Here is a 57671-nt window from a genome sequence, read left to right as displayed (position 1 = left end):
CTCTAAATGCATTGATATCATTAAACTGCATGATCGATCTTCCTTGTACTTTTGGATCGAGTTTGCTTAGGTTTCTTCCTACCATTGGAGTTTCAAACGGAAGTCCTAAGTAACTTAACAATGTTGGCGGAATATCAATCTGACTTGCCAATCTATCATAAACAGCTCCTTTTGGAACTCCTGGCCCCATAATAAATGCTGGAATGTGGAATTTGTTTATTGGCACTAAATTTTTTCCATAAGTTCTTGTGTTATGGTCAGCAATTACAATGAAAATCGTGTTTTTAAAATACGGTTCTTTCTTCGCCATTTCAAAGAATTTCCCAATAGAGAAATCAGCATATTTCATGGCATTATTTACCGTATTAGGCTTTTTATCGTAAGGTTTAATTCTTCCTGCAGGATATTCAAATGGTTCGTGATTTGAAGTCGAGAACATTAAAGAGAAAAATGGTTTATCTCCTTTTGATTTGAAATACTGATTGGCTTTCGTAACCAAATCTTCATCAGAATAACCCCAAGTTCCTTTGAAAGCATATTTATTTCCATCAGAATCAAAATCGGTTTGGTCTACAATGTCTGTAAAACCATTTCCGTTAAAAAACGAAGCCATATTGTCAAAGTTTGCCATTCCGCCATAAATGAAACTTGTATCGTAGCCTTTTTGTTTTAAAGCATCGGCAAGTGTAAAAAATCCTTGTTGTGAGTTTCCAAGCTTCACTACACTTTCTGATGGCGAAGGTAAAAATCCAGTTACAACTGCTTCAATTCCGCGAACACTTCTGGTTCCTGTGCAATACAAATTGGTGAACAATAATCCTTCTTTAGACAATTTATCAAATTCTGGAGTTAATGGTTTTCCTCCCAAAATTCCAACATATTCTGCACCTAAACTTTCCTGTAAAAATATCACCAAGTTATATGGCTTTTTCATAACAGAATCGGGTTGTTGTACGTGTAGAAACGGAATATCCTTATCGGTAAAATCGTTTGGACCAGCGATCATGTATTTTTTTACACGAGCGATCGCTTCGGCTTCATCCATTTTACCATACATTTTGGTGTTTCCTTCATTTTTGATTGAATATGCGGCAAAAGCAACAGTATAAAATGAATTTAATCCCAAAGTATTTGTAAGCTGATCTGTTGAAAAAACAGCATTACTAGCGTTAATAGGTCGTTTTGAAGTAAGACTCGAACGTGCTCCGAAAAACAATAAAAAAGCAACTAATGGAAACACCATTAATTTGAATTTATATTCTGTAATTGTAGTATGGAATAATCGTTTCCCTTTTTTGAATGCAAAATACAGTACAACGCCAAGAATTAAAAAAGTCACAATGATTGAAGTCAGGTAACTTTTTAAAAGCATTCCAACCACTTCTTTTGGATAAATAAGATAGTCTAAGAAAATCTTATTTGGGCGCGTATCATATTGCTTTACAAAATCTGGAGAAGCTAATTCTACAAAAAGAATTAAAAACAGAAATAGAAAACTATAAATTACCAGAAATTTGTTGGTGAATTTTATCCATTTATTTGGCAGAAAAGTAATTAGAACTGCTGGCAAAAATGACAAATAACACAGTAATATTAAATCCATTCGTAATCCGATCGGAAAAATATACCAGAAATCTGGCGTCTGCACTACTCTTTCTTTAAAAAGAAAAAATAAAAAGATTCGGCTTAAAGTGGTAATCAATAATCCGATTAATATAAAACTGAAAATAGGTTTTAAAAAACGTAAATTTTTCATTAAAAATAGTATAAGAACGTAAGATTAGAAAATAGATTACTCTTCGTAACGGTTAATTTCTCTGTCATAAAACTCATTTGCCTTTTCGATTAAACTCTCCATTTCCGCGTTTAATTCAGCTTCGTCAAGATCTTCCGGTTCTTCCAAAAACTCAACCTCATCATCTTTCAAATTGATAATGAATCTTGGGTAATCTAGGTGAATGATAAAAATATCGTCTGGAAAATCGGTATTATCTCCAAGTAAAAATTTAGGTAATTCCATATCTATTATTTTTTTTAATGGTTATTTTTTAGCCACAGATTAAAAGGATTTCTCCTGACTTTATACTCTATAATCTCTGACTTATTTTTATTCAAATTTAGTTATTTAGATCTGAATTGATAATTAATCTCTTTGTTAGGTAATGAAAACGAATATACAAACAAATTGCCGCTGCGGTTAAACCTGCCAAAAGTCCGATCCAAACTCCCTGCGCTTTCAATTCGGTATGTTCTCCTAAATAGTACGAAATAGGGAAACCAATAACCCAATAGGCTACAAAAGTAATGTACATTGGCACTTTTACATCCTGTAACCCACGCAATGCGCCTAAAACCACAACCTGAATTCCGTCAGAAATCTGGAAAATTGCTGCAATTAAAAGCAATTTTGAGGCAATTCCGATCACTTCTTCGTTATCTAAAACCTGTCCTGTATTTTCCATATTCAAGAAAATATAAGGCAGATAATCGTGGAAAATAATAAAGAAAATTGCAAAAATTGTTTCTAAGATTATAGCAAGCAGGAAAATTGAACGTGCTACAACAATTAGCTTTTTATAATCCATTAAACCTCTTTGATTGCTGACACGAACCATCGAAGTTACACTTAATCCCATGGCAAACATAAAAGTCATTGAAGCCAAACTTAAAGCAATCTGATTTGCTGCCTGACTTGTTTTTCCGATATTTCCGCAAAGCCAGATAGACGCTGTAAACAAAACTACTTCAAAAAGCATTTGCATTGCAGAAGGAAATCCGATGCTGATAATCTTTTCTATTGTTGCCTTTTTAATTTCATTAAAACTGAAACCTTTAAAAAAGCGTTTTAGATCGTCTCTTCTTGAAAGCATAATATGCATGAACATGACCAAAAATATTCTCGAAATCACGGTACCAAGTGCTGCACCGATAATTCCCATTTTTGGAAAAATCCAGATTCCATAAATCAAAACATAATTAATTCCAACATGAAGCACATTTGCCATAACCATAGCATACATCGAATATTTGGTTAATGACATTCCGTCTGCAAATTGCTTATATCCTTGATACATTACCAACGGAATTAAAGAAAAAGCAACCCAACCCAAATATGGTTTTGCAAGAACAATAACATCTGCTGGCTGTTTCAACAACTCCATAATTGGTTTAGCAAACATAATTACGGTAAAAAGCACTAAACCGAGAATTGTACATAGAAATAAACCATGATGAAAAGCAGATCTAATTTTTGTATCGTTTTTTTCTGCATCGCCTTCTGCAACAATTGGAGTTATTGCTGTAGAAAATCCAATTCCTAGAGACATTGCAATAAAGATCATACTATTACCAAGAGAAACTGCGGCCAATTCTGTGCTTCCTATTTTCCCAACCATTATATTATCGACAATACCAATTAAAGTATGTCCGACCATACCCAAAATTACGGGATATGCTAGTCTTAAATTATACGAAAACTCTTTGGTGTACTGCTTTAAATTCACTTGTAATCAATTTTAGTCGGCAAAGATAGTCAGAAGCTTCGAATTCTATCCTATCAATAAAAATATATCCCAATTTTAAGACAAAAATAAGACGGACTCAATATTATGTAACGATTTTTAAAAATTGTATAACAAACTCCAAATGCCTTGCATATAATTTTACATTATAGAAATTTCAAAAATATAAGCCATGAAAAAATTACAGATGTTATGCCTAGCTGCGTTCACGTTTTTATTTGCCAACACAACTTTTGCTCAAGATAGCGGAGTAGAAAATTACGATCAGGGTTTTAGATTAGGAGTCGGATTAAATGGAGGACTTCCTACTGATAACGATTATGACTGGTCTCTTGGTGGAGATGTACGTCTACAGTACGATCTTTCTAAAAAAACATCATTAACCTTAACAACGGGATTTACAAATTTATTTATGGGAAAAGATGAACTTGGAAATAACGTAAAAGATCTTGGTTTTATTCCAGCAAAAGCAGGTTTTAAAGCGTTTGTTTTAAAAGATCAATTTTATGTTCTAGGTGAGCTTGGTGCTGGTTTTGCAGTAACAAATGGTTACGATAAAACAACTTTTTTATGGGCTCCCGGTATTGGTTATGCCAACAAGTACATTGACTTAAGTGTTCGTTACGAAGATTATCATGATTTTAGAACCAATCAGGTAGCATTGCGTGTTGCTTATGGTTTTAAACTATAAAAAATAGGTTTAATTTATTATTTTGTTTTTGGTAAAAACCCGACAGTCTGAAGAGTCTGTCGGGTTTTTTATTTTTTACCGTTGGTCAAAACACAAGTGCCATTAGTCAAATGATTTTTTAGGATTGATTTAGATCGCGGTAATTCGCAGAAAAATTAATCAAATCATGAACAAAACAGTTTTTTATCTCTCGCAGCTTTTTCTTTTTTTATTGGCTACTCTTGCTGCACGATCTCAATCGGGAATTTCAGGTGAATTTAAAGTCGATTACGTTCCTTTTTCTAAATATGTACGACCAATAGACAGTACAAAAACAGATGCCGAAAGTAATTTTAAAAGAGCCCAGATTGCTTTTGAAATACCGCTTTCTTTAAAAATGGACAAATACAATCATCCTAGACTTTGGTCTGTTATTGTAAATGGAAGTTATGCCAAAATGGAAAACAGAAACTACAATATTCAAGATCTTCCAGCAGAGTTTCAAGGCGGATTTCCGAATGAATTACTAAACACTCAAATTGGCATTAAGCACATACGATCTATTTCTTCTTCCTGGTCGTTATTTATCATGGCTTCGGTAGGTATTTACACAGACATGGTAGAGATTAACAAAGATGATGTCCTAATGCAAGGTGGAGTACTTTTTATTAAACAATTTAACCCGAATCTGGCTTTGGGTGTAGGGCCAGTTTTAACCAATAGTTTTGGTGTACCAATGGTACTTCCTGGAATTTATTTTAACTGGGAATCCAGAGGAGCTCTGCATTTTAAAGTTGCTTTTCCTGAAGGCGTAGAATTAGGTTACCGCATGAATGACAATTTTGATTTAAAACTCGTCGGAGAATTAAGCGGTATGACGGCCGAAACCAAGATTGGAAATAAATCTTCGTTATTGGGTTATCAGCAAATTATTGCCGGTTTACGACCACAGCTTAAGTTTGGCGAACATTGGACTCTGGAACCTACCGCAGGAACGACACTAGTTCGTAATTTCTCTACTACGAATAGAAAGATTAAGGATATTTTTAAAGAGAAAGATATAGCCGATCCAAGATTCACAACAACTTTTTACGGAGCATTAGCTCTAAAATGGAAATTCTAGACCTACCTACTCAATAAATTTTTATAAACTACCTCTTTCAGCAATGCTTCTCGGCGCGTTCTTGAAATGGGTAGTTCTTGTCCTTTTATAAATAATCGTCCGCCGGAAACAGAATCTATGTGGGTAATATTGACAAGAAAAGATTTATGGATTCTAAAGAAAATTTCTGCGGGAAGTGTTTCTTCTAATGAAATCATGGTCTGATGAATAACAAGAACCTTATCTTTAAAATGAAGTTTAGCATAATTCTGCATTCCTTCTATATATAAAATGTCTACCCAAGAAATTTTCTGAAATCCTTCTTCCTGACGTACATATAAAAACGGATCTAATTGATTCTGCTTTGGAGAGTTAATCATTTGATGCCATTGCTTAGCTTTTAAAGAAGCTTGATAAAAACGTTGAAACGTAATAGGTTTTAATAAATAATCTACAACCTGCAAACGATACCCATCTAAAGCATGTTCTGAGTAGGCTGTTGTGAAAATTACCAAAGGCGGTTTTTCTAACGATTCCAAAAACTCCAATCCCGTAAGATATGGCATATTGATATCCAGAAACATCAAATCGATTTGCTTTTCTTGAAGATATGAAGTCGCTTCTAATGCAGACGCGCAAGTACCGGCAACTTCTAGAAAATCAATTTTAGAAATAAAGTCTACGATTCCGTTTCTTGCGATAGGTTCATCATCTATAACGAGACATTTCATGCTCATAATATTGTTTTTGTTTCAGGTTTAATGTTTAATGTTTTTTGTTTCCCGCAGATTTAGCAGATTTTTTTGAAATCCTTTTAATCTGATAATCTGTGGCAAAAAATTTAACCGCAAAGTGCACAAAGATTTACGCAAAGTTCGCAAAGTTTTAATTTTTATAAAGGATGCGAAGATCACAAAGCGTTATGTCAAAATATAACAGATTAAAAATTCGTGCTAATTCGCCGCAAAAAAAATCCCTTTAATCCTTTTAATCTGTGGCAAAAAATTTAACCGCAAAGTTCACAAAGTAGCAGATAAAAAATTCACGTTAATTCGTGCAATTCGTGGCAAAAAAAAATCATTTCAAATCTAAGGTCACAGTAACTGTAAAGTCAGAATCTGTTTTATTGATATTGAATTGATGTTTTTCCGGATATTGAATCGTCAGCCTTTTCTTTACATTTTCAAGCCCTAATCCCTGGCTTTTAGATGGCACTTTATATTGTTCTGTATACGAGTTTTCAATTCTAAAATTCAATTGTTTATTAATCTGTTCACAAGACAAATGCACAAATCCTTTTTGATTTGGAAGTCGTGAAACATGTTTAAAAGCATTTTCGATCAGAGGAACCAGAAGCAATGGCACGATTTGAAGTTGTCCGTCTTCGATATTCCATTTGCTTTTCACTTCCAATTCATTCCCCCAACGCGTTTCTTCAACAGCAATTAAATCCTTCAAATATTTAATTTCAAGATGCAAAGGCACATATTCTTTGTTGCATTCATACAATTGATAACGCAAAATATCCGAAAACTGAACTAATAAATCTGAAGCTAGCTTTACATTACTCTGCATCAGAATATGAATATGATTCAATACATTAAACATCAAATGCGGATTTATCTGATCCTGCAAAATCTTGATTTGAGCTTCAAGATGAACCTGCTGCAATTGCGCATGATTTCTTTCGATAACATTATGTTCTTGATAAAACCGAAGTCCGCAGGCAGTACCGCAAATTAAAATCGCTGACGGAATGTTACCATAAAATCGCGACCATAAAAAATGGAGAGAATCTACATCTGCTTCTTCAGGATATGCTTTTCTTCTTATAACCGAATCTGAAAAAACAATATAAATCAATGACAGACAAAATGCCAAAAGCAGTACAACAACAACGCTTTGTACTGCAAACCAGTTCATTTTATTTTGTTTTAGCGCTTTGGGCAATATAACATCACTTAAAATATGAGCCAAAACAGCAGAACAAATCAAAACTAAAATAGCTTGAATTGTAGCGATCAAAAAATCATAGTCTTCGATCATTTGCGCCCAAATCGTGATACCTAATAAGCTCCAAAAAAAGACTAAAAACATCCAATGCCTGTTTTTATTGATTGCGATCATCTATAAATAATTTATTGAGAAAATTTAACTTCAAAAGTAGTCCTATATTTTTCAAACAAACCACAAAGAAGCACAAACCACAATTACTATCAAAATTAATTTGACGAACTGCGTTTTTGTTTTGACCAATGGAATATAAAATAACCCCGACAGATTCTTAACAACCTATCGGGGTTCAAAAAATTATCAGATTGAGTAATTATCTCCATTATTTCACCTTCTCTCCCAATTCCTTTTTATACAATTCAATATTTGCCGCTGTTTTTTCGTCTAGTTCAGGTTCTGTAATATCAGTGTGTTTTTTCATTTCTTCCCAAATAATTTTAGCTACAATATAGCGAGACATTTCCTTGTCGTCTGCGGGAACAATATACCAAGGCGCATGCGAAGTCGAGGTTTTATTTATAGCTTCTTCATAATACTTCATATAGTCATCCCAATACCCACGTTCTTTCAAATCTCCAGGCGAAAATTTCCAATTGTGTTTTTCTTCCTCCAAACGTCGCAATAAACGCTGACGCTGTTCTTCCTTACTTAAATGAAGATAGAACTTCATCACGATTGTACCATTTTGAGCAATATGCTTTTCAAAATTATTGATTTGTTCAATTCTATTTTTCCAAAAATCGGGTGTGATATCATCTACAGAATTTATTCCTGGTAAGTTTTCTCCCAAAATATATTCAGGATGCACGCGCGTAACCAAAACATTCTCGTAATGCGTTCTATTAAAAATGGCAAACTTTCCTTTTTCTGGAAGTGCAATATAATGCCTCCATAAATAATCATGCTCTAACTCTGCCGAAGTTGGCGTTTTAAAACTATGCACCACTACTCCACGTGCATTAAATTCTTTAAAAACTTCTCGAATCAAGCTATCCTTTCCCGAAGTATCCATTCCCTGAAGACAAATAAGAACCGCATATTTATTGTGCGCATACATTACATCTTGTAAATCGCTTAATTTGGCTTGAACCTTATCTAATTTCTCTTCTTTTTCGTCGTCATCGGCTTTTATAGATAATAAAGTCGGAATTTCCTTGAGCTTAATTTTCTCAACAACTTTAAAATCTTTCGGATCTATTGATTTCATATCTTTTTGATTTTTTGTCTTATAAATATAGTAATTTTACGAATTCCGATAACTATTGGAACTACTATTCATTGCAATAAAAACAACATTTCATGGAAAAATTCACATTAGAAATATTATTTCACATTATCGGAATCGGTTCTGCATCAGGATTATTTTTAAATAATAACTCTCTTTACGTAATTGGCGACAACAGCGGATTTCTTTATGAATATAACATCGAAAACAAACAATTAAATCAGCATCCTTTAATTGACAATCCAACACAAAATATCCCTAAGAATCTAAAACCTGATTTTGAATCTTTAACACATCACAACGACACCTTGTATGTGTTTGGTTCTGGGTCAACCGAAAATCGAAATAAAATGATCGCGTTTGATATCAAATCAAAAACGATTTTACAAAAGAATAATTTAGTCGATTTGTATGCTGTAATGCAAAATTTCGGAGAAATAAAACCCGAAGATTTCAATTTGGAAGGCGCAATTTTTGACGGAGAAAATTGGTATTTATTCAATCGCGGAAACGGCGTTTCTAACAAAAACACGATTTTTACCATTCACGCCAAAAATCTAGGAGAAGAATTTGCCTTGATTTCTGTCAATTATAAACTCCCAAAAATAAAAGGTGTTCGTTCTAGCTTTACCGATGCTATTTTGGTCGATGATAAAATCTACTTCCTTTCAACTGCAGAAGATACCAAATCTACTTATGACGATGGCACAATTTTAGGAAGTTTCATTGGAAGAATCGATGTTAAAACGATGAAAATAGATTTCACTCAAAAAATTACAGCAACCAATAAATTTGAAGGCCTGACTTTCTACAAAAAAGAAAACAATAAAATAGAGTTTTTACTTTGTGAAGATAATGACACCGAGCTTTTAGAAACAAAGATTTATAAGTTGACTTTGCAGATTAAGTAATTTAGTTTTTATGAAAAAAGTAATTCTTTTATTGATAATTGTTCTTAGTCTTTTCGTTGGAGGCTATTTATTTTATGCCTTTAAAATAAATAACCTAGAAAAAGAATATCATAAGAATTTATCTCCAAAAGATTTAAATCCAGAATCGTTTATTACTCTCTTTAAAGAAAAATACAATAAAAAGTCTCAACTAAATTTTGTTACATTGCTTGGAGAATTTCCTGAAAACTGGGTAAAACAAAAAGATATCCCATATCTAATTTCTATTATGAATTCTAAAGAAAAATGCTGTGGATATATGAATTTCTTTTCTTCAACTATTTCAAATGAAGATGCTGAAGTTGGAGGTTTTGCAATAATTTTTCTGAACTCTTACATTTCTAAAACAAAAATTAATTTGGGCTTAAACAGCAATCCTAAAACAGATAAGGAATCAATTAACAAAATTGAAGATTGGTATCAGAAACACCAAAATTAAAAATAAATTAATTTTATCATTTCAAAAAAACTAAACGTAAGACGCACTGCTGCGCATCTCTACAATAAAACCTTTGCAACTTTGAATCTTTGCAACTCTGAACCTTAAAAAATTTTTTTTTCACCTCCGTCCCAACCTTTTTATCTTTTTATCTCTCTTTATAAGAAAGACAACAATTGTGATAAACGAGACTCAAATAGCAAACTGTAAAAAAATGCACCGCGATGCCCAACGCGAAGTGTACGAATACATGGCGCCTAAGTTGTACCGCCTTTGCAAAAGATATTTAAAGAAGGAAGAAGAAATAGAAGAAGCTTTGGCCGATTCTTTCTTTACTATTTTCACCAAACTAGATCAGTTAAAAGAAGCATATGCTTTTGAAGCTTGGGCTAAAAGAATAACTGTAAATCATTGTTTGGCAACTATTAGAAAAGCAACCAACTTCAACATGTATTTAGACGACGTAAAGCTAATTTCTCAGCCTTCTGTCGATGAACTAAATACGTTGGAAGAAGAAGATTTGCTTAATTTATTAAACCACATTCCAGACGGCTGTAAAACGGTTTTTAACCTTTTTGTTATTGAAGGTTATGGACACAAAGAAATAGCCGAAATGCTAAAGATTTCTGAAGGCACCTCAAAATCACAATTGAATGCCGCTAAGACCAAACTGAAAGAACTGGTTAATAAATTGTATTATCAAAAAGCAAAATAGTCATGGACAATCAAGATAAATTATTCGATAAAATAAAAGAAGCTTCGCAAAAAGCCGAGTTTCAAGACTTTCCAGGAATGGAAAAAGTCTGGTCGCGCGTAGAAGAAAAACTGGACAAAAAAGAAGATAAAAAAACAATCGTTTTGTGGAAAAAAATTGCGATTGCAGCTTCTCTTCTATTACTTATTTCTTTAGGATATCAATTTTTGCATGCAAATAAAGAAACTGCAGCAGAAACTTCAAAAGTTGTTCTAGAAGAAAAAGAAATAAAACAACCAGAGCAACCCATTTTAGATAAAAAAGTTGCAACTCCATCTTCAGATTCACAAATAATTTCTAATGAAGAAGCGATTAAAATTTTAGAAAATAAAACTAAAAATAAAGAAAGAGTTGCGATTCAGGAAACAACCATTCATAAAACCGAACCAATTCAATCTATTCCAGCGCCACAAATTGTGGCAGAAAAAGCAATTCCTGAAAAAGTCTTGTTAGAAGAAACATTTGGAGAAGAAGACAATACCTCATCCAAAAAAGAAGTAACTCCAGATATGGGTTATTCAAGTTATCCTGAAAGAGAGTCTTCAAAAGTTGCTTATTCTACCGTACCGCCATCACAAAAAGCTAGAAAAAGCACTCCTTTAGTCGTTCTAAACGGAAATGCAATTGCGCACAGCGACGATGTCAAAAAAGACAAAATGATTCAGAACGAACTTCCGAATTTACAGCCAGAAAATTTAGATTCGCTTGTAGTTCTTGACGAACCTTTGTATATCATTGACGGAATCTATTATTCAGAAAATGATTTATTCGGAAAAAATCCAACGAGTCCGTATGCTCCCTTAGATAAACAAGACATTAAAACCATAACGATTTTACAAGACCTTGAAGCCACTTCTAAATATGGCGAAAAAGGAAAAAAAGGAGTTGTTATAATTACTACTAAAAACGGAAAACCTGCTCCTAAAAAATAATCAGGTCACAACAGAACTTTGTCAAAGTTTGAAACTTTGACAAAGTTAAATCTCAACATTAATTCTTAAAACTTATAATCATGAAAAGTCTAAAACTTATTTCATCAGCCATTGCTATGCTTATATGTTTCGTAAGTATGGCGCAAGAAAGAACGATTTCTGGAACTGTCACAGATAAATCTAATTTACCGCTTCCTGGAGTTCAGATAACGATTAAAGGAACTAAAAAATATAGTCAAACTGATTATGATGGAAACTACTCTATTCAAGCCAAAAAAGGAGATGCCCTTGTTTTTAGTTACGTAGGAATGGATTCTCAAACTATTTATGTTAAAGATTCTAACATAATTAATGTAGTCCTAAAAGAAAATAATGCTCAACTTCAAGAAGTGGTAGTGGTTGGATATGGTGTCCAAAAAAAATCAATGGTAACTGGTTCAGTCTCGGAACGTAAAGGAAAAAGAACAAAAATTCAAGCTGAAAGTAATTCCCTTTACACTCCAAGCCCAACTATTACCATTCGCGGAAATGAATCTGTTTCTCCAAAAAATGAACCGCTGTATATTATTGACGGAGTTCCTGCAAAAGCCAACCAAATGGCAAAAATAAATCCGAATGATATTGATAATGTTTCGGTTTTAAAAGATCAAGCTGCAACTTCGATTTATGGAAGTAAAGCTTCAAATGGTGTTGTGATTATTTCAACCAAAAACGAAATCTACAAAAACCTAACAGAAAAAGAATTGGATAAAAAGTTGAAAATCCTGCCAATTCCGACCGAACCAACTCAAGAAGATTACGATTCTTTTGTAGAAAATGCTTTCGAAAGTCCGAAAACAGCGCCACTTTCAACTTTCTCTATAGATGTTGATAATGCTTCATATACCAATATCAGACGATTTTTAAATAACGGACAGCAAGTTCCGAAAGACGCTGTACGTGTTGAAGAAATGGTTAATTTCTTTAAATACACTTATCCGCAGCCAAAAAATGAACATCCGTTTTCTATCAATACAGAAGTGAGCGATTCCCCTTGGAATTCAAACAACAAAATATTGAAAATTGGTTTGCAAGGAAAAAATATTCCAACTCAGGATTTACCAGCTTCAAATCTTGTTTTCTTAATTGATGTTTCTGGGTCTATGGAAGACATGAACAAATTGCCATTACTAAAACAATCATTGAAAATTTTGGTTGACGAATTAAGACCAAAAGACAAAGTGGCAATTGTGGTTTACGCTGGCGCAGCAGGAATGGTTTTGCCTCCAACTTCTGGAGACGATAAAAAAACAATTATTAATGCATTAGACAATTTACAAGCTGGAGGAAGTACAGCTGGAGGAGCAGGAATTGAATTGGCTTATAAAATTGCTGCTGAAAATTTCATAAAAAGCGGAAACAACAGAGTAATCTTGGCTACTGATGGAGATTTTAATGTTGGAAGTTCTTCTAATTCTGATATGGAAAAATTAATTGAAGAGAAGAGAAAAACAGGCGTTTTCTTGACTTGTCTAGGTTACGGAATGGGAAATTACAAGGACAGCAAAATGGAAATCTTGGCTGATAAAGGAAACGGAAATTATGCTTATATCGATAACATTCAAGAAGCAAATCGTTTTTTAGGAAAAGAATTTAAAGGCTCTATGTTTGCTATCGCGAAAGATGTAAAAATTCAAATTGAATTTAATCCGAAACAAGTTCAGGCTTATCGTTTGATTGGATATGAAAACAGAAAATTGCGTCCAGAAGATTTTAAGAATGATGCCATTGATGCTGGAGAATTAGGAAGTAATCATACCGTTACGGCTTTGTATGAAATTATTCCGGCTGGAGTAAAAAGCGATTATTTAGCCGAACAGCCAGATAACTTAAAATACACTAAAACAGAAACAAATTCGAATAATTACAATGGAGAATTAGCCACTATTAAATTTCGTTACAAAAAACCTGACGGAGAAAAAAGTATCGAAATGGTTCAGGTAATCGAAAACAAATCGGTTGTTTTAGAAAAAGCGAGTGACGATATGAAATTTAGCTCTGCAGTAGCTTGGTTCGGATTAAAATTGAGAGATTCAAAATTAATCGCTAACAAATCTTCAGAAGAAATTCTGAAACTAGCAAGACAAGGAAATTCGAATGATGGCGAAGGTTATAAAGCAGAATTTATTCGTTTGGTTGAGGGAGCAAAACAATATAACTAGTCAGTAAATGAAAATTACAAAACTCATTTCATTCTCTATTTTAATATTACTTAGTTATGGAGCGATGGCACAGAACAAAACGGTTTCATCAAAGAAAAAAGATACAATTCCTATTTCTTCTGTGCCACAAGCCCAATCTTCTAAAGTGATAATTTGTGGCCCACCAAAATCTGCTTTTATTAAACTTTTATATGTTTTGGACGGAAGAATAGCTGATAGCCTAAAAGTTTCTAAAATCAATCCAAATGACATCGAGTCTTTGAAAGTACTACAAGGTAAAGAAGCTAAATTGATTTATGGAGATCGAGGAGAAAACGGTGCAATTGTTATAACTAGCAAAAAATAAGCTTTAATCCAGCTTTATAAAATCTACAATTAGTCAATATTGTATTACATTTGCGACTTTATTTTTAAAAATTATTTTACACACGTATGAATCCTATTTTAAGCCAAAATCTATTTTTAGTAAAAGAACATATCGGAATGTTCAAAGCCGCAAATAACTACGACATATATCATCCAGAAAACAATCAAATTATTATGAACTGCCGAGAAAACAATCTTGGTTTTTTCACAAAAATATTCCGCTTTACAGATTATAAAAGAGCAACTCCATTTAATATTGAAATTACAACTGCTTCTGGCGAAAAGCTAATTACCGTAAGAAGAGATATTGCCATCTTTAGATCGACTGTCGAAGTGTTGGATGAAAAAGATCATTTGATTGGAACTTTCAAACAAAAATTCTTCTCAATTGGAGGAAAGTTTGATATTCTGGATAAAAACGAAAAACCTGTAGCAACACTTCAAGGAAAATGGACAGGTTGGGATTTTAAATTCTCACATGAAGGCAAACAATTGGCTCAAGTAAATAAAAAATGGGCCGGATTAGGAAAAGAGTTTTTTACAACTGCTGATAATTATGCACTTCAAATTGAAGATTCAGTTCCAGCTGATAGTTCCTTGAGACAATTGATATTAGGAGCTGTAATGTGTATTGACATGGTTCTAAAAGAATAACAAAACTTGTTAAACTTAGATTAAGAATATCTTTTAAAGCATTATTTTAGTTTTCAAAATCTTATTTTTGTAAGACTTAAAATGATGCTTTCTGCATTTCTAAAAATACAATCATGACCGACTTAAAAAATAAAAATGCCTTTATTACTGGCGCAGGAAAAGGAATAGGGAAAGCTGTAGCAATTGCTTTGGCAAAAGAAGGTGTAAACCTGATTTTAGTTTCTAGAACTAAAAGCGATATCGATCAATTGGCAGAAGAAACTTCTAAACTTGGTGTAAAAACTTTGGCTTTAGCTGCAGATGTTTCTGATATTAATTCTATAAATGCTGCCGCTGAAAAAGCAATCGCAGAATTTAAAAGTATTGACATCTTAATTAATAGCGCCGGAATTGCTTCTTTTGGGAAGTTCTTAGAATTAGAACCAGAGGCTTGGGAAAGAATTATTCAGGTAAATTTAATGGGAACGTATTATACAACTCGCGCGATTATCCCAAATATGATCGAAAGGCAAAGTGGAGACATTATCAATATTTCTTCAACTGCTGGACTAAACGGAAACGCTTTGACAAGTGCATACAGTGCTTCTAAATTTGCTGTTTTAGGTTTAACCGATTCTTTGATGCAGGAAATGAGAAAACACAATATTCGTGTTACAGCATTAACGCCAAGTACAGTTGCAACTGACATGGCAAAAGATCTTAATCTTACTGACGGAAACCCAGAAAAAGTAATGCAGTCTGAAGATATGGCAGATTTAATTATTGCTCAGCTAAAATTAAATAGAAGAGTATTTATTAAAAACAGCAGTATTTGGTCTACTAATCCTTAAAAATTAAATTCCAATTTTTTGAAATTCCAAATTCCAATCTCAAAGCAATTGGAATTTGGAATTTTAGTATTGGAATTTCAAAAACTAAAAATATGGAACAATATTTAAGACAATTAGTCGAAATAGAATTTCAAGATAAAAAACAAGTTTTCTCTGGTTTTCTAATCGATTATTCTGACGACTGGATTTTGCTCAGAAATAATCCTGTAGATTTTGTTTTGGATGGATTTGTTATTCTTAGAAATAAAAACATTGAAGCTGTAAACCGAGATCACGATTTGGCTTTTACTGAGAAAATAATTCGTTTAAAAGGTTTAAAAATAAATTCTGATGATATTATTCCGATTAGGGATTTAGCTTCTATTATCAAATATATTTCTGAGAAATACGGCATTTTTCAAATCGCAAAAAAATCATCTAAATCTGCTTATTTAGGAAAATTAATTAGTCTAAACGACGAAGAATTGACAATAGATTTTTTAGATACACGAGGTCAATTTGGTGGAGAATTAGGTTTTAATCCCGAAAAAATTCGAGTGATCGAATTTGATACAGATTATATTAATTCTTTGAAATTGTTAATTCCTGAGGATCAGAAGAAATAGTTATAAAAAAAGCCCTTTTTAATAAAGGGCTTTTCTGTTTTTTGTCATTTCGACGAAGTAGAAATCTTCACTAGAAGCTCGACAAAAAATTGGATTTTCGTTGCGGAGTTACTTGTGGGGATTTCTCCTTCGTCGAAATGACAAACTATATGATAACTTTTGGGATTATCTCAAAAAAAATTAAGCTTCCGCCAATTTATTCAAAAACTCCAAACGTACACTTCCGTCTTCGTCAATTTTAGTTAAATTGATTTCTTGCAAAGTATTTACCAATTCTGGATTCCAAGGTGTTTTTACTTTCACGTAGTTTTCTGTAAATCCGTGAATGTATCCTTCTTTATTCTCACTTTCAAAAAGAACCGTTCTGTTTGTTCCTAACTGGCTTTCGTAGAATGCACGGCGTTTTTTAACCGATAAGCCTCGAAGCATTTTACTGCGTTTTGCTCTAACATTTGAAGGAACAACGCCTTCCATATCTACCGCTTCTGTATTATCTCTTTCTGAGTATGTAAATACGTGTAAATACGAAATATCCAATTCGTTTAAGAAATGATAGGTTTCTAAGAAATGCTCATCTGTTTCTCCAGGAAAACCAACAATTACGTCGACACCAATACAAGCGTGAGGCATTACTTCGCGAATTTTGTTTACACGATCAATATAAACTTCGCGCAAATAGCGACGCTTCATTAACTTTAAAATATCATTGCTTCCAGATTGTAATGGGATATGGAAATGCGGTACAAAAGTTCGGCTTTTAGAAACAAATTCGATTGTTTCATTTTTCAATAAATTCGGTTCGATAGATGAAATTCTCAAACGCTCAATTCCTTCTACTTTGTCTAAAGCTTGAACTAAATCTAGAAAAGTATGTTCGTGTTTTTTGTTTCCGAACTCTCCTTTTCCGTAATCACCAATATTTACACCCGTTAAAACAATTTCACGAATATTTTGCGCCGAAATTTCTTTGGCATTTTTTAGAACATTTTCTAAAGCATCACTTCTAGAAATTCCTCTTGCCAACGGAATTGTGCAATAGGTACATTTATAATCGCAACCGTCTTGAACTTTTAAAAATGCTCTTGTACGATCTCCAATAGAATAACTTCCTACATAAAAATCGGCTTCAGCAATTTCACATGAGTGAACTTCACCCATATCATTTTTGCTCAAATCATGAATATAGTCTGTGATTTTGAATTTCTCTGTTGCTCCTAAAACCAAATCAACACCATCAACTGCTGCTAATTCTTCGGGTTTTAATTGTGCATAACAGCCAACAGCTGCAACAAAAGCTTTTTCGTTAAGCTTCATTGCCTTCTTCACTACTTGCTTAAACTGCTTATCTGCATTTTCTGTTACAGAGCAAGTATTAATGACATAAATATCTGCTATTTCTTCAAAATCTACGCGGTCAAAACCTTCGTCATTAAAATTTCTGGCAATTGTAGAAGTCTCTGAAAAATTCAGTTTACAACCCAGCGTATAAAAGGCAACTTTTTTTCTATTTTCCATAATCTGCTTAAATTAATGAAATCGTTGTCAAAAAATTTAAGGCTGCAAATTTACAAACAATATTCATCAAAAGAAAGCGATTAATTCACTTCGAATCAATATTTTGGCGCTAATGTTAATTTAGAGACATTCAAAAGTTAAACTTTTTTATTTTTATTTAAAAAAAATACGAAACTATCATTTTTCAAATTTTAACATTACAATAAGAATAAAACGACAAAACAATCGATTAAAAGCAAATTTTATCGATTAAATACATTTTTTTATTTTTTAAATTCAAAATTTCTTACATTTACATTGTTATGAATACAGTTGGCAATAAATTCATAGTAAAGAATTTTACGGTGCTTTAATTAATTTAATAATAATTCAGGCATAACAATTTTGAATTTTACTCGTTATGTTGTTGTTTTGTGTTACAAAATGAAATGGGAAAGCCGAAAACCAAAGAGAGTAGGCAAAATTAAAATACAAATACCACGCTTTATGAAAGCATTTTTACCCACGATCTGCTTGATGTTCTTAACCTTATTTAGTTCGCAAGCGCAAACTAATGCTCCAGCCGCAAATGCAAATCCATTTCCTACTATTAGTACATTGACGACTTGGGCAAGCTTAAACTCACAACAGCAATTTGATGTTGCTATTCGTGCAGTTGGGTTTAAGTTTGAAGTTAAAGAACCAGGTGAAGGATCTACAGCTTATACCTACATTCGTAAAGTAACTGTTAACGAAGTAAACTATACAGATAGAATTGTATATAGAATTACAAACAATAATTCTGCAAGTATCATTTCTTTAGTAACCGCTTCTACTGATTTAGTTAGTTTATACACACCACAATTAGCAAGCTTTAAAAACAACAACTGTAAAACAGAAATGTCTAAAGACAAAAACACAACTTGCAGCTGTTACGAAAGTGCAAATTTTGCAATTGATCTTTGCGACGAGCGTGTAAAATTAACTATGGGTGACGGAAATAAATACTTTGTTTCTGTAGCTAAAAAATAATATTTTTAAATATTACTTCTTTAATTAATTCCAAATCTTTATTGACTTTTAAGTATGTAAAGATTTGGAATTCGTTTTTTATAGTAAGTTCGGATTTTTAAGTTCGTACCAAACTTCTAGTTCTTCTTCGTAATCGAAAGAATTCACAAAATGAAAGCCCAATTTCTCTAGAATTTTTCTTGAGTTTTCGTTTCCTGCATCTGCGTAAGCATAAAGCACTTCAACTTTCATTTCATTAAAAGCATGATCAATAAAAGCTCTTCCCGCTTCGGTTGCGTAACCCTTACCCCAATGTTTTTCGATAAAACGATATCCTAACTCGTAAAAGTTTTTATGATTATTTATCTCGTCTGTAATAAACTTTATTCCAGACCAGCCAATAAATTCATTTGTTTCTTTTAAAACAACAGCCCAACGTCCTGTTCCTAGATCTTTGTATTGTTTCTGAACAAATTTGATATATTCAATACTTTCATCAATATGTTTTACAGGTCTATTTCCAACAAATAAATGCACATTCGGATTAGAATCCAATTCGAACATTCCTTCAGCATCAGAAAGTTCAAGTTCCCGTAAAATTAGACGTTCCGTTTTAATTGGATTTTTCATTTTAGTTTAGTTTAAAATATAACGTGTTACTACTTCAGCAACACCATCATCATTATTTGAAGCTACAATTACATCGGCTTTATCTCGTAACTCAGGATTAACGTTATCAACCCAAACACCCAAACCAGCATATTCTATCATTGTCAAGTCATTTCCTGCGTTTCCTACAGCTATAATTTCGCTTTGATGAATTCCGAGCTGTTCAGCCAAAAGTTTCAAGCTCGCAGCTTTATCAATTCCTTGTTGTGCTGCTTCTAGAAAAAATGGTTTAGACATCGAAACGCTTAAATGTGGCATGGCCTTCATCAAATCTTTTTCTAACGTCTTTAAATATGCTGGATCTTGCAATAAAATACACTTAACCGCCGGTCTGTCTACATAATCTTTAAAGCTTGAAACTTTGTGATGTGCCATTCCTGTGATTTCTTTTTCGACCTCAATAAATTCAGAATCTGTTTCGCTAATGATTTGATCATCTAAATAAGTAATGATATGTGCCTTCTTTTCTACACTATAATCGTATAAAGCATGAATTTGCTCTACAGTTAACTTTTGCTCAAACAAAATAAAATCATCTTTTACACGGCTAATTATTGCTCCGTTAAACGAAATCATATACGAATCGTTTTTATCCAATTCCAACTCTTTTGCATAAGCGGTCATTGCTGTAGTTGGTCTTCCTGAAGCCAAAACCACATAAACGCCCTTTGCCTGAGCTTCTAAAATTACTTTTTTGTTTAAATCTGAAATTCTATGATCGTCTGTCAACAAGGTATCATCCATGTCGAGCACTAACATTTTGTATTGCATTTTTTTTATAGTTTGCATTCTCCGTCTCCGTTTTTAATCAATATTGACTGAAAACGGAGACGGATAATTTTTCTTAAAGACTCATTCTAAATTCTTCAATAACGGGATTTGCTTTGGCAAAATCAGTTTCCTGAATAAAAACTTCAACAGCCAAATCTGTCTGTCCAAAACCTCCTAAACGAGCCGATTGAATATTATCTTTTTTTACTGTCTCTACTCCAGCTTCTTCTAATCTTTCTTGCAAAGCAATTGCTAATACTTCGCTTCCCGAAAATACTTTCATTAATCCCATAGCATTCTTTATTTTATTCTAATATTACTTTTAATTGTTTTTGAAAATCTTCATTTTCGTTAACACCTATATGTTCTTGATGTTTTAATGGATAAAAATAAGCATTTGATTTTAAAAGCTTTTTTAACCTTATTGAATTTTCAAGAGGAATTAACTGATCGCTAGTTCCATGAAAAATATAAATTGGACTTTTTACTTGTGGCAGATATTCATTAGTTTCCAAACTAAACTTCTTCATAAAATCAGGAAAAAAAGGAACTCTTGAGCTTGATAATTCTAAAAAGTTATAATACGGAGCCTGAAGAATCAATGCTTTTGCTTTACTTTCTAAAGCTAATTTTGCCGCAAAACCAGAACCTATAGAATAGCCTGCAATTATAATTTTATCTTCAGAATATCTTTTTGAAATCCTTTTATATACAATTGATATATCTTCCGTTAATTGTTCTTCATTTTCAATTTCGCCTTCACTTTTTCCGAAACTTCTATAATCTAAAATAAAAATATCATAACCTAATGATGTGTATATTTTTGCAATTTTACCCCAAGTTTCAAGTGTTCCAGCATTCCCATGAAGGTAAAAAACAAGACCTTTTGACTGTTTTGCCTTAAATAATAATCCGTTCAAAATTGTTCCATCAAACGATTTTATATTTATTTCTTCGAATTTCTGCTGATAATCAAACTTATAATCTTTAGGCAATCGAGAAGCGTGAAAAACTAACCCTACCTGATTAAAATACACATAAGAAATCGCTAAAACATAAAGAACAAGAAAAAAGCACAAAAGTACAATTGACAAGAATTTAATTGTTTTAAAAATTTCCATTGATTGATTTCTGATTAAATTTAAGTAAAAGTGGCAGTTTACAATATTATTACTGTAAACTGCCACTGCAAACTGTCACTATATATTACTCTTCTTCAATATCGTCGTCCTCTTCATCAAGTTCCTCTCCGTCTTCATCCATGTCAAATAAATAAGGTTCTACCATGATTTTATCTGCCAAAATTTCGATACGTTCGGTCAAAGCTTCAGAAAAGATAATTCGCTGCACTTTAGCAATACTGTTTGAAATACGTGTGATTTTTGGATCGTGACGCAGTTTCAAAATCGGATCTGCATCATCCACAATAAACATTTTTAGGCGATTTACATTGTACCCCGCCGTACTAAACATATCGTTTAATTTAGTTGGTGTTCCAATTAAAACATCGACTCCTGTAGAAACGTAGTTTTTATCGTAATCCATGTCGCCTTTTTCATTTACACCATAAATTTCCAAATCGGTGTATTTTCCATATTTATTAAAAAGCTCAACCATTTCCAGAACCTTTGCTTTGTCTTCAACAAAAATCAGAGCTCGAGGAGATTCTTCTGTTTGGCCAGCCAATTGCTGAATTACATTTAAAACAATTGTAGTAGTTTTTCCACTTCCCTTTGGAGAAATAATAACACAGTCAGCACCACTTTTTATGGTAGAAAAAGTTTCCAACTGTAAAGCGTTGGCTTCTGTCAGGCCATTTTCAATTAAAGCGTCTTGTAATTTCTCGTTTATTTTTTTTAGTTTCATTTTTTTTTGAGCTTTAGGCTTTAGGCCAAATTTATTGTGTCTTTTTTTTGCTTAAAGCCTAAAGCTTATAGCTTATTCCGCGAAGCGCCTATTTGCTTGCGAACATTTTCACATCTGATTCTGAGATTTCGCTTCCTCCCAAAATGATCAATCTTTCTACTACATTTCGAAGCTCACGAATATTTCCTGTCCAGTCGTATTCTTGTAATAATTTAATGGCTTGTGCCGAAAACGACTTAACAGCATTTCCTTGTTCAGAAGCTATTTTTTCTGTGAAATGCGAAATCAAAGCAGGAATATCATCGCGTCTTTCATTCAATGGCGGAACTTTAATTAAAATGACTGCCAAACGATGGTATAAATCTTCGCGGAAACGGCCTTCTGCAATTTCTGTTTTCAAATCTTTATTCGTTGCCGCTACAACACGCACATCAACTTTTATGTCTTTATCAGCTCCAACTCTCGTAATCATATTTTCTTGAAGCGCACGTAAAACTTTCGCTTGCGCAGAAAGGCTCATGTCTCCAATTTCATCCAAGAAAATAGTTCCCTTGTCTGCTGCTTCAAACTTTCCAGCACGATCTTTCACTGCCGATGTAAAAGCACCTTTTACGTGTCCGAACAATTCACTTTCAATCAATTCACTTGGAATTGCGGCACAGTTTACTTCGATTAAAGGAAAAGTAGAACGTTCGCTTTTTTCATGCAATTGATGTGCTACTAATTCTTTTCCTGTTCCGTTTGGTCCCGTAATCAAAACTCTGGCTTCTGTTGGGGCAACTTTATCAATCATCACTTTTATATGATTAATTGATTCGCTGTCACCAATCATTTCGTAGTTTTTGCTGACTTTTTTCTTTAGAATTTTATTTTCAACTACTAATTGTTTTTTATCTAAAGCATTACGAACAGTATTTAACAAACGATTCAAATCTGGCGGTTTCGAAATATAATCAAAAGCTCCCAAACGCATCGTTTGAATAGCAGTTTCCATATCGCCATGACCAGAGATCATTACCATCGGAATTTCTGGCTTTATTTTTTTAGCTTCTTCCAAAACCTCAACACCATCCATTTTTGGCATTTTGATATCACACAAAACCAAATCATAGTCGTTGTTTTTTATTTTTTCAAGTCCCACAACTCCATCTTCAGCTTCATCAACTTGATATGAATCATTTTCTTCTGATAAAATTTTTACCAAAACTCTTCTGATCGCTGCTTCGTCTTCGACAATTAGTATTTTACTCATTTCTTTTTGAGGTTCTAAGGTTCTAAGATGCTAAGGTACTGAGGTTTTTCTGCAAGAAGCTAAAAAAAAAACTTAGCATCTTAGAACCTTAATATCTTAGCAACTTTAAAAGTTAATATTTTAGCCACTTATACAATTCTTTCCAAGTCGGTTTTTTGCCATACATTAAAATACCTACTCGGTAAATTTTAGCAGCAAACCAAACCACAAGGAAAAATGTAGCAAACAATAATGATACCGAAATTGCAATTTGCCACCACGGCACGCCAAACGGAATGCGCATTAACATTACAATTGGTGAAGTTAGCGGAATCATTGAAAAGATAACCGCAACACTTCCGTGAGGATCATTGACTACTGTAAAAAATCCTATGTAAACGCTCAAAATCAGAGGCATTAAAATTGGAAGCAGAAATTGCTGAGAATCGGTCTGATTGTCAACTGCGGCTCCAATTGCTGCATAAAACGAACTGTACAGAAAATATCCTCCAATAAAATAAATTACAAATCCGATTAAAATACTTGCAATTGGCAAATTCCATAATTCGGCAATGTACATTTGTGCAGATCCCGAAAACTCATGTTGTGCGGTTTGCATCATTTCTGGAGAAATTCTCGCAGCTGGCCCTACATTTACTCCAAAAAATGCCGAGGCTGCAAACATTAATCCTAAACCAATTATGGCCCAAATTATAAATTGCAGAATACCTGCTAATGAAGTTCCGACAATTTTTCCAATCATCAATTGAAATGGTTTTACTGACGAAATAATGATTTCAATAATTCGGTTTGTTTTTTCTTCGATTACGCTTCGCATTACCATATTTCCGTAAATGATAATAAACATCATGATCAGGTAACCAAATGCACCGCCAATTCCGATTTTAATTTCGTTTAAACCTTTTAAACTTTCTTCTCCCGAAGCTTTAACCAAATGAATATTTACATCTGACTGTGCTTTCTGAATAGCCAAAGTGTCTAATTTTGCTTCTTCCAGATTTAGTTTTGTAATTTTATTTCCGATAATATCCTGCGTATTTTCGATAAAAGAAATACTTGGACTATTGTTAGAAATAAACTCGACTTTACTTTCTAAATCTTTATTATTTTTTGTTTTCGGAATGACAATTAATCCATTGAAATTTTCTTTGGTAATACTGTCTTTTAAAGCTTTGACATCAACTTCAGATAAATTCAAATATTTAAATTCGGCTCCTTTTTTATTTTCCTTTAAAAAATCTGAAATAAAAATTCCAGTTTCGTCATGAATTGCGATACGTTTTGTTTCTGCTTTCATTGAACTCAAATAGCCAATAAAAACAGCAATAGCCACAAACAAAAGCGGACTCAAAAAAGTCATGACAACAAAAGATTTATTGCGGACTTTGGCAATAAATTCTCTTTTTATAATCAACGAGATAATACTCATAAATAATTAATTTTCAAATTTTAAATCCCAAATTCCAACTTTTAAAAGCCTAGAATTTAGAATTTCTATATTGGAATTTTTAAATTTTGTTTTCAGTTACTGTCTGAATAAAAATATCATTTACACTTGGAATTTTCTCAACAAAATGTGTTACTTGTCCTCGTTGTGTCAGTACATGCAATAATTCATTTGGTGAAGCATTTCCGATCTGAATGTTTAATTTTAAATCATCGTTTAAAGATTTAAAACTCGCAGGCGAAACTGTAAATTTCTGTGTAATATCATACATCAAACCTTCAACATTATTAGTCAAGATCCCAACTTCAAAACTATTGGTTCTAAATTGGCGTTTTACGTCTGCCACTTTACCTTCAATCAATTTGTTTGATTTATGAATTAAAGCTATGTGTTCGCACATTTCTTCAACACTTTCCATTCTGTGAGTAGAGAAAATAATTGTAGAACCTTGTTCTTTCAAAGCTAGAATTTCATCCTTAATAATATTTGCGTTAACGGGATCAAATCCTGAGAAAGGTTCATCTAAAATCAGCAATTTTGGTTTATGTAAAACACAAACAACAAACTGGATTTTCTGTGCCATACCTTTGGAAAGCTCTTGGATTTTTTTATTCCACCAACCTTGAATTCCTAAACGATCAAACCAATAATCCAATTGCTTTTTAGCTTCGGCTTTAGAAAGTCCCTTCATTTGTGCCAAATACAAACATTGCTCGCCCACTTTCATCGAGCTATAAAGACCTCTTTCTTCTGGAAGATATCCTATAGTTTGTACGTGTTTTTGTTGCAATCTTTCTCCATCCAAAATTACTTCGCCACTATCTGGCAATGTAATTTGGTTTATGATTCTGATAAGGGAAGTTTTTCCGGCTCCATTCGGACCTAAAAGTCCATATATACTGCCTTTTGGCACATTTAATGAAACTTCGTTAAGTGCTACATAATCGCCGTATTTTTTTACGACCTTATGTACTTCAAGTAAGTTACTCATGCTATTTTTAAGGATTTACTGCGTCACTTTACCAATTAAGGTTCAGCGACTGTAAAAGTAAATAATTCGAAGCAAAATTGTGTTATATTACACAAAAAACCCATTCTAATTTATACTAGAATGGGTTTTTATTTTATTATAACCTTTTAAAAAAGTTTAGATTATGAGAACATATCTTTTACTTTTTCAAAGAATGATTTCTCTGATTTCTCTGGACTTGGAACAAAGTGCTCGTCGTTTAAAGCATTTTCAAAGAATTGTTTTTGCTCTTTATTTAATGTTTTTGGAGTCCAAACGTTTACGTGAACCAATAAATCACCGCTTCCGTAACCATTTAAACTTGGAATTCCTTTTCCTTTTAATCTTAAGATTTTTCCAGACTGAATTCCTTCTTCCAATTTAATACGAACTTTTCCGTTTATAGCTTCAATATCTTTAGAAGATCCTAAAACTGCTTCAGGGAAACTGATATATAAATCGAAGTGAACGTTTTCACCTTCACGTTTCAAGAATTCGTGTTCAATTTCTTCAATCGCTACAATTAAATCTCCTGGAATACTGTTTCCTGGCGCATCGTTACCTTTGTTAGCAACTTTTAACTGCATTCCGTCAACAACTCCTGCAGGAATTTTGATTGATACTGTTTCGTCTTCTTGAACCATTCCTTGAGCATCTGCCTCAGAAGGTTTTTTATCTAAAATCTGACCAGAACCACCACAAGTAGGACAAGTAGACGCAGATTGCATTCTTCCTAAAATGGTATTGGTTACACGCATAACTTGTCCTTGACCATTACAAGTCGTACAAGTTTTATACGTTACGCCTTTTGCCTGAACTTTACGTTTTACTTTTACTTTTTTCTCTACTCCATTTGCAATTTCTTCTAAAGTCAATTTTACTTTAATTCGAAGATTGCTTCCTTTCGCACGACGAGGGCCTCCGCCTCCGCCTCCGAAACCACCAAATCCGCCACCAAAAATATCACCAAACTGGCTGAAAATGTCATCCATATTCATACCACCGTGACCACCACCAAATCCGCCAGAACCATCAAATGCTTGATGACCATACTGATCGTATTTCGCTTTTTTCTGCGGATCACTTAAAACTTCATAAGCTTCTGCTGCCAATTTGAAGTTTTCTTCTGCCTCTTTGTCGCCTGGGTTTTTATCAGGATGGTATTTTAAAGCACTTTTTCTGTATGCTTTTTTAATTTCGGCAGCGTCAGCATTTTTTGAAATGCCTAGTATTTCGTAAAAATCTTTTTTCATAATTAGATTAAGTTCCAAATCTTAAAAATTCCAAAATCCAAAAATGCATTTGAAATTCTTATTGCATTTTTTAGTTTCCTACAACAACTTTAGGGTAACGAATAATTTTGTCTCCTAATTTGTATCCTTTTTCAATAACATCAACAATTTTTCCTTTCAGTTTGTCAGACGGTGCTGGAATTTGAGTAATTGCTTCAGCAATATCAGCATTGAAAGCATCTCCTGCCTGAATTTCAACTTGCTCTAAACCTTTAGAAACTAAAGTGCTTTTCAATTTTTCGTGAATCAACTCAACACCTTTTTTCAAATTCTCATCTTCAGACTTGTTGATCTCTACTGTCGCTCTGTCAAAATCATCTAAAACTGGAAGCATCGCCAATAAAACTTCTTGGTTTGCTGTTTTAAATAAATCAAGACGCTCTTTTGAAGTTCTTTTTTTATAATTTTCAAATTCGGCGAATAATCTCAAAAACTTATCTTTTTCTTTAGCTAAGTCTTGAGCTAATTGCTCCTCAACACTTAATTCTTCAACAATTAATTGCTCTCCATTAGCGTTAGTCTCTATCGTTGCATCATCTAATTCCTGATCGAATTCTGTATTTTCCGTAGTCATATCACTTTTATTTTTAAAAATATTCTTAAACTTCATTTTTTATTTCTTTCTGTTGGATTGCAAAAGTACTGCCAAATCTTATAAAATGTCAAATTGTCACTTTATTAATTATGAGCCACTTAAAAAAACGCATTTGCCCAGAAAAAATTTATTATAATTTTAAGACTATTACGTTTTAGTTTATCTTATCTTTGAGACCAATAACATAAATTATTACCACCAAAAATTGAATTTAAGGGTTGGCTTCGGCCTCTAAAATAATTATTAATTCAAGTTTACCTTATATTAAAAAAAGCTTCGCCTATAGAGACGAAGCTTTTTTTTATGTTTGAGCTTTATATGACAAAGTTGTCATTTCTTATTTTTGCACGGGCGGAGGGATTCGAACCCCCATCAACGGTTTTGGAGACCGCTATTCTACCCTTGAACTACGCCCGTAACTTGAGGTCGCAAATTAAAAGCTTTTTTTCTTTACTGGCAATTATTTCAGACAGAGATTTTAAAAGAAAGCCCTTTAAACTCAAGGAATATCAAGCAAAAACTTTTGTTTCAGACAGTTAACTCTGCAAAATATTTTTCAATATTTTACGTAGATTTAAAAAGATTTAGGCAGATTAACGTAGATTTCATCCATATAAAATTCAAACTAAATCTGCTCAAATCTGCGCGAACCAAAGTCTTTTAAATCTGATTCTTAGATTAATGCATTTTTCAAACCTTCGTAATCTACAGAAACCTGTTCTCCTGTCACTAAATTTTTAAGCGTATATGAATTTGAATTAATTTCCTGATCTCCAACCAATACTGCAAAAGGAATTAAACGTTTATCTGCATATTGAAATTGTTTTCCAACTTTTACACTGTCAGGATATAATTCCACTTTTATATTTTCCTGTCTTAATTTCTGAATCGCTTTTGAAGCATATAAAGCTTCTTTGTCTCCAAAATTCAAGAATAGTGCTTTTGATGTAGCGGCAACGGTTTCCGGGAATAATTGTAATTCTTCTAAAACTAGATAAATTCTATCCAATCCAAAAGAGATTCCGACACCACTCATATTTTTCAAACCAAAAATACCAGTCAGATCGTCGTATCTTCCTCCGCCGCCAATAGAACCCATAGCAACTGTTTTTGGAGCTGCAACTTCAAAAATAGCTCCCGTATAATAATTTAAACCACGAGCTAATGTCACATCCAAATCCAAAATAGCAGTTGAAAGACCTAAAACGTCAACATTGTCGCAAATAAACTTCAATTCTTCAACTCCTTTCATTCCCTCTTCAGAAGAAGACAATAAGTCTGAAAGCTGTGCAATTTTGTCTGCAAAACTTCCTGAGAAACTAAAAAGTGGCTGTACTTTAACTAAAGCATCTTCAGAAATGCCTTTTTCGATCATTTCTTTTTTAACGCCGTCTTCACCAATCTTATCCAATTTATCAAGCGCGACTGTAAAATCAATTAATTTATCAGAAGCACCGATAACCTCAGCAATTCCAGATAAAATTTTTCTGTTATTGATTTTAATTGTAACACCTTCTAAACCTAAAGAAGTAAAAACAGTATCGTACAATTGAACCAATTCTACTTCCTGCCAAAGTGATTTTGAACCAACAACATCAGCATCACATTGAAAGAATTCTCTAAAACGTCCCTTTTGCGGATTATCAGCTCTCCAAACTGGCTGAATTTGGTATCTTTTAAACGGAAATTCAATTTCGCTTTGGTGTTGCACCACGTATCTTGCAAACGGAACTGTCAAATCGTAACGCAACGCTTTCTCAGAAATTTTTCCTGTGAATTTATTTAATTCGATTCTTTGCTCTAAAGTTATTTTTTCAGCAGAATTCAATTGCAATTCTTCAATTGATTCTGGCAATTCAATTTTACTTTTATTATAGAAAAAGTTACCTGAATTTAAAATTTTAAAAATCAGACGGTCTCCTTCTTCTCCATATTTCCCCATTAAGGTATCTGAATTTTCAAACGAAGGCGTTTCGATTGGCTGAAAACCAAATTTTTCGAAATTAGCTTTTATCGTTTGAATAATATATTGACGTTTTGACACCTCAGCTGGTGAAAAATCTCTTGTCCCTTTTGGTATGCTTGGTTTTGAAGCCATCTTCTTTTTATTTTAGATTGTTGATTTTAGATTTTAGATTGTTCCAATCTTTATCTAAAAATCTTATAATATTACTTTATTCCCAGATTTTTTTAAGACTGTTGGTTCTTTAGACTTTCGGCTTTATGATTTTCCAACTTACGACTTAATTTAAGTCTGCAAATATCTTACTTTTTAAAATAAATAATAACACTTGGAAAACAAACTTGTAACAAAAAACGTATTTTCGTGACAAATTGGTCATGATGCTAAAATTATTTAAAGAAAATATCCGAATTGCTTTTGGTTCTATCAAAACACAAATTCTGCGTACTATTCTTACCGTTTTAATTATCGCAATAGGTATTACGGCTTTGGTTGGCATCTTGACTGTTGTTTCTGCTTTAGAAAATACTATTTCTAGCGATTTTGCTTCGATGGGAGCTAATACTTTTAACATTAACCAATACGAAAATAAAGTTCGAAACCGTGGCGGGAGAGAACGCGAAGTCATCAATCCAATTATTTCGTATCCAGAAGCTGTTGCCTTCAAAAACAAATACAAATATCCGTTTACCGAAACCTCTCTCTCTTTTACCGCAACTACAACTGCTGAAGTAAAATATTTAAGCGAAAAAACAGATCCAGAAATTACAATTGTTGGAGTTGATGAACATTTTATTACCAATTCTGGACTGGAAACCAGTTTAGGAAGAAGTTTTAATCAATTTGACATTGAGAACAACACTTATTCGTGCATTGTGGGTTCTGATTTTGAAAAAGGACTTTTAAAAGATATAAATCCAATTGATAAAATAATTTCTATTCGAGGTGCAAGATTTAAAGTAATTGGCGTTCTTAAAGAAAAAGGATCTACGTTTGGAAACAGTCAGGATTTACGAGTTTTAATTCCTATTCAAGTTGCAAGATCTTTATTTACAGCTCCAAATATCAATTACACCATTAGTGTGATGGTTTCAAAAAAAGAAGTTTTAGATGAAGCCATAGATAATGCTACAAGTACAATGCGAAGAGTTCGCAAGTTAAGTCCTGTACGCGACAACAATTTTGGCATAGTACGCAGCGATGACTTAATTAACCGAATTCTGAGCATCACACAATATTTAGGATTGGCAGCTTGGACTATTTCTATTATCACTATTTTAGGGTCTTCAATAGCTTTAATGAATATTATGATTGTTTCGGTTACAGAACGTACTCGAGAAATTGGTGTTCGCAAAGCTTTGGGAGCCAAAAGATCTACTGTTGCTTTTCAGTTTTTTATAGAAACTTTATTAATTGGTCAAATTGGAGGTTTGGTTGGAATTGTTTTAGGAATTCTACTTGGCTTTGCTATAGCAACCGCAATGAGTTTTTCTTTCGTAATTCCGTGGATGGCCATTTTTGCCGCTTTTGCGACTAGTTTTTGTGTTGCCTTGGTTTCCGGTCTTTATCCAGCAATCAAAGCTTCAAAACTAGACCCTATTGAAGCGTTGCGTTACGAATAGCTGTAGTCGCAGGCTTCAATCTAATAATCGTTTTTACTTTTTAAACGACTCTTCTTTATATTTTCTAATATAATTGGAAAATCATTCTTGCAGCACACTCCTAACTGAAGACAACCAATTGGAGCCTTTGGGTAATACTCATTTTCTTCATAAAGTTTATGTAGTATTTCAGGTATTTTACTCTCAAACCTTACAGCTAAAATATGATTATTTCCTATCGAAGTGTTTTCTGCTGGAATCCATCCATTCACCAAAGAATGAATAAGTTTAAATTCCTGATAAACAAATTCGTCTGGATTACGAAAATCAAAAATACATCCTAAATCTGTACTTATAGGCCAAGCAGCAGACGCTCGAAATGTTCCTAACAGAATTTCATTTTCAGCTTTAGACCAATTCATAAAATCATTATAGAAATTTGTTTTTAATCGATTTTCAAAACGTTTTTCAACAACATCTTTAACAGATTTAATTCCGTCTAACGAAAAATAACCATCAATTACAATATAGTTTTCTTTGGGGTTAGTTCGATATTCCATAAGATACTAACTGAATTATCAAATTATAAGTCTTTCAAAACCTTACCCGAAATCATACGATCATTGTCATAAATATCTTTTCGAAGCTCAACGTTTTCAAAACTCATATTTTCTAGTAATTCAATCATTTCTTTTCCAAGATATTGATTGATCTCAAAATATAATTTCCCTTTTTTCTGAAGTCCGTTTTGTGCCAAAGAAGCAATTTTTCTATAAAAAATAAGCGGATCATTATCTTCTACAAAAAGTGCTAAATGTGGTTCATAATCCAGTACATTCTTTTTGATTTCTACTTTTTCCAGATTTCGAACATAAGGCGGATTTGAAACAATAATATCAAACTGATTAGAAAATTCTTCTGCTTCTAAAATATTCAGCAACATAAAAGTAACATCTACATTATTTGCCACAGCATTTCTTTTGGCAGTTTCTATAGCTTTTTTAGAAACATCAATTCCAAAAACCTCTGCGTTGGGAAGATTTTTTGCTAACGAAATCGCAATACAGCCCGTTCCCGTTCCAATATCTAGAATTCTTATTTTTTTATTTTTATCTCGACTTGTATTTTCGTTAATAATCCATTCGACCAATTCCTCAGTTTCAGGTCTTGGAATCAAAACATTTTCATTGACTTCAAAATCTAAACCGTAAAAATTTGTTTTCCCCAGCAAATACTGAATCGGGACTTCTTTTTTAAGTTGTTTTAGAAGTTCATCCCATACCACAAAATCATTCTCATCAAAAGTCAATTCATGATTTAAAGCTAAATCAATCTGACGAAGCTGGTGTTTATTTTCCAGAATTAAATAAAAAAAACTCTCCGCTTCGTACGCATCGTAAAAAGGAGCTAATTCTTTAATAAACTGAGTACGATATTGTTTAATTTTCATTTTATTTTTTTGAATATTTTATTCAGCCAAAGCTGATTCTAACCCTTCAATAAGTCTTGTTTGTTAAGATTTGTTACAACTTTTCTACAAAACTTTCAACATCCACACTGGACAAGAATTATGCCCTGTACAACCTAACGGCGCATCTAAATATTCAAAACCGGATTTTTTATACAACTTTTGTGCAGAATGCATAAATGGCATAGTTTCGATATAACATTTTTCAAAACCAAAAATTCTGGCTTGTTCTAAACATTTCTCCATCATCTGTGTTCCAATTCCTAAACCTCTAGTTTTGGGCAAAAAATACATTTTCTGCAATTCGCAAATTTCTGGATTTCCATTTTCTAAAGGCGCAATTCCAGCGCAGCCTACAATTTCTCCGTCATTTTCGACAACAAAATATACCGATTTAGGTTTGCCATATTCTTCAAACATCAAATCTAAATAAGGATCTTCATATGCTGTTCCAACTTTTGGAATTTCCATTTCATCAAAGACAGAACGTATCAAACTTGCAACTGCTTGATTGTCTTCTTTTTTAATTGCTCGTATAAGCCAATTTACCATTTTTTTTATTCTAAATCATTATAAACACAAAAGTAAAGATAGTTTTGAATACTACTATAACTATCGGGATTGTTTCACAACTTACCCCTTTTCAGTTAATGATAATCTTAAAATTAACTACTTTTGCACTGTGAATATACATGAAAAATATATAAAACGCTGCATCGAACTGGCACAAAATGGACTTGGAACAACGTATCCAAACCCCATGGTTGGTAGCGTAATTGTTTACGAGAATAAAATTATTGGCGAAGGCTGGCACATAAAGGCTGGAGAGCCACATGCAGAGGTTAATGCGGTGCGATCTGTAAAAGATAAATCCCTGTTGAAAAAAGCTACAATTTATGTAAGCTTAGAGCCTTGCAGTCATTTTGGCAAAACTCCTCCTTGCTGTGATTTGATTATTGCGAATGAAATTCCCAATGTTGTTGTTGGTACAGTTGATCCAAATGAAAAAGTAGCAGGAAAAGGCATTTTAAAATTGATTGAAGCTGGTGCGAATGTTACTGTCGGAGTTTTAGAAGATGATTGCAACGAGCTTAATAAACGTTTTTTTACTTTTCATCAAAAAAAGAGACCCTATATTATTTTAAAATGGGCAGAAAGTCAAGATGGATTTTTGGCTCCTGAAAAAGTCTCGAATCAAGACCGAAAACCAATTTGGATTACAAATCAATATTCCCGACAATTAGTTCATAAATGGAGAACTGAAGAACAAGCTATTCTTGTCGGAACACAAACCGTCATTGATGATAATCCAAAATTGAATGTTCGAGATTGGCAAGGAAATAATCCGACTAGAATTGTTATTGATCAAAATAATCGAATTGACGAAAACAGTTTTATTTTTGATGATACGGTAAAAACTATTATTTTTTCTAAAGGTTCAAAACCGTCAAAAGAAAATACTCAATTTGAGATAATTGATTTTGATAAAAATATCATTCCTCAGATTTTAGACGTTTTGTATCAGAATCAAATTCAATCTGTAATTATTGAGGGCGGAAGACAAACGCTTCAATCTTTTATAGATGAAAATCTTTGGGATGAAGCTCGAATTTTTATCGGAAAAACAAGTTTTGAAAAAGGAACGAAAGCTCCAGAAATTTCAAGAAAAAACAGTTCAAAGACCAATATTTTAGATGACGAATTAATACAAATTAGAAATTATGATTGATGCGATAATTTTTGACTTTGGGGATATTTTTATCAATTTGGATAAAGCTGCCACTATTTCTGGTTTACAAAAATTGGGGATGACTGAATGGAACAACGAACTGGATCAGTTAAATCTTTCATTTGAAACGGGATCTATTTCACCAGAAGAATTCATTGCTGGTTTTCAAAAACAATTGCCAAACGCTTCAAGAGAAAATATTTTAAAAGCTTGGAATGCTGTTTTGGCAGATTTCCCTTTTTATCGTTTGGAGTTCGTTCAGGAATTATCAAAAAAATATCGTTTGTTTTTGTTAAGTAATACCGATTCAATTCACATCAATACTTTTGAAGAAAAAAGTGGCATTTCTTTTTATAAAGATTTTTACAATTGTTTTGAGAAGGTTTATTTTTCTTTTGATATCGGAATGAGAAAACCAGATCCGAAAATTTATCAATTTGTTTTAGATCAGAACAATCTAATTGCAGAAAACACTTTATTTGTTGACGATAAAACAGAAAATACCGACAGCGCTACAACTTTAGGAATCAAAGTATGGAATCTTCAAGTTGGCAAAGAAGATGTTGTTGATCTATTTACCAAAGGATTATTGTAACACACTTTCTAGTAAAAAATATTTAGCCACAGATTAAAAAGATTTCTTTTTTGCTTTTTTAAAAGAAAATCTGTGAGAATCTTTTTAATCTGTGGCTAAAAAAAACTTAAACCCTTACAATTGGAAATTAACGATACTTATCAAACTATTGCATCTGCATCTGAAGAAATACTGTTTAAAGAAAAAGGCAGTAAGTTCTTTGGCTATGCTTTTCCGATAGATCATGAGGACGAGGTAAAACCCATAATAGAAGACCTTAAAAAACAGCATCCGCATGCGGTGCATTATTGCTATGCCTACCAATTGGGCGTTGGAAATAAAGTTTCGTACCGTGCCAATGATGATGGTGAACCAAGCAATACTGCCGGAGCACCAATTTATGGCCAGATACAATCTTTTGGAGTTACAAACGTTCTTGTTGTAGTAGTTCGAATTTTTGGAGGAGTAAAATTAGGCGTTGGCGGTTTAATAGCTGCATATCGAACAACGGCACAACAGACTTTGGAAATTTGCGAAATAGTGGAAAAAACAATCGATGTCGAATTTTTAATTTCTTTTGATTACAAAAACATGAATAAAGTAATGCGCGTTATCAAAGAAAAGAAATTAGAAATCGTATCTCAGGAAATGGAAATGGATGAAATTTCGGGACTGCCAATTGGCAAAATTGTAACAAAAACGCGAAAAAAAAATGCCGAAACAGTGTTCAGCATTTTTGATTTAATGTTCGAAATCGATATTAAATTAGTATAATTTAATATCAAAATCCTATTCGTTTTAACAATTATTCGAGTGATTTAAATATTTCCAAAATGTACTCTGGAGGAGCAGTTGGACGACCCGTTTTTAACGCAACAAATACTAAAATAAACGTCGCAGTTGTTAATAACTCATTTGCCTCATTGTAAATCGCACAGTCAAATTCGATCTTTACAGAAGAGTGACTTTTGAAAGTTGTGTGAATTGTCAAAAGTTCGTCGTATCTCGCCGATTTTTTGTAATTGATATTCATGTTGACAATTGGAAGACCAATTCCGCTTTCTTCCATGCTTTTATACGAAACCCCTTTATTTCTAAGCCATTCCACGCGTCCAATCTCAAAATAAGGCACATAATTTCCGTGATAAACAACTCCCATTTGGTCAGTTTCTGAGTAACGAACTCGTACTTGAGTCTGATGATTTTTCATTTATAAAATATTAAAAAATTTCGAATTTAAAAAGCCTCATTACAACTTTTTTTTATAAAATTAGATACCAAAATATTTTTTTTTACAGAAATTTGTTCACATATTTGTTATCCCGAAATACGGAATAAAATTGCTCCTTTTTTATTAGGAGAATCTTTATAACAATAATAAAAATTTATCTGAATCTATGACTAAAACTGCTCAATCGGTATGGGAAAACTGTTTGTCCTTTATAAAGGATAATATTCAAGACCAAGCATATAAAACTTGGTTCGAACCAATCAAATCAGTTGAGCTAACCGATAACGCATTATACATTCAGGTTCCGAGTAAATTTTTCTACGAATGGCTCGAAGAGCATTACGTAAAATTATTGAAAGTTGCGCTTACCAAAGAACTGGGAAAAAACGCAAAGTTACTCTATAAAATTAAAATGGAGAACACTTATGGCAATAAACAGCCGTTTACCGAGCAGCTGCCAAGTGCCAACAGAGTGCCAATGAAACCGCAAGAGGTTGACGCTCCGTTTAAAAACTTAAATCCTGAGCTTAAAAATCCGTTTGTAATTCCTGGAATTAGAAATTTAAAAATTGAGTCTCAGTTAAATCCGAACTACAGTTTTGATAATTTCTTAGAAGGAGATTCAAACCGTTTAGCTCGTTCTGCAGGTATGGCTGTTGCTAACAAACCTGGAGGGACTTCATTTAATCCTTTGTTGATTTTTGGAGGAGTTGGTTTAGGAAAAACACACCTAGCACATGCTATAGGCGTAGAAGTAAAAGATAAGTATCCGGAAAAGACCGTTTTATATATTTCTGCTGAGATTTTCACACAACAATATATTGATTCTGTTAAAAAGAATAATCGTAATGATTTTATTCACTTTTACCAGTTAATCGATGTTTTGATTATTGATGATGTTCAGTTCTTGTCTGGAAAATCAGGAACGCAAGACGTATTCTTCCATATTTTCAACTATTTACATCAAAACGGAAAACAAGTAATCTTAACTTCTGATAAAGCTCCTGTTGATATGCAGGATATCGAACAAAGATTATTGTCTCGTTTTAAATGGGGATTATCTGCAGAATTACATCAGCCTGACTACGAAACTCGTATCTCAATCTTAAAAAACATTTTATACCGTGATGGTGTTGAAATGCCAGAAGATATTTTAGAATATGTTGCTCGAAACATTAAATCAAATGTTAGAGAACTTGAAGGTGCTATTATTTCGTTAATCGCTCAATCTTCTTTCAATAAAAAAGAAGTTACAATCGAGTTAGCGAAAAGCGTTGTAGAGAAATTTGTTAAAAACGTAAAGAGAGAAATCTCAATCGATTATATTCAAAAAATCGTTTCAGATTATTTCCAATTAGATATTGAAACACTTCAATCTAAAACCAGAAAGAGGCACGTTGTACAAGCAAGACAACTAGCGATGTTCTTTGCTAAGAAATTCACTAAAGCTTCTCTTGCTAATATTGGTTCACAAATTGGAGATCGCGACCACGCAACTGTTCTTCACGCTTGTAAAACAGTTGACAATTTAGTTTCTACAGACAAACAATTTAAAAAGTTTGTTGAAGACATCAATAAAAAATTAACGCTTTAAGACGCATCATGCCTGTAAAAATCTTAATGGTATGTTTAGGAAATATTTGCAGATCTCCTTTAGCCGAAGGAATTTTAGCTTCTAAACTACCCGAAGATAAATTCTTTGTTGACTCTGCTGGCACAGGTTCTTGGCATGTTGGCCATTGTCCAGACAAACGTTCTATTGACGTTGCAAGAAAAAACGGAATCAATATCAGTGCGCAAAAAGGAAGACAAATTCAAGTTTCTGATTTTGACAAATTTGATTATATCTATGTTATGGATAATTCGAATTATCGCGATGTGGTTCATTTAGCTAAAACTCCCGAACATAAAAATAAGGTTCGTTTAATTTTAAACGATTTATTTCCAGACGAAAATGTCGATGTTCCAGATCCATATTACGGCTCAGCAAACGGTTTTGACAACGTTTATCAAATGCTGGACGAAGTAACCGATTTAATTGCAGATCAGCTGCTAAAAAAACACTCCTAATTCAATTGTTTCTAAAAAAGAGATAATTGAATTTTTTAATTTTAAACAAAAGCACATGAAATCTTTCGGAAAATTATATCTAATTCCAACCACAATGGGCGAAAGCGATCCGATGGATGTTTTGCCACAAACCGTTAGAAGAACGATAGAAGTTATCGACCATTATATTGTTGAAAACGACAAAACTGCCAGAAAATCTATAAAAGCAGTTTACCCAGAAAAAAAACAATCTGAATTGGTTCTTTTTACTTTAAACAAAAGAACAGAAAGTAGCGAACATAATGATTTCATAAAACCTTTGTTGGAAGGGAAAAATATGGGATTAATGAGCGAAGCTGGCTGTCCAGGAGTTGCTGATCCAGGTGCTGCAATTGTAAAGTTGGCTCACGAAAAAGGAATTCAAGTTGTACCTTTAGTTGGCCCTTCCTCTATCCTATTGGCGATGATGGCTTCAGGAATGAACGGACAAAGTTTTACTTTCAATGGATATCTACCAATTGATAAAGACGAAAAAAAATCGGCAATTCGTCATTTTGAGAAATTATCTTATGATAAAAATCAATCGCAACTATTTATTGAAACTCCATACAGAAATAATAAACTGATTGAAGATCTTCTACAGATTTTAAGCCCTGCAACTCATCTTTGTATTGCGGCAGATATAACGCTTCCAACAGAATTCATCAAAACATTGAAAGTTGCGGATTGGAAAAAGTTAAAAGTTGATTTAGATAAACGCCCTGCTATTTTTATTATTCATAAAATGTAAACTAACTTAAACCATCATAATGAAAAAACTTCTTCCGTTTATTTTGATTTGTTTTATACAAAATACTTTTTCTCAACACAAAGAACCAACTATTAAATCAGACCCTGATGCAGTAGTCAACAGCAGTAAAAATAATTCACGTGTAGATTCACAACCTGAATTCCCTGGCGGAACGGAAGCTTTATATAACGATTTTATAAAAAATAATTATAGAATGCCGATTGTGAAAAACTTAAAAGGAAAAGTGTATGTATCCTTTATGGTTGAAACAAATGGAACTTTAAGTGATATAAAAATTTTAAGAGACATTGGATATGGAACAGGTGAAGAAGCAATTAGAGTATTAAAATTATCTCCTAGATGGACTCCCGCAAAAAGAAATAACAAATATGTGAGATGGAACTATTCATTTCCTATTACCGTAAAAGGTATTGACTCAGCTGAATCCTTAGAATTTTATAACCGTAATAATAACAATCCAATAGCTGAAGTAGTTAGAGAAGACGAAGAAAATCAAGTATATAATACTGCTGGCTTAGAAGTGATGCCTGAATTTCCAGGTGGACAAGAAACACTAGAACGTTTTTTAAAAGATAACTATAAAAATCCACAAAAAGATCTAAAAGGAAGAGTGTATGCTACTTTTATTATTGAAAAAGATGGATCTTTAAGTGATATAAAAATCTTAAGAGATATTGGATATGGAACAGGTGCAGAAGCAATTAGAGTTTTAAAATTATCTCCCAAATGGAGTCCAGGAAAACAAAATAACAAGGTTGTTAGAGTTTTAAAGGCTATTCCTATAGCCGTCGATTAAATTTAATCATCTCTTTTCCTTAACCAAACTTTATCATGAGCAAACTCCCAAACGTAACCACAAGCATTTTCACAGTAATGTCTAAAATGGCTACTGAATATAATGCAATCAATCTTTCACAGGGATTTCCAAATTTTCCTGTAGATGAAAGATTAACAGATATTATTTCCAGATTAGCGAAAGAAAACGTTCACCAATATACACCAATGGCAGGTTATCCTCCGTTGATGAACAAAATTGCAAAATTAACTCAGGATTCTTATAACAGAACAATAAATCCAGATACAGAACTTTTGATTACAGCTGGAGCAACTCAGGGAATTTTTACCACGATTTTAGCTTTAGTAAAAGAAAATGATGAAGTCATAATTCTAGATCCAAGTTACGATTCTTACGAATCTCCTGTTTTACTCTGTAAAGCAAAACCAGTTCGAGTTGCCCTAAATGATGATTACACGCCAAACTGGGAAACAATAGAAAAAGCTTGTTCTGAAAAGAGCAAAATGATTATCATCAATAATCCGCATAATCCGACAGGAAAAATATTAACCGAAAATGATTTTATTCAGTTAAAAAAACTTATTGAAAAATATCCAAAACTTATTGTTTTGTCTGACGAAGTTTACGAGTACATTACTTTCGAAGAAAAACATATTTCGGCACATACCAAAGATTTTCTTTTAGACCGTTGCGTTATGGTTTCTTCTTTTGGAAAATCTTTTCATATAACAGGCTGGAAAATTGGTTATACTATTGCTCCTGAACATTTAATGAAAGAAATTAAAAAGGTTCACCAGTTTTTGGTTTTCAGCGTAAACAGTATTTCTCAGTTTGCAATTAGCGAATATTTAGATATTGTTGATGTAAATCTTCTTGGAAAATTCTATCAAGAAAAAAGAGATTATTTCCAGAAACTGCTTCAAAATAGCCGTTTTGAATTAAAACCTTGCGAAGGAACTTATTTTCAGGTTGCTTCTTATGCCAATATTTCAAATGAAGATGATGTTACTTTTTGCAAAAATCTAATCATCGATCACGGTGTTGCTGCAATACCTATTTCTACTTTTTATTCCGATTATAAAGATCAGAAACTTATTCGTTTTTGTTTTGCCAAAGACAACTTCACACTCGAGTCTGCAGCAAAAAAATTATGTGATATATAAAATTTATCGAAATTTTATAACATTATTATGCGTGCATCCTATTTTATTTAATTAATATTGCAAAAAAAGAAAAACTATGAGCTACACAGATAAAATGTTACGTGATGATGCTTTACAAGGCAAAGTCATTGTCGTTACAGGCGGCGGAAGCGGTTTAGGTAAAGCTATGACCAAATATTTTCTCGAATTAGGAGCTCAAGTAGCCATAACTTCTAGAGACCTAGAAAAGTTAAAAACTACGGCAGCCGAACTTGAAAGTCAGACTGGAGGTAAATGTCTTCCTTTACAATGCGATGTACGTCATTACGAAGAAGTAGAAAACATGCTTCAGGAAACTTTAAAAGTATTCGGAAAAGTAGATGTTCTTTTAAATAATGCAGCAGGTAATTTTATTTCGCCAACCGAAAGATTGTCAGCAAATGCATTTGATACCGTAATTGATATTGTATTAAAAGGTTCTAAAAACTGCACACTTGCTTTTGGAAAACATTGGATCGATACCAAACAAACGTCGGCAACAATTTTAAATATAGTAACCACTTATGCTTGGACAGGATCTGCTTATGTTGTTCCTAGTGCTACGGCAAAAGCGGGAGTTTTGGCAATGACAAGAAGTCTTGCTGTAGAATGGGCAAAATACGGAATTCGTTCTAACGCAATTGCTCCAGGGCCATTCCCTACAAAAGGAGCTTGGGACAGATTATTGCCTGGAGATCTTTCGGAGAAATTTGACATGGCTAAAAAAGTGCCATTAAAAAGAGTTGGAGATCACCAAGAATTGGCCAATTTAGCGGCTTATTTAGTTTCCGATTTCTCTTCATACATTAATGGAGACGTAATTACAATTGACGGTGGCGAATGGTTAAAAGGCGCTGGACAGTTCAATTTATTAGAAGCAATTCCTGAAGAACTTTGGGATCAGCTTGAAATGATGATAAAAGCAAAAAAGAATAAATAATTACAAGTGCTTACTAAATTCAGAATATTTTTTTAAAACTATACTGATTGCACGAAATCCCGAAGGTTTACTTTCGGGATTTTTTTTTCACCATATAAGTTCATATAAGAGATTATAAGTTTAGTGGGGATTTTTAAAGTTCTTTAAGTCAAAAAAAAGAACTATTTATATTTACTTATATTGCTTAAATGATTTAAAACAAATAATTCGGTCTTTTATCAATATAACGGCAATAATTTCAGTTAAGTAACATTTTGCTTAAATATTTTCTAGCTTAAATTTACTTAAGTTACTTATATGGTTAAATTATTTTAAATGTTTAGCGATTCAGTTAAATTATTATTTTTGCCAAACAAATATCAAACAAAAATTTTATGCTCATTATTGGAATTGCAGGAGGAACTGGAAGCGGAAAAACAACAGTTGTACACCAAATCATGAACGAATTACCAGACACTGAAGTTGGTGTAATTTCTCAAGATTCGTATTATAAAGAAAACCATAACTTGTCTTTTGACGAGAGAGCATTAATCAATTTTGATCACCCTCGTGCCATCGATTTTGAATTGTTAGTAAAACATCTAAAAGCTTTAAAAGCAGGCGAAACTATTGATCAGCCTGTTTACTCATTTATTCAGCATAACAGAACTGATGATACAATTACGACACATCCTAGAAAAGTAATGATTGTTGAAGGTATCTTAATTTTGACTAATCCAGAATTGCGTGAGCTTTTTGACATCAAAATCTACGTTCATGCCGATTCTGACGAAAGATTAATCCGTCGTTTAAAAAGAGATATTTCAGAGAGAGGCCGCGATATTGACGAGGTTTTAAATCGTTATCAAACCACTTTAAAGCCTATGCACGAGCAATTTATAGAGCCAACTAAAGCATTTGCCGATATTATTATTCCGAATGATAAATACAATACGGTAGCAATTGATGTAGTTCGGGCCGTAATTAATCAGCGTATTTCATAATTTTTATCGTAAATTTAAACCATAATAATTAGGAGCTTATTACCGCTTTCGCCTTTATTCCCGATTTAGAAAAACTACGGCAAAAAGGCCTTGTTTTTCTAAATCGGGAGATATCGGGGCTAGAGATAACAAATACAAAAGAAATATTCGTTTAAAATGAAATTTAAAAATCCATACAAAGACAAAAAATGGTTCAAATACCTTGGAAACAAATATGTTTGGGTTTTGCTATTTTTTATAGTTTGGATGTTATTTTTAGATAATTACTCCTATTTTGATCATCGTTTTTTAGATGAACAAATTCATGAACTTCAAGATAATAAAAAGTATTATCAGGAAGAAATCAGAAAAGATCAGGAGCAGATCAAACAGCTCAAAAATCCTGAACAAATTGAGAAATACGCACGTGAAAAGTATTTCATGAAAAAAGATAGCGAAGATATTTATATCATACAATTTGAAGGAGATACCATTCAAGACAAAGAATAATCAAACAAAATACAATGGCCACTAACCTATTCGACGATTTTAATCCGATTTCATCCAAACAATGGAAACAAAAAATTCAGTTTGAATTAGATGGAGCCGATTACAATCAAACTGTTATTTGGAATTCGCCAGAAGATATTCAGGTAAAGCCTTTTTATCATATAGATGAATTTACAAAAGCTGCAAATGTAAAAACTCAAGCCTCAGATTTTAAAATCTGCCAGAATATCTTTGTTTTCGATGTAGAAAAATCTATCGAACGTGCTTTAAACACTTTAGAAAGAGGCGCTGAAAGTTTACGATTTACAATTCAGAATGAAAAAACTGATGTTCAGAAATTACTAGAGAATCTTCCTTTAGAAAACAAAATCGTTTACTTTAATTTCAATTTCATCTCAATCGATTTCGTTAAAAAATTAGACACGATTTCGATACAGAAAAAAGCCATTTTCTATTGTAATTTTGATCCAATTGGAGAATTAGCACGCGAAGGAAATTGGTTTACAACTCCCGAAAAAAACAATTTTGAGACATTGTCTTTATTATTCAAAAACACGACCAATCTAAATTTGTTAAGCGTTGATCTAGGATTATATCAAAACTCAGGTGCCAATATTACACAGCAGATTGCTTACAGCTTAGCACACGCAAACGAATATTTAAATCGTTTTTCTGCCGAAACAAAATCAATTGTTTTTCAGATTTCAGTTGGAACCAATTATTTCTTCGAAATTGCCAAACTTAGAGCACTTCGAATGCTTTTTGACTTAATTACTAAAGAATATAATCCAGAAATAAAATGTCATTTCTTGGTAACTCCAACTAAACGAAACAAAACAATTTACGATTATAATGTAAATATGCTTCGTACAACAACCGAGTGCATGTCGGCAATTCTGGGTGGTGCAGATGCAATTGCCAATTTACCTTATGATGCTTTATACCACAAAGACAACGAATTTGGAGATCGAATCTCTAGAAACCAGCTTTTGATCTTAAAGCACGAAAGTTATTTTGACAAAGTAAATAATCCAGCTGACGGAAGTTATTATATTGAAAGCTTAACGATGCAATTGGCAGAAAAAAGCCTGGCTTTATTTAAAGATATTGAAGCAAACGGAGGTTTCTTGAAACTTTTAAACGATGGTACAATCAAAAAGAAGATTCAAGAAAGTGCCAATAAAGAACAGGAATTATTTGATTCAAAAAAAGAAATTCTTTTAGGAACAAACAAATATCCAAATAAAGAAGACAGAATGAAACATGATTTAGAATTGTTTCCTTTTGTAAAAATCAAACCAAGAAAAACATTAATTACACCAATTATCGAAAAAAGATTGGCAGAGAAAATGGAGCAGGAAAGACTGGAATTGGAATAATCTCATAAAAAGTAATTAATTACAAACTCAAACAAAGCGTCTCAATGACAAGAAAAGACCTTAAACATATAAAGTTAGAAGTTAAAAATCGGGAACCAGAAATTAATTCTAGTTCTAACAACTTTACTACTGCCGAAGGAATCGAAATCAAAAGAAACTATTCTGAAAAAGATATCGAAGATTTAGAATTTCTTGATTTCGGAGCCGGTTTTGCACCCAATTTACGCGGACCATACGCTACGATGTATGTAAGACGCCCGTGGACTATTCGTCAATATGCGGGATTTTCTACCGCAGAAGAAAGTAATGCTTTTTACAGAAAAAATTTAGCTGCAGGCCAAAAAGGACTTTCAATCGCTTTTGATTTACCAACACATCGCGGTTACGATTCAGATCACGAAAGAGTTGTTGGTGATGTTGGAAAAGCTGGAGTTGCGATTGATTCTGTTGAAGATATGAAAGTGCTCTTCGATCAGATTCCATTGGACGAAATGTCAGTTTCCATGACCATGAATGGAGCCGTTTTACCAATTATGGCTTTTTACATTGTTGCTGCCGAAGAACAAGGCGTTAATCCAGAAAAATTAGCAGGAACAATACAAAACGATATTTTAAAAGAGTTTATGGTTAGAAATACTTATATCTACCCTCCAACTCCTTCTATGAAAATTATTGCCGATATTTTTGAATTTACGAGCAAAAAAATGCCAAAATTCAATTCTATTTCTATTTCTGGTTATCACATGCAGGAAGCTGGAGCTACAGCTGATATTGAATTGGCTTACACTTTAGCAGATGGTTTAGAATACATTAGAACTGGATTATCTACAGGAATGACCATTGACGATTTTGCTCCAAGATTATCTTTCTTTTGGGCAATCGGCATGAATCATTTTATGGAAATTGCCAAAATGAGAGCAGGACGAATGATTTGGGCAAAACTATTACAGCAGTTTAATCCTAAAAGCGAAAAATCTCTGGCTCTAAGAACACATTGCCAAACTAGCGGATGGAGTTTAACAGAACAAGATCCGTTTAATAATGTTGCTAGAACTTGTATTGAAGCTGCAGCGGCGGTTTTTGGAGGAACACAATCTTTGCATACCAATGCTTTAGATGAGGCAATTGCACTTCCAACAGATTTCTCTGCTAGAATTGCACGTAATACCCAAATTTTTCTTCAAGAAGAAACCAAAATTACCAAAACAGTAGATCCTTGGGCTGGAAGTTATTATGTTGAAAGTCTGACAAATAATATTGTTGAAAAAACGTGGAAACTAATTGAAGAAGTAGAAGAACTTGGCGGAATGACCAAAGCAATTGAAGCTGGAATTCCGAAACTTCGAATTGAAGAAGCGGCGGCGAGAAAACAGGCTAGAATTGACAGCGGACAAGACATTATTGTTGGAGTTAATAAATACCGTTTAGAAAAAGAAGATCCGTTGGATATTTTGGATGTAGACAATCAATTGGTTCGCAAGCAGCAAATTGAACGTCTCGAAGAAATAAAACAAACGAGAGATTCTGAAAAAGTAAATAAGTCACTAGAAAAATTAATCCTTTGTGCACAAACGGGACAAGGCAACTTGCTAGAAATTGCGATTGAAGCTGCAAGAAACAGAGCAACATTAGGCGAAATCAGTAATGCATTGGAAACTGTTTTTGGCCGTTTTAAAGCACAAATTAAATCTTTTAGCGGAGTGTATAGTGCAGCAATAAAAAATGACGAGAATTTTGAGCGAGCAAAACAACTTGCAGATATTTTTGCTAAACAAGAAGGTAGACGTCCTAGAATTATGATTGCCAAAATGGGACAAGATGGTCATGACAGAGGCGCAAAAGTGGTTGCTACGGGTTATGCCGATGTTGGTTTTGATGTTGATATTGGCCCTTTATTTCAAACTCCTGCAGAGGCGGCAAAACAAGCTATTGAGAATGATGTTCACATCTTAGGTGTTTCATCACTTGCTGCTGGACACAAAACATTAGTTCCGCAAGTAATAGAAGAACTAAAAAAACATGGACGTGAAGACATAATGGTAATTGTAGGTGGTGTTATTCCGTCTCAGGACTATCAATTTTTGTTTGATGCTGGCGCATCGGCTGTTTTTGGTCCTGGAACTAAAATAAGTGAAGCAGCTATAAAAATCTTAGAAGCTTTAATAGATTAAAAAAGAAAATCCCTTTTTACAAGGGATTTTTCTTTTTTTCATTTAGTCGTTTACTGTTGCGTTACTATCTGCTTCTATAAAAGAAAGATCGTAACCTGCAAAATCTCTCATATAGCTTTTCAAAGAAGTTCCAAAAGCATCTCTAAAATGTCTGCTTCCTTTGTTTTTGAAAAAGTTCTTTACAGAACCTGCACCACCTAAATGCGCTGCAGCTAAAATTCCAGATTCGGTAATTTCAATACCACTGATGATTTTACCTTGATACTTTTCGATTTCGTAACGTAAAATCCATTTGTTTTTGGCTAACAAAGCCATAAAAGCTTTTTCTTGTAGCGCAGGATCTTTTAAAAAGGCTTTATTATCATTAATTCCGATTGCTCTTAAAGCTTTAGAACCAAATTGATATTTGCCCATATAACCAAGAGAATTTACTAGTCTGTATTGCCCTTGTGATTCTTTAAAAGCTACTGCTTCTTTAAATCCTATTAGATGATTTCCTGTGTATGGGACGTTGGTGTTTGGATAATCATCTTTTTCTTTTGATGGAAAAATGTATTCTGATCCATCTGTTTTTTCAATTAAAAACCAAGGTTTGGTTTCTTTTTCTGAGGGAATAAATCCCAAACTTAAAAATGTAATAATAACGACTAAACTCGCATAAAAATACCATTTCTTTATCATAAATTGTTTTTCTTCAAGACGCTGTCACCCTCTTGAAATTTCTACGGTGCAAAGATAAGTCTTTTCAAAATATACTATAAATCAACACTTTAACATTTGATACTTAAAAACGCAATTCGCTTTCATCCCAGATATACTAATGGATTCCGAAAGATTTGAAGTGACTTATTTCAGCTCTAAAAATTGAAATTTTGGGTCAAAAAAAATCGCATTTTATAGAAATTTTAAGCATTTTTCATGAAAAAGAAAGAATTAACCTACATAAAAAATATAGTTTTTATGCAGATTTTGAAAAGGTGGTTTTCGAATTTTATAAAATTCATCATTAAAAAATGGTTATTTTTTTATTATGACAAATCGAAAAATAAACAAAATAGCAATTTCATAATTTTTCAATTTCAAAGACTTTTTTACATCAGAAAAAAACAAAAAAACCGAAGCAAAATTGACTTCGGTTTTCTAATATTATTTAAACAAATCAGATTATCTTGTTACTCCTTGACTTGCAATCCAGTCAGAATATTTTTTTGCATTTACATTATGTTCTGCTAGTGTTGCAGCAAATTCATGATATCCGAAACGATCGACACTTGCACAGAAATAGATATAATCGTTCTTTTCTGGGTTTAAAACTGCTTCTAAAGCTGTAATATCAGGCATTGCAATTGGTCCTGGAGGAAGTCCTTTATTTACATAAGTATTATATGGAGATCTCATTACCAAATCATTATAAAAAACTCGTTTAATAACTTGATCAAAATCGTTATCTCTTAATTTTAAAGCATAAATAACTGTTGGATCTGCTTGTAATGGCATTTCTAAACGCAAACGGTTTAAATAAACACCAGCAATACGAGGTCTTTCGTCTTTTTTAACTGATTCTTTATGGACAATTGAAGCTAAAATAGTAGCTTGAACCGGGGTTAAACCTTGTGCTTTTGCTTTAGCGATTCTATCTGCCGTCCAGAAATTATGATATTCTTTAATCATCTTATCACGAAACTTTTCTGCCGATGTATTCCAATAAATCTCATAAGTATTTGGAATAAACATTGCAAAAACATTTTCTTCGTTAAATCCGTTTGTCGCTAAGAAAGTAGAATCTTTGATAGCTTTCATTAATGATAAACTATCAGCTTCGATTTCTTTTCCGATTCTTCCAGCGAAATTTTCTAAGCGCTCTTGATTGTTAAAAACCAATTTTACAGGAATGTTAGAACGCATTGCACGAACTAGATCAATGTTGTTCATGTCTTTCTTTAAAAGAAAACGACCTGATTTTACATTTTGTGGATAATCTCTTTTTTCAGCAACCATTTCAAAGTTGTCAAAATTCTTTATGTAAGGTGCCAAAATCTTTTTTACATCAGTGTAATTCGCATCTGTAGGCACATAAACGTAGACTTCTTTTTCTTCAAATTTAGTGTTAGAACTAAAAATTCTACTGATTAAAATAAAACCATAAATCAATAAAGCTGAAATTATGGCTACTGCAGTTATTGTGATTATTTTTTTTAGACTCAAAGCTTAAAATTTAAATTTGTTTATTAATTAGCTGAAAAATTGCTTCATCATGATAATGGTTATGATACAAAATCCAGTCTTTTTTTATTCCGATTTTCTTAAAACCAAATTTAGTAAAAAGTGCAATACTCGCTACATTTTGTACACCAATATTTGCATACAATTGATGGAGATTTAAATTAGTAAAAGAATATTTAATTAAAAGTTCTAAAGCCTCAGAACCAATATTTTTACCTTGATTTTCTTCTTTCTGAATTACAATACCAATACCTGCCCTATTATTTCTAGGATCAAATTCAAACAAATCAATCAATCCGATTGCAGGAAAATCTTCATCTTGACAGATTGCCAAACGAAGTTGTTTTGCCTCATAAATATCTTGATGAGCATTTTCTAAATATTGTTTAATCAAAAAACGGCTATAAGGAGTCTGCGTATTACTAACTTCCCAGATATTCTCATCATTTTCTATAGAATAAATGAACTCTAAGTCTTGAGGTTCGAGTGCACGCAAATAAATAGAATTGCCTTTTAAAGTTATCATTCAATTTTAGATTTAAATCTCGATTGTTCCTTTGAAAACGAATTTTGCAGGTCCTGTCAAGAAAACATTGGTATAACCATCATTATCTTTATCAAAAGAAACAATAAGCTTTCCTCCTTCAACATTTAAATTAATTGAGGTTTTATCTGTTTCTCCAATGGCGTTCATGGCAATCGCCACTGCAGTCGCGCCAGTTCCGCAAGCAAGAGTTTCGTCTTCAACACCTCTTTCGTATGTTCTTAAAGAAAAAGTATCGTTATCTACTTTTTTCACAAAGTTTACATTGCTGCCTTTTTCACCATACAATTCACCATAACGAATTGCAGCTCCATTCTCTTTTACATTATAATGTTCCAAATCATCTACAATCTGAACATGATGAGGCGAACCAGTATTTAGGAAAGTATAAGAATCTTTTTTTTGAATTTCGTTCACATCAATCATTTGCAACGAAACGATTGAATCAGCATTAACAGAAGCATGATGTAATCCGTCTGTTGCAATAAAAGTCGTTTTATCATCAATTACTCCCAATTGATTGGCAAAAGCAACTAGACAGCGACCGCCATTTCCGCACATCGAACTTTGGTTTCCATCAGAGTTGTAATACACCATTCTAAAATCGGTTTCAGTATCATTTTCTAAAAGAATTAATCCATCAGCTCCAATTCCGAAACGTCTGTCGCACAGACGCTCAATAAGTTTCACATCGTCTTTTGGAAAGAAATTTGTACGGTTATCAATCATTACAAAATCATTTCCTGTACCTTGATATTTATAAAATTCTACTTGCATTTTTTAGTTGTTAGAAATACAAAAGTACGAACTATTAATTAATGAAATGTTAATCATTGTTAAAGAGCGTTAAACCGTTTTTACAAATAATTTTTTGAAGTAATTTTACGTTAAATAAAACATGAAACTTAAATTCTAATAACTTAATTACAAATTCTAATATGAAAAGATTTTCAGCCTTATTTTTAGTGTCATTGTTAAGTGGTGCTATTACTCTTGGTGCTTACAAGTTATTATTTGAAAGCAACAATTCTTTTTTTGGAAAAGGAAATTCTGTTGTAACTCTTGCCCCTAATTCTTATGCAAAAAATGTTGGTTTAGGTGCTGAAACATTAGATTTTACCGAAGCCGCAGACAAAACGGTACATACTGTTGTTCACGTAAAAAATGTCTCAAGAAGAACCGTAAGCAATCCAATGCTTGAGTTTTTCTACGGATATGGCGGACAGCAACAGCAAGAACAAGTAGGAACTGGTTCTGGAGTAATTATTTCTGAAGACGGATACATTGTTACTAACAATCACGTAATCAAAGACGCAACAGAAATTGAAATTACTTTAAACAATAAAAAATCATACAAAGCGAAGTTAATTGGTACAGATTCTAAAATGGACATTGCTCTTTTAAAAATCAATGCTGATGAAAAACTTCCTTACACTGCTTTTGCCAATTCTGATAATGTGAAAGTTGGAGAATGGGTATTGGCAGTTGGAAACCCGTATAATTTAACTTCAACTGTAACTGCAGGAATTGTTTCGGCGAAAGCCAGAAATTTAGACCAAAGCGGAATCCAATCTTTCATTCAAACTGATGCTGCAGTAAACCCAGGTAATAGTGGTGGAGCGTTAGTAAATGCAAGAGGAGAATTAATTGGAATTAATACCATGATTTCTTCTATGACAGGTTCTTATGTTGGATATTCTTTTGCCGTTCCTTCTAATATTGCCCGAAAAATTATCGAGGATATTATGGAGTATGGAAATGTTCAAAGAGGTATTCTTGGAGTTGAAGGAGGCGAATTGAATGCAACGGCTTCTAAAGAATTGGGAGTAACAGAAACACAAGGATTCTACATTAATAGAGTTTCTAAAAATTCTGGAGCAGAAAAAGCTGGTTTAACAAAAGGAGATATTATTGTAAAACTAGATGATCAAAATATTGCAACATATGCAGATTTATCAGGTTACATCAATACTAAACGTCCAAACGATGTTGTGAAAGTAACTTATATTAAAGAAGGAAAAACCAAAACGGTTCCTGTAACTTTAAGCAAAAATGAGTTTTACAGCGCCGAATTTAAAGGAATTGAATTAGAAAACATTGATGCTACCGACAAGAAAAAATTCAGAATTGATTATGGTGTTAAAATTAAAAACATCAGCAATGAGAATTTAATGCAATATCAAAACGAATTACTAGGAAATATTATTCTTAGCATTGATAATGTAAAAGCAACAAATGTTGAAACTGTTTCTAAACTTTTAAGCAAAAAAGACGAAGGACAAAGCGTAAGAATTGAAATGATCAACAGAAATGGAGAGATTTTCAGAATTATAATTTAAGTCGCTATTTGCAGTGACAGTTTTCAAGAATCAAAAAATTGAAAACTGCGACAGAGACTGAAAACTTCAAAAAAGCCATCTTAAGAAAATTAAGGTGGCTTTTTTATTTTCAAAAATAAATGCTAAAATAGTTTACGAAATCGATTGAAATAGATACTTTTGCGCCAAATTTTAAAATAGTGAGCATTTTATTTTTTCAATTATGAGTAACAAATCATTGTACCAAAAAGAGGTATCCTTACAAGTCGACCGAAGAAAAGCCGGTGTAGAATTAATTAAAATCATAAGCGATTTATGGTATGACAAATCAATCGAAATGGTTTTATTCAAAAATCAATTATTGGATAAAAACGTTAGCGATATTATCAATCTTCACCAATATGCTGGAGAATTTGTAGGCAAACCAATCACCATTTTTGATTCGGTTGAAATCGCAAGAGTTGTCTTATCATTAGACCTTCCGCCAGCAAAAATAGATTTAGGAAAACTTACTTATGAGTATCGCTTAGAGGATGAAAAATATCCAGATGCAAGATATTTTGTTATTGATAAGCTGAAAAAAGCAAAATCTTCAAAAGAAATTCAACCAAAAGATGTTGTTTTATATGGTTTTGGAAGAATCGGACGCTTATTAGCAAGAGAGCTAATGTCGAAAACTGGAAAAGGAAATCAATTGCGTCTGAGAGCAATTGTAACACGTGATAAAAACGATGCTACGAGCTTAGAGAAACGAGCTTCTCTATTACGATATGACTCCATTCACGGCGATTTTCAAGGATCAGTAATAGCCGACGCTAAAAACAATGCCTTAATTATAAACGGAACAACGGTCCATATTATTACAGCTAATTCACCAGAAGAAATCGATTATAACGTATACGGAATAAATGATGCTTTAATTATCGATAACACTGGAGCATTTACAACCGAAGAAGCATTAAAAAGACATTTAACTTCAAACGGAGCTAGTAAAGTTTTGCTGACTGCTCCTGGAAAAGGTATTCCGAATATTGTACATGGTGTAAATCATAACGATTTTAATCCTGACGAAGTAAATATTTTTTCAGCTGCATCTTGCACAACAAATGCTATTACTCCAATTCTAAAAGTTGTTGAAGAAACTCTTGGAGTTGTAAAAGGACACTTAGAAACGATTCATGCTTATACAAACGACCAAAATTTGGTTGATAACATGCATAAAAAATACCGCCGCGGGAGAGCAGCTGCTTTAAATATGGTAATTACTGAAACTGGCGCAGGAAGTGCTGTCGCTAAAGCTTTACCATCATTAGAAGGCAAACTCACTTCAAATGCTATTCGCGTCCCAGTTCCAAATGGTTCTTTGGTAGTTTTAAACTTAGAAGTTAAAAAACCTACATCTATTACAGCAATCAATAAAATTATGAAGAAATATGCTCTCGAAGGAGAACTGGTAGAGCAGATAAAATATTCTTTAAATAACGAACTAGTTTCATCTGATATTGTCGGCACTTCTGCCCCGTCTATTTATGACAGCAATGCAACGATTGTTTCAAAGGATGGAAAAAATATAGTACTTTATATTTGGTACGATAACGAATATGGTTACAGCCATCAAGTAATTCGCTTAGCAAAATATATTGCCAAAGTAAGACGTTATACTTATTATTAATTCAACCAAACTAACTTTTTTTCTTAAAACCATCAGGATCTTCTTGATGGTTTTTTGTTTTATGTTAAATAGGAAGAACTGTTGTGCTTTTAACCTCCGAAATCACAAAAACGGTATTTATTAGAGAAACCTCAGGAAGAATAGATAATTTTTTTTGGTGAAAATGATGATAACTTTCCATATCTGGAATTATGATTTTCAGCATATAATCAAAGTTTCCTGAAACATAATTACATTCAACAACCTCTGGTAAATTCAAAATCGACTGATTAAATCCTTCCGAAGTATCATAAGTCTGCTTTGTTAGTGTAACTTGACAATAAACGGTCAAATTATTTCCAAGTTTTTTCTTATCTAAAAGGGTTACATATTTTTCTATAATTCCATCTTTTTCAAGACGTTTCACACGATCGTGAACAGGTGTCAAAGACAAATTTATTTTGTTTGCGATGTCTTTTAAAGTATAATGCGCATCTTCTTGTAAGAGACGTAGGATTTTTTTGTCAATTTCATCTAAAGCCATAACGAAAACGTTTTATTAAAATTAGTCCGATTTAGTCTTTTTTTCTTTTTAAAGAATAAATCCCTTCTCAAAACAGAATATTTTTCTGTAAAAGTAAAAAATAAAATAATATTTTCTTATTTATTAAGCGCCAAACCATAATTTATTCTCTATCTGTAGATTTGTAAAACAATTTCAATAAAAACAAAAAAATATAACAAAATGATAATAGGTGTTCCTAAAGAAATAAAAAATAACGAAAATAGAGTTGCTTTAACTCCTGCAGGTGTTTCTGAAATGAAAAAACATGGACATACAGTATATGTTCAATCTACGGCTGGTTTAGGAAGTGGTTTCGCCGATGCAGAATATGCTGAAGCTGGTGCTGTTGTTTTACCAACTATTGAAGAAGTTTATGCTATCGCTGAAATGATTATCAAAGTAAAAGAGCCAATTGCATCTGAATATCCATTAATCAAAAAAGATCAATTGTTATTCACATATTTTCACTTCGCTTCTTCAGAAGAATTAACCCATGCAATGTTAGAAAAAGGAGCTGTTTGTTTAGCTTACGAAACTGTAGAAAAAACAGACAGAAGCTTACCATTATTAGTTCCAATGTCTGAAGTTGCAGGACGTATGGCGATTCAGCAAGGAGCAAAATACCTTGAAAAACCATTAAAAGGAAGAGGAATCCTTTTAGGAGGTGTTCCAGGAGTTCCACCAGCAAAAGTATTAGTTTTAGGTGGAGGAATCGTAGGAACTCAAGCAGCAAAAATGGCTGCTGGATTAGGTGCTCAAGTAACAATTATGGACTTAAGTTTACCACGTTTACGTCAATTAGATGATATCATGCCAGCAAACGTAAACACAGAAATGTCTAACCACTACAATATCACAAGAGCAATTAAAGAAGCTGACTTAATTGTTGGAGCTGTTTTAATTCCAGGAGCAAAAGCGCCTCACTTAATTACTCGTGACATGCTTAAATTAATGCGTCCAGGAACTGTTGTTGTTGACGTTGCTGTTGACCAAGGTGGATGTATCGAAACTTGTACTCCGACAACTCACGAAAACCCAACTTTCATTATTGACGATATCGTTCACTACTGTGTAGCTAATATGCCAGGAGCTGTGCCTTACACTTCTACTTTAGCTTTAACAAACGCAACTTTACCATATGCTGTACAACTAGCAAACAAAGGATGGGAAAAAGCTTGTTCTGAAAACGAAGAATTAAAAAAAGGATTAAATGTAGCTAATGGAAAAATTCTTTACAAAGGAGTTGCAGAAGCTTGGAATTTACCTTTTAACGAAGAAATAGTATTAGCAAACGCATAGTGCTAATATTTATACAAGTGCTTACTAAGTCACTATTACAAAAGGCTTTTCTTAATTGAAAAGCCTTTTTTTATGGTATAAAAAAACCTGTCACGAAGACAGGTTTTCAAAGCTTTATATTTTATTATTTTTTACTATCCAAAACTTCGGTCATAACTTTCGCTTCTGTTCCATTTGGAAACGTAACTTTAATTTTCTGCGCTATTGTTGGAGCAATCTCTGTAATAGCTTTCTTATCGTAAGATTCTCCTTTTTTAATATGCCAACCGTAGAAAATAGCAGGTACATGCGTATCATAGCTATAAATTGTTCCATGTGATGTTCCTGTTGGTGTATACTCTATCATTCCGGGTTTATCTACAATAACCAAATCACCATTTTGTGTAACATCGTATCCTTTTGCTACAAAATTAAGAGCATAATCATTTCCAGCATTAGCCAAAATTTCCTCTTCTGTATAAACCTTTTTAACTTGTGGTTGAGTAATTAAAAACTCCTTAAAAGCTTGTTTTACTTTTACTAACTCTAATTTTTTATCTTTAATAATTTGTTTGTTAAAGAAAACATTAAAGTTTGAATAGTTCTGAATTAAATCAACTCCAAAAGTTTTAGTTGAAAAATCCTGCATGCTTTTCTTAACCTCTTTAGAAGGATAATTATCTACATTGTATTTACGATCTTTCAAATAAATAACGTTTTCAGCTCCAGCATGATCAGCCGTTAAGAAAAGTAAATAATTTCCTTTTCCAACCGTTTTATCAAGATAAGCCAAGAAGTCAGCAATAGTTTGATCTAATCTTAAATAAGTGTCTTGAAGTTCCATAGATCTTGGCCCAAGTAAGTGACCTACATAATCTGTAGAAGAAAAACTAACCGTCAAAAAGTCTGTAATATTATCTTTTCCTAATTCTTCTTTCTCAATTGCTCTTTTTGCAAATTCAGCCAACAAATCATTTCCGAAAGGAGTAGCACGGATGATTCCAGCATCATTTTTCTCATACATTGATTTTAAATCGTATGGAAAAACTGGTGCAGAACTTCCATATAATTTCCCTTCATAAGGGTTATTATCAGGAAGACTTTCATTATAAACAGAAGCTGGTTTGTATAAATCCCAACCTTTATTAATGTATTTTAAGTAGTTTTTCTCGTTATTGAATTCAGTAACCCAATCCGGCAACTTCTCACCATAGAAAGTACTAGAAATAAAAGAACCTGTTTTACTATACCAAAATGCCCAATTTGCAAAATGTCCGGCTGGCAATATAGCTCCACGGTCTTTCAAACTTAATCCAATTACTTTTCCGTTAAAATTAGTAGCCATTCTAACTTCATCTGTAATTGTAGTACTTTGCAGGTTTTTCGGAGACATTGCACCTTCCTCGGCAGTTCCCTCTCCTACAGTTTTAACTCCCGCATCATCTGTACAGTACATTTCTTTTCCAAGAGTTCTACTAAACCATTCATTACCTACAATTCCGTGAGTAGCAGGTGTTGTCCCTGTGTAGATTGAAGCGTGTCCTGGAGCAGTATAAGTTGGCATATAATTGTAATGCATATTCTGGAAAGTAAATCCATCATTCATTAATCTTTTAAAGCCGTTTGGAGAAAAATCATCTGAAAAGCGATATAAATATTCCATTTTCATTTGATCTACAACTATACCCACAACTAATTTTGGACGTTGTTGAGCACTTAAACTTACGACAGCAAGAAGTGCTAACAATAAAATATTTTTCTTCATGTTTAAATAAAATAATTGAAACACAAAAATACTCATTCAAATTCAAAAAGTCTAAAGTATACATATTTAACCTAAGACAATTGACTATAATTTAACACTTTTACTACTTAGGATATTTAAATCAAGATATATTTTCTTATTATTAATCCCTTGTACGGCCTAACTTTTATTCCAAATAAAAAATAAAAATAGCTATAAAACAAAAAACCCTATCCGTTTTGGATAGGGTTTTCAAAAGAAAGGCGACGACATACTCTCCCACATAACTGCAGTACCATCTGCGCAGGCGGGCTT

General features: G+C 32.9%; 57 protein-coding genes and 1 tRNA gene (1 of these 58 running past the window's edge). 29 read left to right on the top strand and 29 right to left on the bottom strand.

Annotated features, from left to right (window positions below):
* The 3 genes from AC1Q5Z_RS15895 to AC1Q5Z_RS15885 form a co-directional block, all read right to left on the bottom strand.
* On the bottom strand, positions 1-1756 hold the 5' portion of the coding sequence (locus AC1Q5Z_RS15895) for an LTA synthase family protein (RefSeq protein WP_492445868.1). Its footprint begins 182 nt before the window's first position; the window shows 1756 of its 1938 coding nt (coding positions 1-1756); the start codon lies at positions 1754-1756; its stop codon lies beyond the left edge, outside the window.
* Positions 1757-1792: 36 nt separating this feature from the next.
* On the bottom strand, positions 1793-2020 hold the full coding sequence (locus AC1Q5Z_RS15890; protein ID WP_008468034.1) for a DUF8828 family protein: 228 nt from the start codon (positions 2018-2020) through the stop codon (positions 1793-1795).
* Positions 2021-2117: 97 nt separating this feature from the next.
* Positions 2118-3503: an MATE family efflux transporter gene (locus tag AC1Q5Z_RS15885; RefSeq protein ID WP_492445866.1), complete on the bottom strand. Its 1386-nt coding sequence runs from the start codon at positions 3501-3503 to the stop codon at positions 2118-2120.
* Positions 3504-3693: 190 nt separating this feature from the next.
* On the opposite strand from AC1Q5Z_RS15885, the gene AC1Q5Z_RS15880 reads away from it, so the two are divergent.
* The gene (locus AC1Q5Z_RS15880; RefSeq protein ID WP_198858315.1) at positions 3694-4212 is read left to right on the top strand and encodes a hypothetical protein; all 519 of its coding nucleotides are present in this window, start codon (positions 3694-3696) and stop codon (positions 4210-4212) included.
* 166 nt (positions 4213-4378) lie between these two features.
* The gene (locus AC1Q5Z_RS15875) at positions 4379-5314 is read left to right on the top strand and encodes a DUF6268 family outer membrane beta-barrel protein (RefSeq protein WP_492445864.1); all 936 of its coding nucleotides are present in this window, start codon (positions 4379-4381) and stop codon (positions 5312-5314) included.
* Between the two features lie 2 nt (positions 5315-5316).
* Here AC1Q5Z_RS15875 and AC1Q5Z_RS15870 read toward each other — a convergent pair whose 3' ends face one another.
* The 3 genes from AC1Q5Z_RS15870 to AC1Q5Z_RS15860 form a co-directional block, all read right to left on the bottom strand.
* Positions 5317-6030 carry a LytR/AlgR family response regulator transcription factor gene (locus AC1Q5Z_RS15870; RefSeq protein ID WP_492445863.1) on the bottom strand — a complete coding sequence of 238 codons (714 nt, stop codon included), beginning with the start codon at positions 6028-6030 and terminating at the stop codon, positions 5317-5319.
* A 340-nt stretch (positions 6031-6370) separates the two neighbouring features.
* Positions 6371-7420, bottom strand: coding sequence for a sensor histidine kinase (locus AC1Q5Z_RS15865; protein ID WP_343588768.1), 1050 nt, complete (start codon positions 7418-7420; stop codon positions 6371-6373).
* A gap of 208 nt (positions 7421-7628) precedes the next feature.
* Complete coding sequence (locus AC1Q5Z_RS15860) at positions 7629-8513, bottom strand: PPK2 family polyphosphate kinase (RefSeq protein WP_198858311.1); 885 nt, start codon at positions 8511-8513, stop codon at positions 7629-7631.
* 92 nt (positions 8514-8605) lie between these two features.
* On the opposite strand from AC1Q5Z_RS15860, the gene AC1Q5Z_RS15855 reads away from it, so the two are divergent.
* The 9 genes from AC1Q5Z_RS15855 to AC1Q5Z_RS15815 all read left to right on the top strand — a co-directional run bounded on the left by AC1Q5Z_RS15855 (position 8606) and on the right by AC1Q5Z_RS15815 (position 16262).
* Positions 8606-9442, top strand: coding sequence for a DUF6929 family protein (locus AC1Q5Z_RS15855; protein WP_198858310.1), 837 nt, complete (start codon positions 8606-8608; stop codon positions 9440-9442).
* Positions 9443-9452: 10 nt separating this feature from the next.
* Complete coding sequence (locus tag AC1Q5Z_RS15850; protein WP_343588770.1) at positions 9453-9920, top strand: hypothetical protein; 468 nt, start codon at positions 9453-9455, stop codon at positions 9918-9920.
* Positions 9921-10134: 214 nt separating this feature from the next.
* The gene (locus tag AC1Q5Z_RS15845) at positions 10135-10635 is read left to right on the top strand and encodes an RNA polymerase sigma factor (protein ID WP_198858308.1); all 501 of its coding nucleotides are present in this window, start codon (positions 10135-10137) and stop codon (positions 10633-10635) included.
* 2 nt (positions 10636-10637) lie between these two features.
* On the top strand, positions 10638-11606 hold the full coding sequence (locus AC1Q5Z_RS15840; RefSeq protein WP_492445860.1) for a hypothetical protein: 969 nt from the start codon (positions 10638-10640) through the stop codon (positions 11604-11606).
* A gap of 80 nt (positions 11607-11686) precedes the next feature.
* Entirely contained in the window at positions 11687-13807 is a 2121-nt protein-coding gene (locus AC1Q5Z_RS15835; RefSeq protein ID WP_492445858.1) for a vWA domain-containing protein, read from the top strand.
* Positions 13808-13814: 7 nt separating this feature from the next.
* Positions 13815-14153 carry a hypothetical protein gene (locus AC1Q5Z_RS15830; RefSeq protein WP_343588773.1) on the top strand — a complete coding sequence of 113 codons (339 nt, stop codon included), beginning with the start codon at positions 13815-13817 and terminating at the stop codon, positions 14151-14153.
* Positions 14154-14239: 86 nt separating this feature from the next.
* Positions 14240-14827 carry an LURP-one-related family protein gene (locus tag AC1Q5Z_RS15825; protein WP_198858304.1) on the top strand — a complete coding sequence of 196 codons (588 nt, stop codon included), beginning with the start codon at positions 14240-14242 and terminating at the stop codon, positions 14825-14827.
* Between the two features lie 113 nt (positions 14828-14940).
* Complete coding sequence (locus tag AC1Q5Z_RS15820) at positions 14941-15657, top strand: 3-ketoacyl-ACP reductase (RefSeq protein ID WP_492445855.1); 717 nt, start codon at positions 14941-14943, stop codon at positions 15655-15657.
* Positions 15658-15749: 92 nt separating this feature from the next.
* The gene (locus AC1Q5Z_RS15815; RefSeq protein WP_278020635.1) at positions 15750-16262 is read left to right on the top strand and encodes a hypothetical protein; all 513 of its coding nucleotides are present in this window, start codon (positions 15750-15752) and stop codon (positions 16260-16262) included.
* 180 nt (positions 16263-16442) lie between these two features.
* On the opposite strand, the gene mtaB is transcribed toward AC1Q5Z_RS15815, so the two are convergent.
* Entirely contained in the window at positions 16443-17777 is a 1335-nt protein-coding gene (mtaB, locus tag AC1Q5Z_RS15810; protein WP_343588774.1) for a tRNA (N(6)-L-threonylcarbamoyladenosine(37)-C(2))-methylthiotransferase MtaB, read from the bottom strand.
* A 486-nt stretch (positions 17778-18263) separates the two neighbouring features.
* On the opposite strand from mtaB, the gene AC1Q5Z_RS15805 reads away from it, so the two are divergent.
* On the top strand, positions 18264-18788 hold the full coding sequence (locus AC1Q5Z_RS15805) for a hypothetical protein (protein ID WP_198858300.1): 525 nt from the start codon (positions 18264-18266) through the stop codon (positions 18786-18788).
* 78 nt (positions 18789-18866) lie between these two features.
* On the opposite strand, the gene AC1Q5Z_RS15800 is transcribed toward AC1Q5Z_RS15805, so the two are convergent.
* The 12 genes from AC1Q5Z_RS15800 to hisS form a co-directional block, all read right to left on the bottom strand.
* Positions 18867-19397, bottom strand: coding sequence for a GNAT family N-acetyltransferase (locus tag AC1Q5Z_RS15800; RefSeq protein WP_198858299.1), 531 nt, complete (start codon positions 19395-19397; stop codon positions 18867-18869).
* 6 nt (positions 19398-19403) lie between these two features.
* Positions 19404-20225, bottom strand: coding sequence for a Cof-type HAD-IIB family hydrolase (locus tag AC1Q5Z_RS15795; RefSeq protein WP_492445852.1), 822 nt, complete (start codon positions 20223-20225; stop codon positions 19404-19406).
* Between the two features lie 55 nt (positions 20226-20280).
* Positions 20281-20499: a putative signal transducing protein gene (locus tag AC1Q5Z_RS15790; protein WP_091133675.1), complete on the bottom strand. Its 219-nt coding sequence runs from the start codon at positions 20497-20499 to the stop codon at positions 20281-20283.
* A gap of 13 nt (positions 20500-20512) precedes the next feature.
* Positions 20513-21328, bottom strand: a complete 816-nt coding sequence (locus AC1Q5Z_RS15785) for an alpha/beta hydrolase (protein WP_492445850.1) — start codon at positions 21326-21328, stop codon at positions 20513-20515.
* An 85-nt stretch (positions 21329-21413) separates the two neighbouring features.
* Positions 21414-22073, bottom strand: a complete 660-nt coding sequence (locus AC1Q5Z_RS15780) for a DEAD/DEAH box helicase (protein WP_289057541.1) — start codon at positions 22071-22073, stop codon at positions 21414-21416.
* Positions 22074-22161: 88 nt separating this feature from the next.
* Positions 22162-23325, bottom strand: a complete 1164-nt coding sequence (locus AC1Q5Z_RS15775; RefSeq protein WP_198858296.1) for a sigma-54-dependent transcriptional regulator — start codon at positions 23323-23325, stop codon at positions 22162-22164.
* Between the two features lie 112 nt (positions 23326-23437).
* Positions 23438-24754 (bottom strand): ABC transporter permease, encoded by a 1317-nt coding sequence (locus AC1Q5Z_RS15770; protein WP_198858295.1) that lies wholly within the window; start codon positions 24752-24754, stop codon positions 23438-23440.
* Between the two features lie 79 nt (positions 24755-24833).
* Positions 24834-25763, bottom strand: coding sequence for an ABC transporter ATP-binding protein (locus AC1Q5Z_RS15765; RefSeq protein WP_198858294.1), 930 nt, complete (start codon positions 25761-25763; stop codon positions 24834-24836).
* Positions 25764-25924: 161 nt separating this feature from the next.
* Positions 25925-27034, bottom strand: coding sequence for a molecular chaperone DnaJ (dnaJ, locus tag AC1Q5Z_RS15760; RefSeq protein WP_198858293.1), 1110 nt, complete (start codon positions 27032-27034; stop codon positions 25925-25927).
* Positions 27035-27104: 70 nt separating this feature from the next.
* Positions 27105-27683 carry a nucleotide exchange factor GrpE gene (locus tag AC1Q5Z_RS15755; protein WP_492445846.1) on the bottom strand — a complete coding sequence of 193 codons (579 nt, stop codon included), beginning with the start codon at positions 27681-27683 and terminating at the stop codon, positions 27105-27107.
* Positions 27684-28014: 331 nt separating this feature from the next.
* Positions 28015-28085: transfer RNA gene (locus AC1Q5Z_RS15750), tRNA-Trp, on the bottom strand.
* A gap of 256 nt (positions 28086-28341) precedes the next feature.
* Positions 28342-29766 (bottom strand): histidine--tRNA ligase, encoded by a 1425-nt coding sequence (hisS, locus tag AC1Q5Z_RS15745; protein ID WP_492445844.1) that lies wholly within the window; start codon positions 29764-29766, stop codon positions 28342-28344.
* Between the two features lie 242 nt (positions 29767-30008).
* Between hisS and AC1Q5Z_RS15740 the strand changes: the two genes are divergently transcribed.
* Positions 30009-31253, top strand: a complete 1245-nt coding sequence (locus tag AC1Q5Z_RS15740) for an ABC transporter permease (RefSeq protein ID WP_343588778.1) — start codon at positions 30009-30011, stop codon at positions 31251-31253.
* Between the two features lie 20 nt (positions 31254-31273).
* Here the strand turns inward: AC1Q5Z_RS15740 and AC1Q5Z_RS15735 are convergent, their stop codons facing one another.
* From AC1Q5Z_RS15735 to AC1Q5Z_RS15725, 3 genes are all read right to left on the bottom strand, one after another.
* Entirely contained in the window at positions 31274-31792 is a 519-nt protein-coding gene (locus AC1Q5Z_RS15735) for a hypothetical protein (RefSeq protein ID WP_492445842.1), read from the bottom strand.
* A 23-nt stretch (positions 31793-31815) separates the two neighbouring features.
* Complete coding sequence (prmC, locus tag AC1Q5Z_RS15730) at positions 31816-32682, bottom strand: peptide chain release factor N(5)-glutamine methyltransferase (RefSeq protein ID WP_198858288.1); 867 nt, start codon at positions 32680-32682, stop codon at positions 31816-31818.
* An 84-nt stretch (positions 32683-32766) separates the two neighbouring features.
* Positions 32767-33252: a GNAT family N-acetyltransferase gene (locus AC1Q5Z_RS15725; RefSeq protein ID WP_492445839.1), complete on the bottom strand. Its 486-nt coding sequence runs from the start codon at positions 33250-33252 to the stop codon at positions 32767-32769.
* A 130-nt stretch (positions 33253-33382) separates the two neighbouring features.
* On the opposite strand from AC1Q5Z_RS15725, the gene ribD reads away from it, so the two are divergent.
* From ribD to AC1Q5Z_RS15710, 3 genes are all read left to right on the top strand, one after another.
* Entirely contained in the window at positions 33383-34429 is a 1047-nt protein-coding gene (gene ribD / locus AC1Q5Z_RS15720; RefSeq protein WP_492445838.1) for a bifunctional diaminohydroxyphosphoribosylaminopyrimidine deaminase/5-amino-6-(5-phosphoribosylamino)uracil reductase RibD, read from the top strand.
* Entirely contained in the window at positions 34422-35024 is a 603-nt protein-coding gene (locus AC1Q5Z_RS15715; protein WP_492445836.1) for an HAD family hydrolase, read from the top strand. The genes ribD and AC1Q5Z_RS15715 overlap by 8 nt, the downstream gene beginning before the upstream one ends.
* Before the next feature lie 120 nt (positions 35025-35144).
* Complete coding sequence (locus tag AC1Q5Z_RS15710) at positions 35145-35777, top strand: IMPACT family protein (RefSeq protein ID WP_198858284.1); 633 nt, start codon at positions 35145-35147, stop codon at positions 35775-35777.
* Positions 35778-35808: 31 nt separating this feature from the next.
* Here the strand turns inward: AC1Q5Z_RS15710 and AC1Q5Z_RS15705 are convergent, their stop codons facing one another.
* Positions 35809-36213, bottom strand: coding sequence for an acyl-CoA thioesterase (locus AC1Q5Z_RS15705; RefSeq protein WP_177212343.1), 405 nt, complete (start codon positions 36211-36213; stop codon positions 35809-35811).
* A 187-nt stretch (positions 36214-36400) separates the two neighbouring features.
* Between AC1Q5Z_RS15705 and dnaA the strand changes: the two genes are divergently transcribed.
* From dnaA to scpA, 10 genes are all read left to right on the top strand, one after another.
* Positions 36401-37828, top strand: a complete 1428-nt coding sequence (dnaA, locus tag AC1Q5Z_RS15700) for a chromosomal replication initiator protein DnaA (protein ID WP_095931847.1) — start codon at positions 36401-36403, stop codon at positions 37826-37828.
* An 8-nt stretch (positions 37829-37836) separates the two neighbouring features.
* Positions 37837-38304, top strand: a complete 468-nt coding sequence (locus AC1Q5Z_RS15695) for a low molecular weight protein-tyrosine-phosphatase (RefSeq protein ID WP_343588783.1) — start codon at positions 37837-37839, stop codon at positions 38302-38304.
* Between the two features lie 55 nt (positions 38305-38359).
* A complete protein-coding gene (locus AC1Q5Z_RS15690) occupies positions 38360-39073 on the top strand; it encodes an SAM-dependent methyltransferase (protein WP_492445833.1) in 714 nt (237 codons plus the stop codon).
* 19 nt (positions 39074-39092) lie between these two features.
* Positions 39093-39890 (top strand): energy transducer TonB, encoded by a 798-nt coding sequence (locus tag AC1Q5Z_RS15685; RefSeq protein WP_492445831.1) that lies wholly within the window; start codon positions 39093-39095, stop codon positions 39888-39890.
* Positions 39891-39925: 35 nt separating this feature from the next.
* Complete coding sequence (locus AC1Q5Z_RS15680; RefSeq protein WP_492445829.1) at positions 39926-41053, top strand: methionine aminotransferase; 1128 nt, start codon at positions 39926-39928, stop codon at positions 41051-41053.
* Positions 41054-41129: 76 nt separating this feature from the next.
* Complete coding sequence (locus tag AC1Q5Z_RS15675) at positions 41130-42011, top strand: SDR family oxidoreductase (protein ID WP_198858279.1); 882 nt, start codon at positions 41130-41132, stop codon at positions 42009-42011.
* Between the two features lie 374 nt (positions 42012-42385).
* Positions 42386-42994 carry a uridine kinase gene (gene udk, locus AC1Q5Z_RS15670; RefSeq protein ID WP_111363887.1) on the top strand — a complete coding sequence of 203 codons (609 nt, stop codon included), beginning with the start codon at positions 42386-42388 and terminating at the stop codon, positions 42992-42994.
* A 156-nt stretch (positions 42995-43150) separates the two neighbouring features.
* Complete coding sequence (locus tag AC1Q5Z_RS15665) at positions 43151-43483, top strand: FtsB family cell division protein (RefSeq protein ID WP_198858278.1); 333 nt, start codon at positions 43151-43153, stop codon at positions 43481-43483.
* Positions 43484-43497: 14 nt separating this feature from the next.
* A complete protein-coding gene (locus tag AC1Q5Z_RS15660) occupies positions 43498-44862 on the top strand; it encodes a methylmalonyl-CoA mutase subunit beta (protein WP_492445826.1) in 1365 nt (454 codons plus the stop codon).
* Between the two features lie 44 nt (positions 44863-44906).
* On the top strand, positions 44907-47033 hold the full coding sequence (gene scpA / locus AC1Q5Z_RS15655; RefSeq protein WP_492445824.1) for a methylmalonyl-CoA mutase: 2127 nt from the start codon (positions 44907-44909) through the stop codon (positions 47031-47033).
* Between the two features lie 42 nt (positions 47034-47075).
* On the opposite strand, the gene AC1Q5Z_RS15650 is transcribed toward scpA, so the two are convergent.
* From AC1Q5Z_RS15650 to dapF, 4 genes are all read right to left on the bottom strand, one after another.
* Entirely contained in the window at positions 47076-47714 is a 639-nt protein-coding gene (locus tag AC1Q5Z_RS15650; protein ID WP_286966798.1) for a peptidoglycan-binding protein LysM, read from the bottom strand.
* Positions 47715-48197: 483 nt separating this feature from the next.
* Positions 48198-49238, bottom strand: a complete 1041-nt coding sequence (gene mltG / locus AC1Q5Z_RS15645) for an endolytic transglycosylase MltG (protein WP_492445822.1) — start codon at positions 49236-49238, stop codon at positions 48198-48200.
* Between the two features lie 10 nt (positions 49239-49248).
* Positions 49249-49782, bottom strand: coding sequence for a GNAT family N-acetyltransferase (locus AC1Q5Z_RS15640; protein WP_492445820.1), 534 nt, complete (start codon positions 49780-49782; stop codon positions 49249-49251).
* 12 nt (positions 49783-49794) lie between these two features.
* Positions 49795-50577 carry a diaminopimelate epimerase gene (gene dapF / locus AC1Q5Z_RS15635; RefSeq protein ID WP_492445818.1) on the bottom strand — a complete coding sequence of 261 codons (783 nt, stop codon included), beginning with the start codon at positions 50575-50577 and terminating at the stop codon, positions 49795-49797.
* 161 nt (positions 50578-50738) lie between these two features.
* On the opposite strand from dapF, the gene AC1Q5Z_RS15630 reads away from it, so the two are divergent.
* Positions 50739-52139, top strand: a complete 1401-nt coding sequence (locus tag AC1Q5Z_RS15630) for a trypsin-like peptidase domain-containing protein (RefSeq protein WP_281633677.1) — start codon at positions 50739-50741, stop codon at positions 52137-52139.
* A gap of 202 nt (positions 52140-52341) precedes the next feature.
* Positions 52342-53790, top strand: a complete 1449-nt coding sequence (locus AC1Q5Z_RS15625; protein WP_492445816.1) for a glyceraldehyde-3-phosphate dehydrogenase — start codon at positions 52342-52344, stop codon at positions 53788-53790.
* Between the two features lie 64 nt (positions 53791-53854).
* Here AC1Q5Z_RS15625 and AC1Q5Z_RS15620 read toward each other — a convergent pair whose 3' ends face one another.
* Positions 53855-54313: an Lrp/AsnC family transcriptional regulator gene (locus AC1Q5Z_RS15620; RefSeq protein WP_073416996.1), complete on the bottom strand. Its 459-nt coding sequence runs from the start codon at positions 54311-54313 to the stop codon at positions 53855-53857.
* A gap of 201 nt (positions 54314-54514) precedes the next feature.
* On the opposite strand from AC1Q5Z_RS15620, the gene ald reads away from it, so the two are divergent.
* The gene (gene ald / locus AC1Q5Z_RS15615; protein WP_492445814.1) at positions 54515-55633 is read left to right on the top strand and encodes an alanine dehydrogenase; all 1119 of its coding nucleotides are present in this window, start codon (positions 54515-54517) and stop codon (positions 55631-55633) included.
* Positions 55634-55757: 124 nt separating this feature from the next.
* Here the strand turns inward: ald and pafA are convergent, their stop codons facing one another.
* Positions 55758-57377 (bottom strand): alkaline phosphatase PafA, encoded by a 1620-nt coding sequence (pafA, locus tag AC1Q5Z_RS15610; RefSeq protein ID WP_343588791.1) that lies wholly within the window; start codon positions 57375-57377, stop codon positions 55758-55760.
* Positions 57378-57671: the final 294 nt, after the last annotated feature.

The sequence above is a fragment of the Flavobacterium sp. GW823-FHT06G12 genome, from assembly GCF_058794775.1.
This window is presented reverse-complemented; position numbering and strand designations above follow the sequence as displayed.

Excerpts from the sequence above, each read along its gene's own strand:
- AC1Q5Z_RS15890 (WP_008468034.1), bottom strand. The coding sequence starts at position 2,020 with ATGGAATTACCTAAATTTTTACTTGGAGATAATACCGATTTTCCAGAC.
- AC1Q5Z_RS15880 (WP_198858315.1), top strand. The coding sequence starts at position 3,694 with ATGAAAAAATTACAGATGTTATGCCTAGCTGCGTTCACGTTTTTATTT.
- AC1Q5Z_RS15875 (WP_492445864.1), top strand. The coding sequence starts at position 4,379 with ATGAACAAAACAGTTTTTTATCTCTCGCAGCTTTTTCTTTTTTTATTG.
- AC1Q5Z_RS15870 (WP_492445863.1), bottom strand. The coding sequence starts at position 6,030 with ATGAGCATGAAATGTCTCGTTATAGATGATGAACCTATCGCAAGAAAC.
- AC1Q5Z_RS15865 (WP_343588768.1), bottom strand. The coding sequence starts at position 7,420 with ATGATCGCAATCAATAAAAACAGGCATTGGATGTTTTTAGTCTTTTTT.
- AC1Q5Z_RS15860 (WP_198858311.1), bottom strand. The coding sequence starts at position 8,513 with ATGAAATCAATAGATCCGAAAGATTTTAAAGTTGTTGAGAAAATTAAG.
- AC1Q5Z_RS15855 (WP_198858310.1), top strand. The coding sequence starts at position 8,606 with ATGGAAAAATTCACATTAGAAATATTATTTCACATTATCGGAATCGGT.
- AC1Q5Z_RS15850 (WP_343588770.1), top strand. The coding sequence starts at position 9,453 with ATGAAAAAAGTAATTCTTTTATTGATAATTGTTCTTAGTCTTTTCGTT.
- AC1Q5Z_RS15845 (WP_198858308.1), top strand. The coding sequence starts at position 10,135 with ATGCACCGCGATGCCCAACGCGAAGTGTACGAATACATGGCGCCTAAG.
- AC1Q5Z_RS15840 (WP_492445860.1), top strand. The coding sequence starts at position 10,638 with ATGGACAATCAAGATAAATTATTCGATAAAATAAAAGAAGCTTCGCAA.
- AC1Q5Z_RS15835 (WP_492445858.1), top strand. The coding sequence starts at position 11,687 with ATGAAAAGTCTAAAACTTATTTCATCAGCCATTGCTATGCTTATATGT.
- AC1Q5Z_RS15830 (WP_343588773.1), top strand. The coding sequence starts at position 13,815 with ATGAAAATTACAAAACTCATTTCATTCTCTATTTTAATATTACTTAGT.
- AC1Q5Z_RS15825 (WP_198858304.1), top strand. The coding sequence starts at position 14,240 with ATGAATCCTATTTTAAGCCAAAATCTATTTTTAGTAAAAGAACATATC.
- AC1Q5Z_RS15820 (WP_492445855.1), top strand. The coding sequence starts at position 14,941 with ATGACCGACTTAAAAAATAAAAATGCCTTTATTACTGGCGCAGGAAAA.
- AC1Q5Z_RS15815 (WP_278020635.1), top strand. The coding sequence starts at position 15,750 with ATGGAACAATATTTAAGACAATTAGTCGAAATAGAATTTCAAGATAAA.
- mtaB (WP_343588774.1), bottom strand. The coding sequence starts at position 17,777 with ATGGAAAATAGAAAAAAAGTTGCCTTTTATACGCTGGGTTGTAAACTG.
- AC1Q5Z_RS15805 (WP_198858300.1), top strand. The coding sequence starts at position 18,264 with ATGAAAGCATTTTTACCCACGATCTGCTTGATGTTCTTAACCTTATTT.
- AC1Q5Z_RS15800 (WP_198858299.1), bottom strand. The coding sequence starts at position 19,397 with ATGAAAAATCCAATTAAAACGGAACGTCTAATTTTACGGGAACTTGAA.
- AC1Q5Z_RS15795 (WP_492445852.1), bottom strand. The coding sequence starts at position 20,225 with ATGCAAACTATAAAAAAAATGCAATACAAAATGTTAGTGCTCGACATG.
- AC1Q5Z_RS15790 (WP_091133675.1), bottom strand. The coding sequence starts at position 20,499 with ATGGGATTAATGAAAGTATTTTCGGGAAGCGAAGTATTAGCAATTGCT.
- AC1Q5Z_RS15785 (WP_492445850.1), bottom strand. The coding sequence starts at position 21,328 with ATGGAAATTTTTAAAACAATTAAATTCTTGTCAATTGTACTTTTGTGC.
- AC1Q5Z_RS15780 (WP_289057541.1), bottom strand. The coding sequence starts at position 22,073 with ATGAAACTAAAAAAAATAAACGAGAAATTACAAGACGCTTTAATTGAA.
- AC1Q5Z_RS15775 (WP_198858296.1), bottom strand. The coding sequence starts at position 23,325 with ATGAGTAAAATACTAATTGTCGAAGACGAAGCAGCGATCAGAAGAGTT.
- AC1Q5Z_RS15770 (WP_198858295.1), bottom strand. The coding sequence starts at position 24,754 with ATGAGTATTATCTCGTTGATTATAAAAAGAGAATTTATTGCCAAAGTC.
- AC1Q5Z_RS15765 (WP_198858294.1), bottom strand. The coding sequence starts at position 25,763 with ATGAGTAACTTACTTGAAGTACATAAGGTCGTAAAAAAATACGGCGAT.
- dnaJ (WP_198858293.1), bottom strand. The coding sequence starts at position 27,034 with ATGAAAAAAGATTTTTACGAAATACTAGGCATTTCAAAAAATGCTGAC.
- AC1Q5Z_RS15755 (WP_492445846.1), bottom strand. The coding sequence starts at position 27,683 with ATGAAGTTTAAGAATATTTTTAAAAATAAAAGTGATATGACTACGGAA.
- hisS (WP_492445844.1), bottom strand. The coding sequence starts at position 29,766 with ATGGCTTCAAAACCAAGCATACCAAAAGGGACAAGAGATTTTTCACCA.
- AC1Q5Z_RS15740 (WP_343588778.1), top strand. The coding sequence starts at position 30,009 with ATGATGCTAAAATTATTTAAAGAAAATATCCGAATTGCTTTTGGTTCT.
- AC1Q5Z_RS15735 (WP_492445842.1), bottom strand. The coding sequence starts at position 31,792 with ATGGAATATCGAACTAACCCCAAAGAAAACTATATTGTAATTGATGGT.
- prmC (WP_198858288.1), bottom strand. The coding sequence starts at position 32,682 with ATGAAAATTAAACAATATCGTACTCAGTTTATTAAAGAATTAGCTCCT.
- AC1Q5Z_RS15725 (WP_492445839.1), bottom strand. The coding sequence starts at position 33,252 with ATGGTAAATTGGCTTATACGAGCAATTAAAAAAGAAGACAATCAAGCA.
- AC1Q5Z_RS15715 (WP_492445836.1), top strand. The coding sequence starts at position 34,422 with ATGATTGATGCGATAATTTTTGACTTTGGGGATATTTTTATCAATTTG.
- AC1Q5Z_RS15705 (WP_177212343.1), bottom strand. The coding sequence starts at position 36,213 with ATGAAAAATCATCAGACTCAAGTACGAGTTCGTTACTCAGAAACTGAC.
- dnaA (WP_095931847.1), top strand. The coding sequence starts at position 36,401 with ATGACTAAAACTGCTCAATCGGTATGGGAAAACTGTTTGTCCTTTATA.
- AC1Q5Z_RS15695 (WP_343588783.1), top strand. The coding sequence starts at position 37,837 with ATGCCTGTAAAAATCTTAATGGTATGTTTAGGAAATATTTGCAGATCT.
- AC1Q5Z_RS15690 (WP_492445833.1), top strand. The coding sequence starts at position 38,360 with ATGAAATCTTTCGGAAAATTATATCTAATTCCAACCACAATGGGCGAA.
- AC1Q5Z_RS15685 (WP_492445831.1), top strand. The coding sequence starts at position 39,093 with ATGAAAAAACTTCTTCCGTTTATTTTGATTTGTTTTATACAAAATACT.
- AC1Q5Z_RS15680 (WP_492445829.1), top strand. The coding sequence starts at position 39,926 with ATGAGCAAACTCCCAAACGTAACCACAAGCATTTTCACAGTAATGTCT.
- AC1Q5Z_RS15675 (WP_198858279.1), top strand. The coding sequence starts at position 41,130 with ATGAGCTACACAGATAAAATGTTACGTGATGATGCTTTACAAGGCAAA.
- udk (WP_111363887.1), top strand. The coding sequence starts at position 42,386 with ATGCTCATTATTGGAATTGCAGGAGGAACTGGAAGCGGAAAAACAACA.
- AC1Q5Z_RS15665 (WP_198858278.1), top strand. The coding sequence starts at position 43,151 with ATGAAATTTAAAAATCCATACAAAGACAAAAAATGGTTCAAATACCTT.
- AC1Q5Z_RS15660 (WP_492445826.1), top strand. The coding sequence starts at position 43,498 with ATGGCCACTAACCTATTCGACGATTTTAATCCGATTTCATCCAAACAA.
- scpA (WP_492445824.1), top strand. The coding sequence starts at position 44,907 with ATGACAAGAAAAGACCTTAAACATATAAAGTTAGAAGTTAAAAATCGG.
- AC1Q5Z_RS15650 (WP_286966798.1), bottom strand. The coding sequence starts at position 47,714 with ATGATAAAGAAATGGTATTTTTATGCGAGTTTAGTCGTTATTATTACA.
- AC1Q5Z_RS15640 (WP_492445820.1), bottom strand. The coding sequence starts at position 49,782 with ATGATAACTTTAAAAGGCAATTCTATTTATTTGCGTGCACTCGAACCT.
- dapF (WP_492445818.1), bottom strand. The coding sequence starts at position 50,577 with ATGCAAGTAGAATTTTATAAATATCAAGGTACAGGAAATGATTTTGTA.
- AC1Q5Z_RS15630 (WP_281633677.1), top strand. The coding sequence starts at position 50,739 with ATGAAAAGATTTTCAGCCTTATTTTTAGTGTCATTGTTAAGTGGTGCT.
- AC1Q5Z_RS15625 (WP_492445816.1), top strand. The coding sequence starts at position 52,342 with ATGAGTAACAAATCATTGTACCAAAAAGAGGTATCCTTACAAGTCGAC.
- AC1Q5Z_RS15620 (WP_073416996.1), bottom strand. The coding sequence starts at position 54,313 with ATGGCTTTAGATGAAATTGACAAAAAAATCCTACGTCTCTTACAAGAA.
- ald (WP_492445814.1), top strand. The coding sequence starts at position 54,515 with ATGATAATAGGTGTTCCTAAAGAAATAAAAAATAACGAAAATAGAGTT.
- pafA (WP_343588791.1), bottom strand. The coding sequence starts at position 57,377 with ATGAAGAAAAATATTTTATTGTTAGCACTTCTTGCTGTCGTAAGTTTA.